Below are 56678 nucleotides of genomic sequence, written 5' to 3'. Positions count from 1 at the left end.
TCGCTTCGAGATGAAGCGATACGTTCGAGAATGAAGGGTGGCATGAACCCGGGACGGAGTGAGTTAACTTTCGGCTTACTCATCAGCATGATCCTCGTGGCAAACAATCGATACGGCTCTCTGCGCCGACTATTCATTTCGATGCGACTCAACGTCATCCTCGAGAGTTCCCATGCTTTTTTACTGCTGGCTCTTACTACTTATTCTTTCCTTTATTGCAACAGGGCTGAGAGGGTGCTTATTTGACTTATTGCTGCGGCAGCAACTCCGGGGCCGGCGCTTTCAACAAGGTCTCGATAGCGCCTAAGGATGCAACGTCCCTTCCCTTGTATATTTGAGGCGTAGGGCTGATTACGGCGATCTGCGATGGCGCCCCATTCTCATCGAGACGCTGAATCCAGCCATGCACTCCAGTCGAGAAACGTGCCAGGCTGCCGATGGGATATAACCCGAAGTGGCGAATGTAGCGCTGAACCCAGACGCTATCGTAAAGCGCATCATTGTTCAGCAGGTGGCGATAGATCTCTTCTATTGACCAGACGGGACGATCCGGGCGTGGACGACTCATGGCGTCGATGGCATCGACCACCATGGCCATGCGACTCAAGGTCGAGAGGTCACCGCCCTTGAGTTGTCGTGGGTAGCCACTGCCATCGAGACGCTCATTGATCTCGCCGATGATGCTTTGAACGACCTGAGGTTCAAGCCAGCGGCAGTTTATCAGGCGTTCGCGAATCATCGCCACATGGGCAGCGAGCTGCTCGTGCTGCTGCTGATCGAAGCTCGAGCTTTCGAGAAGACTATCGGGTAATAGTACCTTGCCAAGACCGTGCACCATGGCCGTGGCGACAACGGCCTTGAGCAACTTGCGAGGTATATCCCGGGAGCCGGACAGATCCGCGAGGCGAATCGCGACGCTCAAGCCATGCTGCACCGGCAAGGGATCGCGGTGCAGGCAAACGATAGCGAACAGCAAGGCCTCACGATTCTCTTCGAGCAGGCTCAACAGCTTGTCGCTGTGGCTGGATAACAGCGTGCTGTCGATCGTCTCACCCTGTTGCAGCTGGACCATCTGACCATTGAGATAGTCGGCTATCTTGGCAAGACGGCGAGCCATAGGCGTCGCATATTCCGCCCGAGGCCGCCGAGAAGGCGGCGCTTGAGTCTGCCTTGAGCCTGTCTGAAAAAGTGTTGAAGGACTCAAGGAGTCATCCATCGACGAGGCAGACTTGCGCGCCCTTTCCCGCTCGATCTCCTTGACCAGAAACCAGATCAAACGTTCGAATTTCGGTGTCATCATGCTGAATTCACAGCCAATGAGCGCACGCTTCCAGTTGCTATCCGTATGCACATGCCGAATTTCGCTACGGATGGCGAAATTTTCCCCATTAGGGAAGACTGCTTCGAGACGAGACAATATCTGGCCCGAGCGCAACTTGGTTGCATCACTCAAGGGAATTTCAAGCAGACACCCCCCCAAGGAAAGATTCGATAATCTACCGGCCAGCGGCGTTTTCTGCCCTTCAATATCGATAGTCACGGCAACCTTCATGCTCGCATCCAGCTCGGCACGAAAGGCATTGCGCCGATGCCAGACATCGAGCCTATCCGGGTATGCGCAGCCGAATCGTAGCCGCCCGGGCACGTCGTTGAGAGGTTCAGCAATCAAGGGTGGCGTCGTCACCATCGCGCCGTGGGCTTGCCCTGTCAGGCGAAAGGCGTGCTGGTCCGACAACGCGCCGGCAACGTCCGGTGACGCCGTCACATCGACGATCAGTTGCTCGCCGACAATCACATCCGCCAACAATACATTGGCCGGTGTCATCATCTGTTCATCGAAGGTCAGCAACACCGAACCGGGGTGACTCATCGCGTCCAGCAGCTTTTCCATCTCGCCGGCGTGCTCTACCCGAGAAGGCGCTTCATTCATCGTTTCCACTCTCTATTTCGTCCTGCAGATACCGACATACACTTTTATCCGCAGCTCGTCATGGCATTATTTCTGTTAGTCACGTCTTGCAGTACCCGGCATGTGCTTGTCTTGTAGATCGTCCTGGCGGTGCCCTAGCAGATACAGCACAGCATCCAATCCAAGCGTCGAAATCGATTGTCTGGCCTGACGCTGTACCAGCGGCTTGGCGCGGTAGGCGATGCCCTGCCCGGCAACCCCAAGCATCTTCAAATCGTTGGCCCCATCGCCTACGGCGACGGTCTGCTCCAGGCTCAGCCCCTCCCGCTCGGCGATATCCTGCAATAACATCGCCTTGCGCTCGGCATCGACAATCGGCTCCCGCACTTCTCCGGTCACTCGCCCATTTACGACTACCAGCTCGTTGGCGTGAATTTCATCGAAACCCAGCTTGTTCTGAAGATAGCGCGCAAAATAGCTAAACCCCCCGGACAGGATGACGGTGTAATAACCTAGTCGCTTGAGATGCCTCATCAAGCGCTCCACTCCATCCATCAGCGGCAGATTATCGGCGATCTCGAGGAGCACCTCTTCATCGAGCCCCTCGAGTTTCGCCATGCGTTCACGAAAACTCTGCTTAAAATCCAATTCGCCGCGCATGGCTCTCTCGGTAACCGCCGCCACTTCCTCAAACACACCGTTGCGACGCGCCAGCTCGTCAATGACCTCGGCCTTGATCAAAGTTGAATCCATATCGAAGCAGACCAGACGACGCTGATTGCGCCAGATGGAATCCTCCTGAACCGCGAGATCCACGCCCAGCAGAGCAGCCAACGCCAGCGCTTTCTCACGCAGGGATTCAATATCGACATTGTCGCCCTGCAGTCGAAATTCGATACAGGCGCCGTGAGGCGGCAACCCGCCTTCCGGCAACGCGCGACCGGCAAGCCAATCGCGCTGTTCGACGCTCAAGCCCTGATCAGCGATCAGTTCATCAACCTCAGTAATAACATCGGCAGAAAGGCGTGGTGCCAGTAGGGTCAGGATCAGCGTCTTTTGCGTCATGAGCGTTTTATTCCACGGCCAGTTGATCGACTTTCTGGAAGCCTCGCGGTAACTTGCTGCCGCGCCGCCCCCGTTCCCCGGCATAATAGACAAGATCATTCGGCTTCAATGTCAGCTTGCGCTTGCCCGCATGAATCACCAGAGACGCCCCTTCCGGCAATACCACCAGATCACGCACGAATTCCTCTCGTCGCGCAGCTCGGGCACCGGGAATATCGATCATCTTGCTGCCCTTTCCCTTGCTCATCTCGGATAGCTGATCGAGTCCGAACAGCAGCATGCGCCCCTCGTTGGAAACCAGCGCAACACGCGCTCCCTCACTCTCCGGCAACCGTTGTGGGGAAAGCACGTTACAGCCTTTGGGCGGCGACAGAGCCGCCTTGCCAGCCTTGTTCTTGCCGGTCAGATCCTCGAGTTTGACGACGAACCCATAGCCACCGTCCGAGGCCAGTAGATAGCGGCTCTCGGGAGGTGCCAGCATCAAACCGACCATACGCGCACCGGCACCGGGATTGACGCGGCCAGTGATCGGCTCGCCCTGGCTGCGAGCGCTGGGCAGATTGTGCGCGGCCAGCGTATAGGCGCGGCCGCTGTCGTCGAGCAACACCAGGGGCTGATTGGTCTTGCCCCGGGCCGCCAGCTGAAAACGGTCGCCGGCCTTGAAGCCCAGCCCTGCCGGGTCGATCTCGTGACCCTTGGCACTACGAATCCAACCTTTTTCCGAGAGTACGACGGTAATGGGGTCGGCGCCCATTAATTCGACCTCGGACAGCGCCCGGGCTTCTTCACGCTCGACGATCGGCGAACGGCGAGCATCGCCGTGTTCCTTGCCTGCTTCCCGCAGCTCCTGTTCGATGAGATCGGTCAGAGCGTTGTCGTCGCCAAGCAGTTTCTTGAGACGCTTACGCTCCGCCTTGAGCTCATCCTGCTCGCCGCGGATCTTCATCTCCTCGAGCTTGGCCAAATGGCGCAGACGCAGCTCGAGGATGGCTTCCGCTTGACGATCCGATAGATCGAAGGCGGCAATCAGCGCGGACTTGGGTTCGTCCTCCTCGCGAATGATGCGGATCACTTCGTCAAGATTGAGGTACGCCGCCAGCAAGCCTTCGAGGATGTGCAGGCGATCCTCGACCTTGCCCAGGCGGTGTTCGAGGCGACGACGCACCGTGGCACGCCGGTAACGCAGCCACTCCCCAAGCATGTCGGCCAGCGGCATCACCCGTGGGCGCCCATCGAGGCCGATGATATTGAGATTGACGCGAACGCTCTTCTCGAGATCCGTGGTGGCGAACAGGTGCGCCATCAGACCCTCGATATCAATACGATTGGAGCGCGGCTCGATCACCAGTCGCGTGGGATTTTCATGTGTCGACTCGTCACGCAGATCGGCGACCATGGGCAGCTTCTTGGCCTGCATCTGGGCGGCGATCTGCTCCAATACCTTGGAGCCACTGACCTGATAGGGCACCGCGGTGACGATCACATTGCCGTCTTCCAGGCTGTAGCGGGCCCGCAATTTGACCGAACCGCGCCCCCCGGTATAGAGCTTGGCCAGATCCTCCCGAGAAGAGATGATCTCCGCCTCGGTGGGAAAGTCCGGCGCCGGCACGTACTTGAGCAGATCACCGACGCTGGCTTCGGGATTGCGCAGCAGATGACAGGTCGCCTCCACCACTTCGCTCACGTTGTGGGGGGGAATGTCCGTGGCCATGCCCACGGCAATGCCGGTGGCGCCGTTGAGCAGCACATGGGGCAGCCGCGCCGGCAGTACCGCCGGCTCGTTCATGGTGCCGTCGAAATTGGGCATCCAATCCACGGTGCCCTGGCCTAGTTCGGCCAGCAGCACCTCGGAGAACTTCGACAGTCGCGCCTCGGTGTAGCGCATCGCAGCGAAGGACTTGGGGTTGTCCGGGCTGCCCCAGTTGCCCTGGCCATCCACCAGCGGATAACGGTAACTGAAGGACTGAGCCATCAGCACCATGGCTTCGTAGCAGGCGCTATCCCCGTGGGGATGGAACTTGCCTAGCACGTCGCCCACGGTGCGCGCCGACTTCTTGTACTTGGCATTAGCGTTCAAGGACAGTTCGCGCATGGCGTAGATGATGCGTCGCTGCACTGGCTTCATGCCGTCGCCGATATGCGGCAAGGCACGATCGAGAATCACGTACATCGAGTAGTCGAGGTACGCCTTCTCGGTGTATTCGCGAAGCGAGAGACGCTCGACGTCGCCCTCTTCTACATGAACATCTATGGTCATTGGTTCACCTTAGGAAAGTGGCTGCACTCGCCTACTTTCAGCTTGGCGGTAATTCTTTTAGTCGCAGAGCCGCTTCGAGCGAAGGCCAGGGTAGGCAGCCGCTGCGCGACAACGCGGAGTTTACTGGTGTAAATGAGCATTTGGCGCGCAGCGGCTAACACCGCCTGGCCGAGCGCAGAAAGGCTCATCCACTCATACCTCTATGTCGGCCAGATTGCCGTAATCTTCGAGCCAGTTCTTGCGATCCGACGCTCGCTTCTTGGCCAGCAGCATATCCAGCATTTCGCCGGTGCCGTCCCCCTCTTCCCGGGTCAGTTGCACCAGCCGCCGAGTATCCACCGCCATGGTGGTTTCGCGAAGCTGCAGCGGGCTCATCTCGCCGAGTCCCTTGAAGCGCTGCACGTTGGGGGTGCCGCGTTTGCCCTCCAGCTGCTTGAGCACCGCAGACTTCTCGCTTTCATCCAGAGCATAGAAGACCTCCTTGCCCAGATCGATGCGATACAACGGCGGCATGGCGACGAATACGTGACCCGCATCCACCAGCGCCGGAAAATGACGCATGAACAATGCGCACAGCAGCGTCGCGATATGCAAGCCGTCGGAGTCCGCATCCGCGAGAATACAGATCTTGTGATAGCGCAACTTGGATAGATCGTCGCTGACCGGGTCGATGCCGATGGCCACGGCGATGTCGTGGACTTCCTGGGAGCCGTAGATGTCGTGAGACTCGACTTCCCAGGTATTGAGAATCTTGCCCCGCAGCGGCAGGATCGCCTGGGTTTCCCGAGCTCTTGCCTGCTTGGCGCTGCCACCAGCAGAGTCGCCCTCGACCAGAAACAACTCGCTTGCTGCAGGGTCCTGGCCCGAGCAATCCGCCAGCTTGCCGGGTAATGCAGGCCCGGAAGTGATCTTCTTGCGCGCCACCTTCTTGGCACTTTTCTGGCGCCGCTGGGCTGCGCTGATCACCAACTCGGCCAGGGCCTCGGCCTGATCGACATGATGATTGAGCCATAGCGAGAAGGCGTCCTTGACCACACCGGAGACGAACCCAGCCACGACTCGGGATGAGAGCCGCTCTTTGGTCTGCCCAGCGAACTGCGGATCGAGCATCTTCACCGAGAGCACGTAGGAGACCCGCTCCCAGAGATCTTCCGCGGAGAGCTTGACGCCGCGAGGCAGCAGGCTGCGGTAATCGCAGAATTCCCGCAGCGCTTCGAGCAACCCGGAGCGCAGACCGTTGACGTGAGTGCCGCCCAGGGGCGTGGGAATCAGGTTGACGTAGCTTTCCAGCACTGGCTCGCCGCCTTCCGGCAGCCACTGAATCGCCCAGTCCACCGCCTGCTCCTCGTCGGCAAAATGGCCGATGAAGGGCGATGCCGGCAGCACTTCAAATCCATCCGTGGCCTGGGCCAGATAATCCCGCAGGCCGTCTTCGTACTGCCAGACATTCTCGGCACCGTCGGTCTCGACGAGCACCACCTTGAGCCCCGGGCACAGCACCGCCTTGGCCCGCAAGAGATGTTTCAGCCGTGGCAGCGAGAGCTTGGGCGAGTCGAAGTAGCCAACCTCGGGCCAGAAGCGCACCAGGGTACCGGTGGCACGTTTGGGGCAACTCCCGATGACCGAAAGCTCCTCGACCTTTTCACCCTTTTCGAAAGCAATGGCATGTCGCTCACCTGACCGGCAAACCTCTACTTCTAGGCGCTGGGACAGCGCATTGACTACGGAAACGCCGACCCCGTGCAGACCGCCGGAAAACCGATAGCTCGATTGAGAGAACTTGCCTCCGGCGTGCAGCTTGGTCAGGATCAGCTCGACCCCGGATACGCCATGCTCCGGATGCATATCGATGGGCATGCCGCGCCCGTCGTCGGCGACCTCGATGCCGCCATCCTCGAGCAAGCGCAGGCGAATCTCGCTGGCATACCCGGCGAGGGCTTCATCGACGCTATTATCGACGACTTCCTGAACCAGATGATTGGGGCGGGTGGTATCGGTATACATGCCCGGGCGCTTGCGAACCGGGTCGAGTCCGGAGAGAACTTCAATCGATGTCGCGCTGTATTGCGTCATGCGTTATCCAGAGTGCTGTCGACGTTGACTAGGGTTATCGGCAAGGATGCCTCAATATTGATATCAGGATTCAGATATATGCCTCATGAATAGGGTGTCAAGCAGTGCCCGCCCTGGGCCAGTATCGCCGGCAGGTGTTTCTCAATACGGCTGAAGCCGTGATCGCCACCGGGCTCGATGAGAGTACGGCAGCCCGTATAAGCCTTGAAGGCATCGCGGCAATCCAGGGTTTCATCGGCGGTTCCCAGCAGCAGCAGATAGCGTCCCGGGTCCAACCTTGGCGGCACAAGCCTTGCCAGCTCTTCGCCATGAGCGGCATCCACCGTGAAACGCTCTCCGGTATAATCGTTGACGAACTCCGTACCCAGCAGCTCATCGATCAAATGCGCCGGTCGCACCGCCGGATTGAGCAGTACCGCGGCAAGATCGAAACGCTCCGCCAGGCAAGAGGCCAGAAAACCGCCCATGGAACTGCCCACCACCAAGGTGTTCGAACCCAGCGCTTCCAGCGCCGCCTGAGCGGCTTCGAATGCGGCTTGTGGGCGCTGAGGCAGCTGCGGCGTACTGCAGGGAAGCGCCTTTCCCTGATGAACGATCCGTTTGCAGGCAGCCCGCATCAACTGCGCCTTGGGCGATTCGCTACCGCTGTTGAAGCCGTGCAGATAAAGCACGGCATCCACCGGAGGCCTCGTTTCCTGGCCGTTCAGCATACCGCAAAACCTGTACGAATAGACAGTATCAAATAGTATCTTCCGTACGCCATACCGCTTCGATCAAGCCTCGGCTGGAGGCATCCAGGGCTTCAAGCCCCTCATGGGAAGCCAGTATCTGTTCCGTCTGAGTCGCGATCTTCTTGCCTAACTCCACCCCCCACTGGTCGAATGGGTTGATGTCCCAGATAGTCGCCTGCACGAACACCTTGTGCTCATAAAGCGCTACCAGCGCTCCAAGGGTAGTCGGCGTGAGACGCTCGAGCAGCAACGTAGTAGAGGGCTGGTTGCCCTGATAACGCTTGTGGCTGGGGCGCGGGCCGTCATCGTCGATGGCGTCGTCCCCCAGCATCAAAAGGCGTGACTGGGCGAAGCAGTTGGCCAGAGTCAGGCGGTGCTGGGCCTTCAAATGCTGACGGGTCGCCTCGTCCTCGACCTGGTCGTAGCGACGCATCGGCGCGATGAAATCGCACTCCACCGCCTGGGTGCCCTGGTGGAGCAACTGATAGAACGCATGCTGAGCGTTGGGCCCCAACTGCCCCCAGAGTACCGGGCAGGTGGAGTAGTGGACCTTTTCGCCGTCGTTGGTCACGGACTTGCCATTGGATTCCATCTCGAGCTGCTCGAGGTAGCTTGCGAAAAACTCCAGGCGACCGTCGTAAGGCAGGATCGAATGAGCGCGAATGTCCAGGAAGTTGACGTTCCAGATACCCGCCAGGGCCAACAGTACCGGTAAATTATCGGAAAGTTCGGCGCTGGCGAAATGGCGATCCATGGCATGGGCACCGCCCAGTAAGGCGCGAAAATTATCCATACCGACGGTCAGGGCGATGGGCAGACCGATAGCGCCCCACAGGGAATAGCGCCCACCGACCCACTCCCAGAACTCTAGCTGGTTGGCTTCGCTGATGCCCCATTCGCACATCTTTTCAGGACTGGCGGAGACGCCGATGAAGTGCTGGCGCATCACCAGCGCCTTGTCGTTATCGTTGTGCCCCAGATGCCCCAGCAGCCAATCCCGGGCGGTACGCGCATTGGAGAGCGTATCGATAGTGGTGAAGGACTTCGACGAGAGCACGAACAGGGTGGTTTCGGGACTGAGTCGGTCCAGATAATCCGCCAGCTGGGAGCCGTCCATGGTGGAAGCGAAATGCACCGCCACAGGATGCACATCGCGAAGCTGATAATCGGCCAAGGCATGAGTGACCATCAAGGGCCCCAGATCCGAGCCGCCGACCCCCAGGTTGACCACGTCGGTAATCGCCTTGCCGGTAGCGCCCCGCCATTGACCGGACAGGAACTTATCGACCATGGCCTCCATATGATCAAGCGTCTTGTGCACCGCGGGAACTACATCCTCTCCTTCTACCTCGAGCCGCGCATCCGCCGGCAGACGCAGAGCCGTGTGCAGCGCCGGACGATCCTCCGAATGATTGACCCGCTCGCCGGCAAGTAAACGCTTGATTGCCTCGGGCACTTCGGCGGCACGGGCTAGCTCCAGCAACTTATCCAGGGTCTCGGTGCGCCAGCGCTGCTTGGAAAGATCCAGCATCAACCCCGCTGCCTGCCGCGAGAAATCACTGTGACGGCCTTGCGACTCGTTGAACAAATCCTTGAGATGAGTCTCACGCATGGCGTCGGCGTGCTCTTTAAGCGCCTGCCAGGCAGTTTGACGATCGATCGGGGTTCTTGAAGTCATCAAGCATCTCTCCTTGAAAGCAAAGTCGAAGGCTGTCTTTTATCGCATCGGTCACGATGTTCGCGAGTGCAACATTACCAAACCCCACGTAAAATAGTGGCACTGCATGCTGCCTATCATTCAATAGATTGCGATTTTCCATGAGTTTTGCATCTTACCGTGACGCGGTGTTTACCACACCCCTAGACCGGGTTGCATCGTTTTCCTTCGATGAACAGGTCGTGGCCTGCTTTCCCGACATGATCCGCCGCTCCGTACCCGGCTACGGGCAAATCCTCGGCATGCTCGGCATTATCGCCGAGCGTCATTTGCGCCAGGGCGGCCACGTCTACGATCTGGGTTGCTCTTTGGGTGCCGTCGGTCTGGCATTGGCAGGACGCCTACCGCCGGAGGCCTTCACTCTCACCGGTGTCGATCTCTCACCGGCCATGGTCGAGCGCGCCCGCACTACATTGGGTGAAGAGTGCCCTGAACATCGTATCGAGATTCTCGAAGGTGACATTCGCCAACTCGATTACCGGCCCGCGGCGATGATCGTGCTCAATTTCACCCTGCAATTCCTGCCGCCGGCGGATCGCGATGCGGTGATCGGCAAGCTGTTCAATGCACTCGAACCCGGCGGCGTACTGGTACTATCGGAGAAGATCATCGCCGCAGACGAGCAGGAAAACGCCTGGCTGGTGGAGCGCTATCACGATTTCAAGCGCGCCAATGGCTACAGCGATCTGGAAATCAGTCAGAAGCGCACCGCACTTGAGAACGTACTGGTGCCGGACACCCTGGATACCCACCGCGCCCGCTTGTCTCGTGCCAGTTTCACACGGGTGAGCACCTGGTTTCAGTATCTGAATTTTGCCTCGATGATTGCATTCAAGGAGTGAGCCCATGCCGGAGCTGAATGCTGCCGAGCGCGCGCTTTATCATGCCTTCATCGAACAGGGTTTGACGAGTTGGCTTGCCCGCTTGCCCAAGCAGCTGGCCCGGGGGCTTGATCGCAAGCGCCATGGCGACCTGCCTGCCTGGGAAAAAGCGGTAGCCAAATTGCCACCATTACCAGAAGCGCGAACCGTGCATCTCGACCGGGACTGGGTGAGCGTTGAGGTCGCCTTGACCGATGCGGACCGGCGTCGCTGCGAGAACCTGCTGCGTAAACTGATGCCTTGGCGCAAGGGGCCTTTCTCGCTGGGCGGCATCGAGATCGACACGGAGTGGCGTTCTGACTGGAAATGGCAGCGAGTCGCACCGCATCTTTGCCCATTGGAAGGACGTAGGATTCTCGACGTGGGCGGCGGCAGCGGCTATCACGCCTGGCGCATGGCCGGCAAAGGCGCCGCCTTCGTGCTGGTGATCGATCCTTCGCCGCGCTTTTATTATCAGTTTCAGGCGGTGCGCCATTTCATCGGTGATACGGACGACAACCGCACGCATTTTCTGCCGGTGGGCATCGAGGACGTGCCTGAAAAGCTCGAATTCTTCGATACGGTATTCTCCATGGGCATTCTCTACCATCGCCCCTCGCCCCTGGAGCATCTGCTGCAGCTTAAAGGTGCGCTTTGCCCCGGCGGCGAACTGGTGCTGGAGACCCTGGTGGTGGAAGGCGATGCAAGCACCGTATTCATGCCCGGCGAGCGCTACGCCGCCATGCCCAACGTCTATTTCCTGCCCTCCTCCGCCGCGCTTTCCCATTGGCTACAGCGCTGCGGCTTTACGGATATCCGCGTGGTGGACGAGGCCGTGACCACTCTTGACGAGCAGCGCTCCACCGACTGGATGACCTTTCAGTCATTGAAGGATTTTCTCGATCCAGAGGACTCTTCGCGCACCATTGAGGGCCATCCGGCCCCGCGGCGGGCGGTGATTGTGGCGCGTAAGGGGTAAAAGCTTCATCCAACAGGCACCGCACTACTCAGCAGACACATAATAACAAGCGATCATTATCAGAAAATGAATGCACGGAATGTCAGAGACCAGCAGCGCTATACCGTCATGCCCAGACATGACTTAACCATAATGCAGGGCGGCGATGAGCGGGCACGACACTTTGCCTTGATGCGCATGACATTCAGTGACCAGCTTACTCAAGACGTCCTCGATTCGGTTCAGGTCAGCCAGCCTGGCGCGCACGTCGTCCAGTCGCTGCGTAGCTAGTTCCGCCGCCTCGCTGCAATGAGTGCCATCCTCCAGCGTCAGTAGCTGCCCGATCTCGTTCAGGCTAAACCCCAGCCACTGCGCCGCCTTCACGAACTTCACCCGCGCCACGGCGGCGTTGCCGTAGCGGCGGATGCCCCCAGGGGGCCGCTCCGGCGTCGGCAACAACCCCTTGTGTTGATAGAAGCGAATCGTCTCGACGTTGACGTCGGCCGCTTTGGCGAAGGTACCGATGGTCAGGTTTTCCAGCGCTCCGTTCATGATGCTTGACTCCGTAGTTGACTACGGAAGTAAGGTTAAGTCATTAGGTGAATATTCGGAAGGAAAGCCTCATGCAAAAATCCAAGAACGGTCGTGGCGCTCTGGCCACTGGCGGGATAGCGGCCACCCTCGCTTCAACATGCTGCCTCGGCCCCCTCGTGTTGGTTGCTCTGGGATTTTCGGGGGCTTGGATCGGTAACCTCACGGTGCTGGAACCCTATCGTCCGTTGTTCATCGGCGCTTCGCTCGTTGCCTTGTTTTTCGCCTGGCGTCGAATCTACCGGCCTATCACTGAGTGCAAGCCCGGAGAGGTTTGCGTGTTGCCGCGGGCTTGCACGACGTACAAGCTGATTTTCTGGGTTGTCGCTGCCCTGGTGCTGATCGCGCTGCTGTTTCCCTATGTCTTGCCCCTGTTCTATTGAGAGGAGATCGCCATGAAAAAACTTGCTGTTTTTATTGTACTTTCCGCGACGCTCGCCACGCCAGCGTGGGCCGCCGCCAAAACGGTCACCCTGGCGGTGCCTGGTATGACTTGCGCGGCGTGCCCCATTACGGTCAAAGCCGCACTCAACAAGGTGGACGGCGCTTCACAAGTCTACGTGGGCTATTCGGATCGTGAGGCCGTTGTCACCTTCGACGACAACCGGACTTCGGTGGAGGCATTGACGGACGCCAACGCAGGATACCCATCAACCCTGACATCCTCGGAAACGGATCGAGAGTGACCATGAAGAATCCGAAGACCCTGCTGCGCGTGAGCGTGATCGGCACCATTCTGGTGGCGCTGTGCTGCTTCACGCCGATCCTGGTGATTCTGCTTGGCACCGTGGGCCTGGTGGCACTGACCGGCTATCTCGATTATGTGCTACTTCCTGCTCTGGCCTTTTTCATTGGCCTGACCCTCTATGCGCTATGGCGCAAGAAACAACACGACGCCTGCTGTAACAACGACTCACCCCCTTCAAGGCCCCCCCTCATGAGCGATGAAATGAACTTACACATCGCCGTGGTCGGTAGCGGTGGCGCAGCCATGGCTGCAGCGCTGAAAGCGGCCGAGCGCGGCGCCCGCGTCACCCTGGTCGAGCGCAGCACCATCGGTGGCACCTGCGTGAATATCGGCTGTGTGCCCTCGAAGATCCTGATTCGCGCTGCGCATATCGCTCATCTGCGTAAGGAAAGCCCCTTCGACGACGGAGTGAGCGCCCAGACGCCGGTGGTCGATCGGGCGGCGCTGCTTGCACAACAGCAGGGCCGTGTCGCAGAACTGCGTGATGCCAAGTATGAGCGAATTCTGCGCGACCACCCCGCCGTCACGGTGCTGCACGGAGCGGCCCGATTCATTGATGCTCATCAGCTAGCGGTCACGCTGAATGAAGGTGGCGAACAGATCATTCGCTTCGATCGCGCTTTTATCGGCACCGGCGCCCGCCCGGCCGAGCCCCCGGTACTCGGATTGGCTGACACACCATATCTGACCTCCACCAGCGCCCTGGCACTGGAGTCTATCCCCGAACGGCTGATAGTCATCGGCGCGGGGGTTGTCGCCCTGGAGCTGGCCCAGGCGTTCGCCCGGTTGGGCAGCCGGGTCACAGTACTGGCTCGGAGCCGGATGCTTTCCAGCGAAGACCCGGAAATTGGTGACGCCGTGGAGGCGGCGTTTTGCCGCGAGGGTGTAGAGGTACTCAAACAGACTCAGGCAAGTCGCGTGGACTACCTCAGCCAGGAATTTGTGCTGGAGACTAACACCGAGACATTGCGAGCGGACCAACTGCTAGTGGCAACCGGACGGGCACCGAATACCGAGGCCTTGAATCTGGAGGACATCGGGGTGGAAACCGCGCGTGGCGCGATCCTGGTGGATCAGCATCTGCAGACCACGGTACCAGACATCTATGCCGCCGGTGACTGTACCGATCAGCCAGAGTATGTCTATGTCGCCGCTGCCGGGGGCAGCCGAGCCGCCGTTAACATGACGGGGGGCGAAGCCACACTGGACCTTAGTGCCATGCCAGACGTGATGTTTACCGACCCTCAGGTGGCCTCCGTCGGCTTGACGGAAACCGAGGCACTTGAGCTGGGCTTCAACGTGGAATCCCGCGTACTTGCTCTGGAGAACGTACCGCGTGCGCTCGTTAATTTCGACACCGAAGGTTTTATTAAGATAGTAGCCGAACGCGATTCAGGACGATTGCTGGGTGTTCAAGTGGTTGCGGGAGAGGCCGGAGAGTTGATTCAGACCGCCGTAATGGCGCTGCGGTCACGTATGACGGTGCAAGAGATCGGCGACGAGCTGTTCCCTTACCTGACCATGGTAGAAGGCCTCAAGCTCTGCGCCCAGACTTTTACTAAGGACGTGAAACAGCTGTCTTGTTGCGCGGGATAGCCAAAAGGAGGAAATGAAGGAGATCTACGCTACGTCGAAGCACTCGGCCACGGTCGGTAGAAGTGTCCCGGAAGCTATTAGCGAACGCAAAATAACGTCTTGGCGTATCAAGAAGACGGCAAGCGCCGGAATAGATTCAGCAACACCGGTAGCAGTAGCACCAGCAGTATAAGCCGCAGCAGATGATGGGAGGTCACGAAAGCCGGGTCGATATTCAGCGAGAGCGCGATCAGGCTCAGCTCCGGGGCGCCCCCGGGCATGTAGGCCAGCAAGGCTGCCGCCTGAAAATACCCGGTAAGCAGATGCCCGACCCAGGCGGCGGCCAGGGCAATCACCAGCAGCGCAAGCGCCTGTAGGACGGCCATCAACAGGTTATGGCCTATGGTAAGCAGCGGAACACCGCCAAAGCGCGTTCCCACGGATACGCCAATGATGATCTGAGCCAAAGCCACGATCAGAGGCGGCATGGCTGCATCGGTAATACCGGTCATATGCAGAGCGCCGGAGAGTATCACCGGCCCGAACAGCAAGGGGTTGGGCAAGTGCAGCCAGCGCCCCAGCCACATCCCCAGCATGCCGGCGACGGTCAGCAGCACCGCATCATCAAGGGCCGGTATGGATCGCCACTGGCTCAAATCCACGCTGCTGTTAGACTGGAGATCGACATGGCCGATCAAGTTCAGCACTGGCGGAATAGCCACCAGTAGCACCAGGATGCGCACCGCATGGGTCACGCCCACGGCACGCAGATCCGCTTGTGTTTCCGCTGCCATGAGAGTGATCGCTGAGACGCCGCCAGGTACTCCAGCGTACATCGCCGTCTCCATGGAGTACCCGGCCACACGACGGCCAAACCATACTGAAAACGCCATCATCGACGCAGTCGCTGCCAGCATGATGGCAAAGCTTGCACTCCAGCGAGCAATATCGCCGCTCATGTCCGGAGTGAACGCAGACCCCAGCATGACACCGATGACCACCAGCACCGCCTTGCGCGATCCGCCCGGCGAACGCAGCTGCGCTCCCGCCAGGCTGCATACCGTGGTCGCGATCAGCGCGCCCAGCAGCCAGGGCAGCGGCAGGTGGAGCCAATAGGCCAGAGCGCCGCCCAGGCCACCAATGGATAGGGTGGGCAGCAATCGCCCTGTCGCTAGCAGATATGTTGTGATACTGCCGATCAAGCCTTGTCCGCCGATTTGCCAGCCAGCAACTTGGGCAATAGCCAAGGCAGCGTCAGCAGCAGCGCCGCGGCGATCCATAAACCTAGCGAAATACCCGACTGCCACAGGATGCCAAGATCGCCGCCGCTGATCGACAGCGCCCGACGCAGATTATCCTCCATCAGCCCGCCCAGCACATAGCCAAGGATCACCGGTGCCAACGAGAAGCCGAGCTTGCGCAGCAAATAGCCGAATATGCCGATGATCAGCATCAGGTAAATCGCGGTCAGGTCAGAATGCAACTGATAGACCCCGACGAAGGCCAGAATGGCAATACCCGGCACCAGCACCCAGCGCGGAATGGTCAATACTCTGGCGAACACGCCAGCGAGGGGCAGATTGAGCGCCAGTAACACTATATTGCCGATATACAGCGAGGCGATCAGGCCCCCGGCTACTTCCGGGCGTTCGGTGAACATCATCGGCCCTGGCGTGATGTTGTAGAGCATCAAGGCGCCCAGCAGCACCGCGGTGGTACCGGAGCCGGGAATTCCGAGGGTCAGCATGGGCACGAATGAGCCGGCTGCAGCGGCATTATTGGCTGCTTCCGGCGCCGCAAGCCCACGCATATCGCCGGTACCGAAGGTATTGTCCTTGTCGCTCAAGCGCTTTTCCGTGGTGTAGGCGACAGCCCCCGCCACAGAGGCGCCGGTACCCGGCAGAACGCCCACGATGAAGCCGATCAACGCCGAGCGCAGCATGGCCCACTTGCAGGATAGAAGCTCCTTCACACTGACCATTACACGCCCAAGCGGCGGCATGCCGTCATCCGCATCGGATCGATTGGCATGCTCCAGCATCAACAGTATCTCGCTGATGGCGAACAGGCCGATGATCATCACCACGAAATCGATGCCATCATAAAGCTCCGCCATGCCGAAGGTGTAACGCAGCACGCCGGTGCCGGAATCCACGCCAACCATGGCGACCATCACGCCAAGTACGGCGCCGATGGCGGTCTTGATCGGGTCTTTTCCCATCATCACCGACATGGAGGCGAAGGCGAACACCATCAGGGCAAAGAATTCCGCCGGGCCGAACATGACCGCCACTTCCGCCAGTAGCGGCGCGAACAGGGTTAGACCGATGATGGCGATGGTCGCGCCGACGAAAGAGCTGACCGCGGACAGCCCCAGAGCCGGACCGGCCAGGCCCTTCTTGGCCAGCGGATGGCCATCCAGGGTGGTCATGACGGCGCCGGCATCGCCAGGCACGTTGAGCAGAATGCTCGACATGCGCCCGCCGTACTCCGCGCCGGTATAAACCCCGGCTAGCAGGATCAGCGCCGACTCTGCGGGTAATCCCAAGGTGTAGGCCAAGGGCATGAGAATGGCGATGCCGTTGATCGGGCCAATGCCCGGCAAGGCGCCGAACAGAGTTCCCAGCAAGGCGCCGAGAAACGCCAGCCCTAGATTGAGCGGAGTCAGGGCGACACCGAAGCCATCAATCAGAAAATCGAACATAGGAACTCCTTCCATAACTTGGCGGCTAGGATAGGCTTTTGCCGAAGGCAAGCCTTCGGCGCCTATCATCACGAAGCGTTTGTTGATGAACTCTTAGCCAAATACAGGCATCCAGTAACCCCAGGGCAAAACGATATCGAGCCCTTGGGTAAACAGCAGATAGCTTCCCGCCGTCATCAGTACAGCGGCAAGCAGCGCCTTGAGCCAAGGGGCGTCGAACAGCCGGGCCAGAGCCAGCACGGTGAAACACGTCGTGATCAAGAACCCCAGTCGGGTAAACAGCAGCGCATAGATCAGCAGTACCGCGAGCACCGCCAGCAACTTGAGCGAAAGCGTCTTATTCGGCCAGCTTCCGCTCTGCCCTGGGCGCAGCACCAGCACCAGGGACAACGCAGCCAACAGGATCGAAAGCCCCAACGGAAACGCCTTGGGACCGACGGGCTCGTAGCTGAAAGGAATCTGCAGCTTCAAGGCAAAGATGGCGGCAAATGCCGCCAGACCGATCAAGACAATTCCCAGGACACGGTCGGCGGCAAGCCTCATTGGGTCAGACCCACTTCTTCGGCAAGCTGCTTGAACTGGGCAACCTGATCCTTGACGTAGCCATCGAAGTCATCCCCGAAACGCGCCATGGGGAACAATCCGCGCGCTTCACGCAGTTCGGCGAACTTCTCCTTCTCGGAGAGCGTCTTGAGCTTATCGACCCAAGCCTGATACGCCTCGTCGCTCACGTCCGGCCCCATGTAGTAACCGCGCCAGATCGGCCACTGCACGTCATAGCCCTGCTCCGCGGCGGTAGGAATATCCGTGTAGGGCCCATCCAGACGCTCCTCGGAAAGCGCTGCCAGCACCCGCACCTTGCCGCTTTCGAGCTGAGAGCTCAGCTCCGAGAGATCGCCGGTGAATACCTGGATGTGGTTGCCAAGCAGTGCCGCCAGGGATTCACCGCCACCCTCGAAGGCCACGTAACGCAGATCCCGGGGAGAAATATCCGCCGCCTTGGCGGTCAGTGCTGCCTTCATCCAGTCCTGGCTACCCACGGTGCCGCCGGCGCCGAAGACGATGTCACCGGGTTTTGTCTGCAGGTCCTGCATGAGTTCTTCGAGGTTCTGCCAGGGCGCGTCCGCCTTGACGACGATGGCGCCGTAGTCCGCGCCCAGGGCCCCCAGCCAGCGCACTTCATCCGCGTCGTACTGGCCGAACTTGCCCAAGGCCAGATTGACCGCCGCGCCGGTACTGGCGGCGACGATCAGGTTGGGATCGTCGTTACGCACGCCGTTGACGTGATTATAGGCCACGGCGCCGATGCCGCCGGGCATGTAGCTGACCATCATCGGCTTGTCGATCAGATCGGTTTCCTGCAGGCCGTTGGCCGCAAGGCGGCAGGTCAGATCGTAACCGCCACCGGGTTTGGCCGGGGCGATACATTCGGTAGCCCCGGATTGCGCCTGAGCGGTACCCGTCAGCAGTACTCCTCCCAGAGTGAGTAGCGCGGGCCAGTAGCATAGAGCCTTGTTGAATTTCATGGCGAACTCCTGTCTCTTTGTTGTGTAAAGTCATCGATACCCATGACAGCATCGATGCTATAAGTCGAACCTGTCATCAACCTGTCATCCTTGCGTTTTCTGTATGAGACTTTGGTTCAATGCGCCTTCTCGTCGTCGAAGATGATCCCTTGATCGCCCACTCCCTGACCGCTGCTCTCGGTCCGCTGGGAAACAACGTCGAGACGTTTGCGCTCCTGTCTCAGGCCAGGGCGGCGCTTGCCCATAGCCATTTCGATCTGATCCTTCTGGACCTGGGCCTGCCGGACGGCAACGGCCTGGCGCTGCTGGCTGAACTCCGCGATCGCAATGACACTACACCGGTGCTGATTCTTACTGCGCGGAATGGGATCGACGAACGGGTCAAAGGACTCGATCTGGGCGCAGATGATTATCTTGCTAAACCCTTCTCCCTGGCGGAGCTAGAGGCTCGTACCCGCGCCCTGCTACGACGCAGCCAGCAGCGTACGGACAACCGCCTGATATTCGGGCCACTTTGCTTCGATCCCGCAACGGGCATTGCCACGCTGCATGGGCAAGCACTGGCCTTGCCGCGCCGCGAACTAGGACTGCTGGAAAGTCTTCTGCTGCATGCAGGAAGGATCGCGCCGCGGGAAATCCTGGTCGATCGCCTGTTCGGCTTCGGTGAAGTGGGCCCCAATGCCCTCGAGGTGTATGTCAGCCGACTGAGAAAGCGTCTGGCAGACAGCGGACTGCGCATCCGAACGTTGCGTGGGCTGGGCTATCGTCTTGAAGAAGAACCCGTGTGATAACCATCCATGGCACGCTCAAATTTCGTCTTGCCCTATGGCTGCTGGTGACCGTGAGTGGCCTGGGGATATTTCTGCTAATCGAAGCCTACACCAGCGCTCACCGGGCAGCGGATCGCGCTTTTGATAGTCAGCTGGAGGCCGCTGGGCTGACCATCGCGGAAGCTATTCAGTGGCAGGACGGCCAGCCAGTCGTGGAAATACCCGCCGCCGCCTTCCAGATCCTGGCGACGAATCAGCAAGAGCGCGTCTTTTACGCGGTAATCGATGCGACGGGCCAGGAAGTGACGGGCAATCTGAAAAGTAGCGTGCGGCCGACCTGGCGCCGGGAGGCGAAGCAGCACCCGGTCTGGTTGAGTATCCCCTATGATGACGTCGCCATTCGCCTGCACGGGCGAGAACTCGACTCCGCCGGCTGGGAGTCCCAGGAGCCGGTTCAGATATGGGTCGGTCACACCCTATCCGGACGCCAGGCCCTTGCCAACCAACTCTTCGAGCGCTCCCTTACCCGGTTTCTCCTCATGGTACTGCTGGCGAGCCTGCTCATGATGCTGGCCATCAAAACAGCGCTCCGGCCGATACGTCGTCTACGCCACCTATTGCGTCGTCGAGAAGCGGATGACATAAGCCCACTAAACGCTCAGGTGCCCGCGGAACTGTATGACCTGGCGGAAACTCTCAATTCCCTGTTTGCCCGCCAGCGGGAAGGTCGCGACGCCCTGTTGCGCTTGACCGCAGACGCTAGCCATCAGCTCAAGACGCCCCTGGCAGGTCTGCAAAACACCAGCGAACTCGCCCTGCAAAGTGACAATCCCGAACAGTGGTATCAGGCACTGCAAAGGGTTCACGAGAGTGCGGCTAGAACCAGTCGCCTAGCCAACCAGTTGTTGAGTCTTGCCCGGCTCCGACATGCCTCGGCACAAATGCTCGAACGTCTCGATCTCAAGACGACCCTGCGCGATTGCGTCATGGAATGGGCGGAGCGGGATATCGCCCAGCATCACGATCTGGGCCTGGCGCCGCTGCCGGCATCACCGGTCACGATCAAGGCAGAACCCTGGGCTATCAGAGAAATGATCGGGAATCTCATCGACAACGCCTTGCGGCATACGCCCCAGGGCAGTGAAATCACCCTGGGGCTTGAATGTGGTATCGACGAAGTGACGCTATTTATCGAGGATAACGGCCCAGGCGTGAGCGAGGCCATGCTCGACCGGCTGCATCATCCTTTCGAGCGGGCGGGCAGGCAGGATACTCTCGGCTCCGGGCTGGGGCTTGCCATCGTCGATTCCATCGTGAGGCGCCATGAAGGGAGTTTGCGTGTGCAACGATCATCGACGTCGGGACTGTACGTGGGTATCCATTTACCTCTCACCTACCCCTCACCAACTTGAACGAGAAATGACATGATCCGCTCTCGGGCGTGGCACGCGCTATTCATCTGCTGGGGCCTGCTTCTGCCTTCCACTGTGCTAGCGCAGACGCAAACGCGTCTGGTGATAGAAGCCGCTCTTGACCGCCAGGTCGTGGCCCCCTTGCTGGAAGCCTTTACCCAGGCTCATCCGGATATCGAACTGGATTACCGGGACCGTTCGACTATTGAAGTCGATCGACAGGCACAGCGAGCGCCGGCGCCGGATGTCGTCATAAGCTCCGCCATGCCCTGGCAAATGGCCCGGGTCAACGACGGACTAGCCCAGCCTCTCGAGAGCAAGCAGGCGCGTAATTGGCCAGCCTGGGCCAAGTGGCGTGACGAAGTCTTCGGTTTCACCTTCGAGCCCATCGTCACCGTCTATCGGCTGGAGCTGGCTCGGCACATGCTGCCGCCCACTACGCACGCCGCCTTATACAGACTACTGATGACACAGAAGAAACGGCTGCACGGCCGCGTCACTACCTACTCCCCCACCCGCAGCGGCGTCGGCTACACCCTGTTTCAACAGGATGCACGCTATTCACCGCGTTTTTGGGATATGGTTGCTGCCATGGGCAGCGCCGATGTCGAGCTTGAAGACAGCACGCAGGATATGCTCGAAGGGCTCAGCGAGGGAAAATACTGGATAGGCTACAACCTGCTGGGCTCCTACGCGATGCGCTGGGCGCAAACCCATCCCGAACTGATCGTTCAAGTACCCCAGGATTATGCCTTGGTCATGATGCGCATGGCCTTCATCCATCGCGATGCCTCGCATCCGGCAGCGGCCAAGGCGTTTCTCAACTTCCTTCTCGGGTCCGAAGGTCAACGTATCCTTGCCGGTCGCACACCGCTTTTCAGCATTCTTGCCGATGTGGTGGGGCCCTATACGGCGCAGCGTCTCCGCGATCAGGTGGGGGAGCGGCTTTATCCCATTCCTCTCGATGCTTCGCTATTGGCGTTCGTCGACGCTCAAAGACGCGATGCTTTCATAGCGCGCTGGAATCGTGAAATCAGGATTCTGGATCCGTGAACCAATCGTACTGTCTATCTTGGCCGACCGAACACCTGGGTCCAGTAGGGCGAATAGGTCGCCTCCGATGCGTCTAGCCTGCTCATGCCCATTTCGGTGAACGTTTTGTTCATGATATTGGCGCAATGGCCTGCACTCGCGAGCCAGCCTTCGAGAACCGCGTCGCCGGACTGCTGACCCGCCGCAATGTTTTCCCCGACCATCCGCCAGGTATAGCCTTCAATTGTCACTCGCTGGCCCACCCGGTCGCCGTCCAGGTCCACGTGGCTGAAGAAATTGGTTTCCGCCATGTTGCTCGAGTGAGCGTTGGCCGCCGCTTCGAGTTTGCAGCTCCAGGACAGTGGCTTGACCGCCTCGAAGCGTTTATCGCCGCAGCGGCGGGCCTGGCTGCGGGCGTCGTTGACCCGCGCAAGCCATGCCCTTTGCATGTCGCTGGGCTTGCACTGTGTTGCTTGCTTCGCCGGGATCTTCGAATCCCTAGCAGATTCCTGTTCGGCGTTGGCCTGAAGCACGGTGATATCGCTCAACAATGCACTCGCGATGAGACAACACGGAAAACGGCGGTTCATGACGCCATCTCAGCGATCTTGCCACTCATCGTCTGGCTCCTCAGAATCGCCTTGCTCTCCCTCCTCCTCGCCACCTGTTCTACGGGCCTGCTCTTCCAAGGCAGCGTCTATTTCTCGCATTACTCCTGCCAGGTCGGCGCTCTTTTCGCTGCGCTTGAAGGTACCGGTCAAGGGCGCCTCAGGGCTTAAGTTGCCCAATTGGAACAGGGACCAGATCTCGCCGGCATAATCGATGGATAGCAGCTCCGGGGCAAAACTCCCGAAATAGCGCGCCATGTTATCCACGTCCCGGGTCAGCATGCGTTCGGCGTTGTTGTTGGCGGCGGCGTCGACGGCCTGGGGCAGGTCGATGATGATCGGACCTTCCGGGGCCAGCAGCACGTTGTATTCCGATAGATCGCCGTGGATTAGACCGGCGCTGAGCATCTTGACGATTTCCCGCATCATCACCTGGTGATAATCCCGGGCCTCGGCGGCGGTGAGTTCGACGTCGTTGAGCCGTGGTGCGACATCACCGTCGCCATCGAGAATCAAGTCCATGATCAGCACGCCATCCACGAAGCCATGGGGCTTGGGTACGCGCACATCCGCGGCCGCCAGCCGGTACAGGGCATCGACTTCGGCGTTCTGCCAGGCCTCTTCCTGTTCCCGGCGGCCAAAGCGGGTGCGTTTTTGCATGGCCCGAGCCTGGCGGCTGTTACGCACCTTGCGCCCTTCCTGATACTCGGCCTGATTGTGAAAGCTGCGCTTGCTGGCTTCCTTATACACCTTGGCGCAGCGCAACTGATCCTGAGCCTTGACCACATATACCGCGGCTTCCTTGCCGCTCATCAAGGGTCTGAGCACTTCGTCGATGAAACCGTCATCGAGCAGCGGTTGTAAGCGTTTCGGGGTTTTCATTCGGTTTTAGCTGCATCCTGGCAAGTCGTAGGGTCATAGCATACCGCCTTGCGCCCCCACACCAAAAGGCCCGCCAAGGCGGGCCAGAAGCAGTGATGATCGTAAAGATCAAGCAGCGTTCAGCGAGCGAGACGGGCCAAAGTGCTCATAATGACGATGCTCAGGAGCGATATTCAAGGCGTCCAGGGCTTGATTCACGGCGGTCATGAAGCCTTGAGGCCCGACAAAGTAACACTCCACCTCGCCTTGGGGCAGGTAGCGGGCAATCAACTCGCGGTTGATGCGACCGATACGCGCCAGCTTATCGTCCTCGGCCCCTCGCTCGTAGAGAGTGACGCTGATCAGCTGTTGCGGATAGTTGTCTTCAAGCGACTTCAGTTCGTCGGCGAAGGCGTGCTGATCACGCTCCTGAGCGGCATGCATGTAGATCACCTGGCGCCCCTGCTCCAGGGCACGACGTGCCAGCGGTAACATCGGTGTCTGGCCTACGCCGCCGCTGAGCAGCATCACCGGGGACTGGCTTTCGTCGAGTATCAGCTCGCCGGCGGGCGGCAGTAATTCCAGGGTATCGCCGACCTGCAAGGTGTCGTGAAAATGGCGGCTCGCCTGGCCCTGTAGCTCGCGCTTGATGGAAAGCCGATAGGTCTTGCCGTTGGGAAAGCCGGACAGGCTGTAATGGCGATAGACCGGCTCGCCGTCGATTGTCAGACGCACGCCGATGAATTGCCCCGGCTGATAATCCGCTACCGCACCGCCATCCTCCGGGGCCAGCACGAAGGAGGTGATGACCGCGCTTTCCGGTGTTTTCTCAGCGATGCGGAAGGTACGCTTGCCGCGCCAGCCGCCCTCACGCTTGGCAAATTCATGATAACGGTGATCCTCCAATTCAATCAGGAGTCCCGCCAGTTCATTGTAGAGCGCCGTCCAGGCGTCGGCGATTTCCGGCGTTACCGCTTCGCCCAGTACCTCGGCCACCGCCGCCAGCAGGCATTCGCCGACGATGGGATATTGATCGGGCTGGATATCCAGCGAGACGTGCTTTTCCACTACCGTGGCCAGGGTCTGCTTGGCCTTCTCCGGCTCCTTGCGCAGTTGCACATAGGCAAGCACGGCCCCGGCCAACACCCGGGGCTGTCCACCATCCGCCTGGTGGGCCTGGTTAAACAGCGGCTTCACCTCGGGATAGCGCTCGAACATCAGCGGGTAGAAACGCTGGGTGATGGTTTCCAGATGTTCCGCCACCAGCGGCGCAGTGGCTTCGATCAACTGTTCTTGGTCGTGAGTTAACATGAGAATCCTCAGGGTTACTTGCATTTAATGATGCTTTTTATATGCTTCTTATTATACCCGGGACATGCTCGAAACTGTCTACCCGACATTATGTCGCAGATCATTTACCTGCTAACAACAAATTCGTGCTTTCGGGGGGGTTAGCAATTCTGCAGTACAGCATGATACCTGCATTCTGGAGACGCTCTCATGATCAATATCCAGTTGTTTCGTTATCATCCCGAGATCGATGCTGAACCCTACATGGAAAGCATCGAGATCGAGGACAAATATCGTCAGGGCATGGTGCTGGATGTCCTGGAACATCTGAAGCAGCAAGAGTCCGGTATTACCTATCGACGATCCTGTCGCGAAGGGGTGTGCGGCTCGGACGGCATGAACATCAACGGCAAGAATGGGCTAGCCTGTATCACATCGGTCGCGGACGCTCTCGACGGCGGCAATACCTTGATTCTGCGTCCTTTGTCGGGAATGCCGATCATCCGCGACCTGGTGGTGGATCAGACCCAGTTCTTCCGCCAGTTTGAGAAGATCCGCCCTTATCTCATCAACAACGACACACCCCCGGCCATCGAGCGGCTACAGAGCCCCGCCGACCGGGAGAAACTCGATGGCCTCTACGAGTGCATCCTGTGCGCCTGCTGCAGTTCGGCCTGCCCTTCCTGGTGGTGGAATCCAGACAAGTATATCGGCCCGGCGGGTCTCATTCAGGCGTATCGTTTTCTGATCGATAGCCGTGACACCGCCACCGTGGAGCGCCTGTCGCACCTGGAAGACCCCTTCAGCGTCTTTCGTTGCCGTGAGATCGGCAACTGTACCTGGGTCTGCCCCAAGGGACTCAACCCGATGAAGGCGATCGGCCATATCAAGATCATGTTGCTCAAACACGGTATTTGAGTCCGTCAACGTCTACGCCCTATTGCATTTGGCACTGGCAAAAAACGAAGGAACAGCTAAGATTCATTGTAAATACATCTTAAAGCATGAGAATGGACAACCACTGCCGATCATAGAGAGTCGGTCTGCCTCGGCCTGGAATATGGATAGCCGAGGTATTGTCGTCCCATCCTGGTGTCGCTACCAATAGCGAGCACCTTCACCCTGAACGGGAGGCGATCATGTCCACTGCTATCCTGAAGCGCTTGCACGACGATCATCACCACTACGATGGGCTACTTTGCATTGCCGAGCGCCAGTTGCACGGTGCCCAATGTGGCGATACCCCCGATTTCGCACTGCTACGCGATATCTTTCACTACATGAGCCACCATCCGGATCGACTTCATCATCCCTTCGAAGATCGGTTGTTCGAGCGCTTGGCCGAACGCATCCGGATAATGAGGCCAGCTTGGCCATTCTCCATGAGCAGCACCGGCGTATGGCCATCTACGGAAGAGAGCTTTACGAAACCTTCCGCGCCATCTCCGAGGGGAATATCGACCCAGAGCTCGATTTGAATACCTTGAATCTGGCCCAGGCCTATAGCGAGCTCTATCACGCTCACCTGCGCTGTGAGGAAACCCGAATCTTTCCGCAGCTCGCGCAATGGCTGACTATTGACGACTGGCAGGAACTAAGCAGCGGCGAGGTCCCTTTGACGGACACGAAAGAAGATAGAGAGTTTCAAGCACTGCGTGAGCGCATCAGCGCCAACCATACCGGTCTGTGGTTAAGCGAGGAGGAACGCGCGACCTATTGCCCGCTTTGCCAGGCTTCTTGAGCCCCCCGGCGAAATCTCAGAATCGAGAGCACAGAGCAATATATCAGCGTAACTTGATAGGATAAGGGGTAACGTCCATAGCAAGGATTCGGTGAATGTCATACAACCCCTTGTCCCTGAAACTTCCTGGCATCGCTACCGGTTTGCGTGCCGCCTGGCGGGAAGGTTACGGGCTCGCCGATCTTCGCAAGGATGCGATGGCAGGGCTGACTATTGGCATTCTGGCCGTACCGTTGTCGATGGCATTGGCCATTGCCACGGGCGTACCTCCTCAGCATGGGCTTTATACGGCTATTGTCGCCGGCATCTTCATTGCGCTGACCGGCGGAGCACGCTTCAACGTCTCCGGCCCGACGGCTGCCTTCGTCGCCATCCTGTTTCCCATCGTTGCGCAGTATGGGCTAGGTGGGTTGCTCATTGCCTCCATGATGGCCGGGGTCATCCTGGTGGCCATGGGTATCGCGCGAATGGGGCGACTCATCGAATTCGTGCCTTATCCGGTGGTGCTGGGCTTCGCGGCCGGCATCGCGGTAGTCATCGCGGTGCTGCAGATTCCCGACTTCCTGGGGCTGAGCGTTGATGACCTCGGCGAGCATTTTGTCGAGAATTTGATGGCGATTTTTTCTTCGTTGCCCTCCCTGAATCCATTCGAACTGGGTATTGGTGCGTGTACTCTGGCCGTCATGTTGCTATGGCCACGCTTGCAAATTCCTGTTCCTGCGCCCTTGGTAGGCCTGGTGTTCGGCGCAGTGGCCGCCTATGTGATCAATCAGTGGTTCGGCGGCGCGGGGATCGAAGTGGAGACAGTGGCGTCGCGTTTTACCTGGGAGATCAATGGCGAAACAGGCAATGGTATTCCCCCGATTGCACCGACGTTCATGGCCCCCTGGCTGTTGCCAGGAACCGATGGGGAGCCTCTCGAACTGAGCTTCGATCTAATACGCGCCCTGATGGGCCCGGCCTTTGCGATCGCCATGCTCGGGGCCATCGAGTCATTGCTGTGCGCGGTGGTCGCTGACGGACTGGCCAAGACCAGGACAAAGCACGACCCCAACGCCGAGTTGATCGGCCAGGGTATCGGCAACATCCTAGCCCCCTTGTTCGGCGGCATTACCGCCACCGCTGCCCTTGCACGCACCGCGACGAACATCCGCAGCGGCGCCCGGTCACCCATCGCGGCCGTGATTCATGCGCTGGTGGTGTTACTCGCGGTGGTTGCACTCGCAGACCTGTTAGGCCTGGTACCCATGTCCGCGTTGGCGGCACTATTGTTCATCATCGCCTGGAACATGAGCGAAGCCCGGCACTTCCTGCATACTTTGCGCTCTGCTCCCCCAGGTGACGTGGCCATCCTGGTCATCTGCTTCGGACTGACGGTGTTTTTCGACATGGTGCTGGCCGTAGCCGTAGGGATTGGGCTGGCAGCGGCATTGTTCATTCGACGCATGGCGCTGCTGACGCAGACCGATCGGGTTGATACCGATAATCATCCGGCCATTGGCGGGCTTCCTGCCGAGGTAGCAGCCTACAACATTGATGGCCCCTTGTTCTTCGGTGCCGCCGAAAAAGCCCTCACATCACTGCATCTGGTGGATCCCAAGGTGCGGATCATCATCATCGACATGCACGGCGTACCCAGCATGGATGGCACCGCTATTGTAGCCCTGCGCTCCTTGATTGATGAAATGCATCGTGAGGATATCGCATTGATTCTAGTGGGATTGCCGGCACGGATCATCGTCAAGCTACGCCGTGCGGGTATTCGTAAAACCCGCGGAATGCTGACGTACTGTAGAAAGCTGCAACATGCTCGTGATGTGGCGCTCACTTGGCATCGAACTCGTAACGATATCAAGCCCTAAGCCAATTCAATGAAGCGACTCCAGACCATGAGTTACTGATAGTTCGTGAACCAACTTGCGTCCTGGGTAGCCACTGCTATCTTTAAACATGCATAAAAAATACTTTATAAAAGAGGAGTGAGATCCATGACCCGACTAGCGCCCCCTGTTCTATCTACGATGAAAACAGCCAAGATGCCATCGGCTGTTCTAATGGCAATGTTTCTCAGCCTGGGCCTGGGGAGCTCGGCGCTGGCCGAAGAGGAAATGAAGCAGAGCAAGAGCAGCGACTCCTGGCTGCCGAGCCTGATCACCGAGACACCTCAGGAAGGCTTTGCGCTGGCGGTAACGCTTTCCCAGAAGGGTGTAGGCACCACTCAGCCCGATACCAGCGTGCGCAAGGCATTACGCGGTGCCTATGCGCATGATCCGGACAGCCTGATCGCCGTCTCGCAGGTAATCGCCACCCACTTCCAGACCGTGGCCGCGGCCAATGATTACTGGAAGGAGGATTGAGGTTCAAGACAGGTGCCACGGATGGCGACTTCCTGATATAGCGCCTCTCGCTCGCTCATAATGGTTGCGCGAAGCCATAAAGAGGCATTTTAAAAACTTCTTACTTTCGGTTTAGTGAGGTGTCAGGTGGTAAATCCGGCATCCTTATTACCAGCAAGTCGTTCCGCGGTGGTCGCCAAGGCGGCCGTCGAAGTCGCTCCAGATCGGGACACGGCCGCGACCCGGCTCATCTATGCCTATCTCGGTAGCGCAACCTTCTGGCTGCTGGTAGGAACCCTGGTCGGCGCCTACCTGGGTCTCAAGTTCGCCACTCCAGACATCGACCATATCCCCTGGCTCTCCTATGGCCGCCTGCGTCCGGTCCACACCAACACCGTCTTCTGGGGCTGGGCATCCCTGGCGATGATTGCCTTGGCGCTCTATGTAGTGCCCAAGACCAGCCGCCGACCGCTGCACAGTCTTCCCCTGGCCTGGGTCAGCCTGGGCCTGATCAACGCCGCCGTGCTGGTGGGCGACCTGCTGTTGATGTCCGGCGTCAACAACGGCGGCCAGGAGTATCGCGAGTACATCTGGCCGGTGCAGGGCGTCTTTGCCTTGGGCGTGATATTGGTGACCTACAACATGATCCGCACCATCGTCGGCCGCGCCATCGAGGAGATCTACATCTCCAACTGGTACATCATGGGCGGCTTTCTGTGGACGGTAGCGCTGATGGTGATCGCCTACGTGCCCTTCTATCAGCAAACCGGGATCAGCGAAACGGTAATCCAGGGCTTCTACATGCATATGGGTGTGGGCATGTGGTTCACGCCCATGGTGTTGGGGTTGACCTACTATTTCCTGCCCAAATTGCTCAACAAGCCGATCTACTCCTATTCCCTGGGCGTGCTGGCTTTCTGGACCCAGATGGTCTTCTACAGCATGATCGGCGCCCATCACTTTATCTTCGCGCCGACCCCTTGGTGGCTGCAGACCGTGGCGATCATCTTCAGCGTGGGCATGATCGTCACCCTCGCCGCGGGTACCGGCAACTTCCTGATGACCATGAAGGGCAGCTTCCGTACCGTAGCGCGCAGCTACAGCCTGCCCTTCATCCTGGTCGGGGTGATCGCCTACTTCCTGTTCTCGCTGCAGGGCACCTTCGAGGCATTTCGCTCCCTGAACCGGGTCTGGCATTTCACCAACTTCACCATCGCGCATTCCCACCTGACCATGTACGGCTTTGTCGTCTTCCTGATCTGGGGCGGCATCTACGGTCTCGTGCCACGCCTGACGGGGCGCGAGCCGTCCCATTTCCTGGCCGGCGTGCACTTCTGGTTCGCCTTCGTCGGAGTCGCCATCTACACCATCGCCCTGATGGTCGGGGGGACGATGCAGGGCATGAGCTGGATAGCCGGCGACGCCTTCATCGACTCCGTTACGATGATGGCGCCCTTCTGGCTGTGGCGAGCCCTGGGCGGTGGCCTGATGTTCCTGTCGCACCTGATCTTCGCCTATAACCTCTGGTGCATGCGCCCCTCCCCTCATGAGCGGCGTCGGCCCCTGGAGGCCCAGGAGGCGATGGCATGAACTTTCATCGCAACCACTGGCTGCTACTGGGCACGATCTTCTTCGGCTTCATCGGCCTTGCCTTCATCATCGCCATCCTTCCGGCCCAATGGATGCAGAGCAATACCGCGCCGCTGCCTCAGGCGAAACCTTTATCGGATTTAGAGCAGCGAGGGCTCGAGGTGTATATCGCCGAAGGCTGCGTGGCCTGCCATACCCAGCAGGTACGCCCCCTGCCCATGGATAGCCCCTGGGGTCGACCCGCCGCGGCGGCAGACTATGCGCTGCTCGGCCCCATGGATATCTGGCGTCCCTACTCGCCGGCGGTGCTGGGCAGCGCGCGCACCGGTCCGGATCTTTCCAATGTTGGCGCTCGGCAGTCCAGTGAAACCTGGCAATACCTGCACCTCTACAATCCTCGTTCGGTGGTCAAGGATTCGATCATGCCGGCCTACCCTTGGCTCTTCGAGCCGGCCACCGGCGTTGAAGGCGACGCGCCGGTGATGACCGTTCCCGAAGCCTATGCGCCCAAGGGCGGCAAGGTCGTGCCTACGCCCCAGGGTCAGGCGCTGGTGGCCTATCTGCTTGCCCTGCGCCAGATACCCATCGAAGGCGCCGGCAGCATGGCCAAGGCGTCGACAACCAAGAATAGCCAAGCAGGGGGCTCGACAAAGAGCGGTCCCGGTGACGATGCCTCCGCAAAGGGCGCGACGCTTTACGCCAATAATTGCGCCAGCTGCCACCAGGCCAACGGCCAGGGCCTGCCGGGCACCTTCCCGCCCCTGGCGGGGAATGCGGTGGTGCTGGCGGAGGACCCCAGCGAGCATATCGACACCATCCTGCACGGTGCCCAGGGCAGGACCATCGACGGCACCGAATACGCCTCGCCTATGCCCGGCTTCGCCGATCAGCTCGACGACGATCAGGTTGCCGCCATCATCAATCACGAGCGCACCAGCTGGGGCAACGACGCACCCACCGTGACGGCGGAGGATGTCGCGGGTCGGCGCGAGGCAGGAGGAAAGTGATGCGCGGTGCACTTCTCGCCATGCCGATGATAGCCGGTCTAGCAACACAGCAGGCCCAAGCCGCCGAGTTCGTCGATCGGGTCGGCCTGGAGGACAAGCTACTGGTGGTTGGCGGTGGACTCATCGTGCTGCTGGTCACGATCTACTGCATCAAGTGCTTTCTAAAACCCGGCGAGCGGCAGGAGCGACATATCAAGCGACGCATCCTGAAAGATGAGAGTGAGGACAGGCCATGAGCGATCGGACACGTACCGATATCTTCCTGGATGACGACGAGGAGCCCATCATCAGCCATCGCTCCCCGGTGCGCTTCCAACTGGATACCACGGCGCTCGAGGATGGCCCCCATACCCTGCGCATCGAGGCCTATGATGCCGGCGGTCAGAAAGGCGTCAGGCACATCGCCTTCGAGGTGCGCAATGGCCCCGGCATCGCCATCAATGGACTCAGCGACAACGATATCCTGGAAGGCAAGATTCCGATTCTGGTCAACTCCTACGGAGGTGTCGGCGAGACCTATTGGGAGCCCTCTCGGGCGGAGACGCCGGCGCCGACCCCCACCTGGATCTGGGTGCTGCTGATCGTCATCATCCTCTTCGGTGTCTTCTACGGGTTGCAGCAATGGAATCCGCCGCCGCCCTTCGCCGATACGCCGACCTATGGCGCGCCGGCGGCGCCAAGTGCATCGCAGGACAAGCGCTTCGAGTGATCCCTGGAACCTGTCGAAAGCCTCAGCTACGCCTTCCTCTTTATCGTCTATCATGGGGCCATTTCCGCATACTCTCATGGAGTCAGTGAATGGCCATCGCCACCACCGCCGATCAGGCCCGGCCGCAGTCCAATCGTCTGGTCGGCATGAGCTGGGCGCACTTTCTCAACGACGGTGCCGCCAATTACCTGCCGGGCGTCCTGCCGGCAATCCTGGTATCGCTGAATCTGTCGGTGGCGCTGGCAGGCACGATCATGGCCGCCCTGTTGATGGGACAGGCCCTGCAGCCGCTGGTCGGGCTCCTGGCGGATCGCGTGGGCGGACGCATCATGATCGCCTGCGGGCTGTTCGGCTCGTCGCTGGGCGGAGCGCTGGTGGGCTTCGTCACCGGTTTCTGGTCGCTGCTGGCGGTGCTGGTCCTGATCGGAATATCCAACTCGTTCTTCCATCCCCAGGCGCTGGCCGGCATCCCGAAGCTGGGCGGCGACAAGCCGGGCATGGCCATGTCGGTGTTCATGGTGGGTGGTGAAGTGGGTCGCGGCGTTTGGCCGGCCATCGCCAGCTGGGTGGTGGTGCAATGGGGGTTGAGCTATCTATGGATACTCGCCATTCCCGCTCTGCTGACATTGCCGTTTCTCTTGCAGTGGGCGCCCAAGCTGCCCGCCCGCACGACGGCGGCCACGCCCATCGCCTGGCGCCAGCACGCGGGACCACTGATGCGGCTGGTGGCATTCTCGACACTGCGCTCGCTGATGATCTTCGCGATCGTGACCTTCGTGCCCTTGATGTGGACCCAGGCCGGCGGCTCGCTAACCACCGGGGCAAGCTTCATCACGGTGATGCTGGTGATCGGGGTGATCGGCAACGTGGGCGGCGGTCATCTTTCCGACCGAATTGGACGGCGTCCTCTGCTGGTCGCCGCCATGAGTCTGTCCGTCGTCATGCTCGCAGCCTTCCTGCTGGTCAGCGGAGGCTGGCTGTGGCTCGTGCTGGGCATTCTCGGCATCAGCCTGTTCGCGACACTGCCCCTGGGCATACTCATTGCCCAGGACATCCTGCCCGAGAACCGCTCTCTGGGCTCGGGGCTCGCCCTGGGCCTCTCCAACGGGCTCGCGGCGCTAGGCATCATGGCGCTCGGCCCCGTCGTAGCCCTGTGGGGGCCGACGGCACCGCTGTGGGTTGCCCTGGTCGGCGGCATCGTCAGCGTGCCGCTAGCGATGGGATTGCCAGAACATGAACGGCCAGTCCAAGACGCCTGACATTCAGCGTGCCGCTCCCTGAGTTGGGTGCTGATCGATTGGGAACCGCGTTGAAGTTCACTACACGGATCCTTGAGCTTCTGAGCGCCTTATCCAGATCCGTCTTGACCGGTATTGGCATCCGGCCAGTAGTAGCTATCGGGCAAAAGGCGTGGGCCAAAGATCGCCTGCCCGACGCGCACCACCGTGGCGCCTTCCTCTATCGCTAGTTCGAAGTCGCCGGACATGCCCATGGAAAGCGTGTCCATGCTGATGCCGGTCGGTAGCCGTTCGCGCAGACGATCACGCAATTGCCGCAGCCGAACGAAACAGGGCCGAACCCGGCTCGGGTCATCCGAAAAGATCGCCAGAGTCATCAGGCCATTCACTTGCAAGCGAGTGAATGCCGGCAGCTCTCGAACGAAGGTCTCGACGTCCTCTGGCGCCAATCCGAACTTGCTGGGTTCGTTCGAGGTGTTGACCTGGACCAGAACCTCCAAGGTACGATCCTCGGCTTCGAGACGTCGCTGCAGCGCCCTGGCCACCCGCAGGCTGTCGAGCGCCTGGAACTCACTGGCAAAACGCGCCACATGCTTGGCCTTGTTGGTCTGAAGATGGCCGATTACCGACCAGCGCAGATCCGAAAGATCCGCCAGGGCCTCAGCCTTGCGCTGCGCCTCCTGCACCTTGTTTTCACCGAGTTCGCGGCAGCCTGCCTGATAGGCTAGCCGTAGGCGATCATCGTTCACGGTCTTGCTCACCGGGAGCAGACGCACTTCACTAGGGTCACGGTTTACGCGGCGGCAGGCAGCCACTATGCGTTGCTGCACGGCTGCAAGGTTGTGTTCGAGTTCGGAAAGCGTGCGCCCAACTGGATAACTCATTGTCTCACCTGATGGTCATGAAAAACGCATAGTAGAGGTAGCCATGGTCCTTGCTCATCCTCCATGATCTGCTGACCGGCTTCCTGGCAAGTCACCACAGCTTCTTGAGCCGGTCGTTAAATCAAGCCGATGAGCGGAACGCCGAGCGCTTCGATGAGATCTCTCTCTATACAGATAGCTCGATATGGCTCCTATCCATCTCGGGAGATCGTGTCATTCAACGTAACGACCCGAATCATCGTCGTGTCATCGGCATGTTCCAGCAGCATTCGGCGTACACGCTCCTGCCAGAGACGCGCGAACTCGATCTGTTGTTTGGGGGTTTCTCGATTCTGCAGAATGGCTTGCAGGCGTTCGCGTTGGGAGGTGTCGGCGGGCACCTTGCCAGCATCGACCACCACTGCTACGGAAGCGCCGGTGTCGAGTCGTTCGAAGCGTACCGCGCCGTTATTCTCACCGCTCCGCTTGGCAAAACTGAGCAGTCCGTTGCGCGCGAACCGGTCGCCGATGCCCTTGAAGCCACCCTGAGCCGCGGCACCGGTGAGTAGCGCCAGCACCTGGGCGACCACACCGGTCGTGCCTTCATCTTCCAGTGACGGCATGCGCACGGTGATACTGCCCCGTTCGGGCAGTGTGTCCGGATAGAGCGAATTCAGTGCGGCCCGAGCAGTCAGGAAGGCGCCCGCCACGGTCGGGCAGGAATGGCCCGTCAGACGCACGGCATCCGCATAACGGTACTCCATGATCCCCTCTGTCGCGCTACCTAGCAGTTGGGCTAGCGGGTCGCGCAAGCGAATAACGGGCACATCCTCGAAGAAGTCAGGAAATGTCATGGCAACCTCCTGATAACATTCGCTTTCATGGGCACTCTCAATCACGCTGAATCATGACAGGCAACGAGGCGAAGCCGCTGGCCGGGAACTGCGCGCGCTCCGGTGTCGCATCGGGTGCCATTTCGATATGTCGGGTTTTCGCCAGCAATGTTTCCATAAACACCTCCAGCTCCAGCCTGGCCAGAGGCTCGCCGGGGCAGACATGCAAACCGGCGCCATACAGCAGGTTATTGTCGCGGTTGCGCTGGGGCTGAAATTCATCCGGATCGCCGAAGACGTCTTCATCTCGGTTGGCGGAGGCCCAGATCAGGGAAATTCGTTCGCCGGCGGGGACCTCGCGATCGCCGATCGTCACCGGCTGAGTAGTCACGCGACGATTGGAAATCAGCGGCGCATGAATGCGCAGTATCTCGTCAATGGCGTCGGGGAGATTTTCACGCCCCTGGCGAAGTGCCTCCTGCAATTCGGAATGTTTCGCCAGGTAGTGAGTCAGGATGCCGACGCTCGCGGCGATAGTCCCCAATTCACCCACGGTCCAGTTGCGGATGATGCTGACGATCTCCTCATCGCTCAGCCACCGACCTTCTATCTTTTCCTGCAGTAGCCGAGTCGTGGCATCCGCTGGAGCCGCTTCCCCTGCCTCCCGGCGAGCGATGAGTTGTTCGCTGATATAGCCGTCGAACTCCAGGGCAATCTTGGCCATGGCGTGACGATCCCCGGCCCGCGTGGCCTGATGGTTCTTGCCGATCCATCGGCGCAGCGGCTCGCGCAGGCTGTCGGGCCAGCCCATGAAGGCGCATTGATTGCGCACGGCGAAGGGCTGGCCGAGCGCGTTCATCACCTCCACGTCACTATCTTGAGGCAAGTCATCGAATAGCGACGCCGTATTGGCCCGGCACATCGGCTCGAACTCACGGACGTGTTCTGCCGTGAAATACTTTTCGACGATGTGCCGGTAAGGCGTGTGCTCCGGCGGGTCCATGGCATTAGGCACGGAAAGATGGCGCGAGGCGGCATTGCTGAAGGTGTCGTGATCCGTAAGTGCCCGCATCACATCTTCATGGCGGAAAAGCGACCACTGGAGATAGTCGCTATAGGCAACGGGACAACGCTTACGCATCCCATCGTAGGCCTTGATCTGATCGTCGAGAACCTCCTGAGCCCTGGGGTCCCAATCAGCCGGTGATTTATCCTCCATGATCTTCTCCTTTACTGGGCAGCGTGAGCAACTTTTGCTGTCAGGCGATTAAATGATGCTTTTTATATATATCTTTATACTACCTGACGCACCCTCCGCTTCGTCCATCCGACAGGTTGTCGCATGCCGGTAGTGATCTAGCGAAGGTCTCGCAGCAGAAGCCCGAACTTGGCCCGCTCGGATTCGATGGCCTCGCCGGGAATGGGCAGGCGCACTACATGCCCAGACCCCGGAGCGGTGTCGACCCCCTCGCCGCGCTTGTTCTCCAGCGCCTCGAGGATAAACCGGCGATTGCCACCGGGCAGCATCAGCTCCAGGAAGTCGCCCAAGGCGAAGCGGTTCTTGACGTCGATTTCCAGCCAGCCACGCGCCGCGTCGTAATCGACCACCTCGCCAACGAACTGCTGATGCACGCCGATGGAGTGGCCGCGCTCGTAGTTCTGGTATTCGTCGTGCACATGGCGGCGATAGAAGCCTTCCGTGTAGCCACGGTTAGCCAGATTCTCGAGCTCGTCCATCAGGCTCATGTCGAAGGGCCGCCCTGCCTGGGCGTCGTCGATGGCGCGGCGGTAGACCTGGGCGGTGCGCGCCACGTAATAGTGCGACTTGGTGCGCCCTTCGATCTTCAACGAACTCACCCCCATCTCGGTCAGCCTTTGTACATGCTGCACGGCGCGCAGATCCTTGGAGTTCATGATGTAGGTGCCGTGCTCATCCTCGTCGATGGGCATCAGCTCGCCGGGGCGCGTCACGTCCTCGATCAGCGCCGCCTGAGCGGGCTTGAGATCGCCGGTCGCATCAGACTCCGCCGCGATGGTGTTGTATTTCCAGCGACAGGCGTTGGTGCAGGTGCCTTGATTAGGGTCGCGACGGTTGAAATAGCCGGACAGCAGGCAACGCCCGGAGTAGGCAATGCACAGCGCGCCGTGCACGAAGGTCTCGATCTCCAGGTCCGGGCATTCGCGGCGGATCTCGCCGATCTCTTCCAGAGAGAGTTCCCGAGACAGGATGATGCGGCGGATGCCCTGCCCTTGCCAGAAACGCGCCGCGGCGTGATTGACCACGTTGGACTGCACTGAAAGATGAATCGTCTGCTCCGGCCAGCGCTCGCGCACCATCATGATTAGCCCCGGGTCGGACATGATCAGCGCATCGGGGCCGGCCTCGATGACCGGTTCCATGTCGCGCAGGTAGGTCTTGAGCTTGGCGTTGTGGGGCGCGATGTTCGAGGCGACATAAAAAGCCTTGCCCTGGGCATGGGCCTCCTCGATGCCGAGCCGCAGATTGGCGAGATCGAAATCGTTGTTGCGTACCCGCAGCGAATAACGCGGCTGGCCGGCGTAGACCGCATCGGCGCCATAGGCGAAGGCGTAGCGCATGTTACGGTAGTTGCCTGCCGGGGAGAGAAGCTCAGGCGCGGCGAAGGGCGATGTTTGCTCAGTGGTAGTATTCATTAAACTCGAATCGTGCTGTCGAAAATAAAAATCAATGACTCCCTACCCATCCTTGCCATCCACCCGGGCGCTAAGCAGAGGCTTGGTATAAAGCATCAGGAAAACCGCGTAAGCGAGGCACCACAGCAAGATACTCAAACTCAGCATCCAGTGGGTGACCTGAGGCCAGATGGCTGGGATCAAGGCACGAAAGAGTGCGGCGGCGAGCATCAAACCCAGGGCCAGGCCGATGCCGGGTAGCGTTTCGATGGGCCGTCCGGTATGACCCAGGGACACCCGGGAGATCATCGCCAGAATCATGGTGCTCATGCCGCCTACGGTCAGGGCATGAATCCCCAGGGTAGCGGGCAGCAGGTTCAGATAAGCCAGACCGAGCATCAAGAGTCCTAGCGCGATAAAACCGTAGCTGACATGAAGCCCCCATAGCAATGGCTCATGCAAGGCGCGCCACCCTTCCCAGCGCGCCAGACGCCAAAGATTGGCCGCGCCAGCCAGCAAGGCGATGACGGCAGTCACGATCGCCGGCAGAGCAAGCCCCACTACTGCCAGCAGCAGAGTCACGACCAACGCCGCGACACTGCCGATGGCCAGTTTTTCAAGCGCCGGGATCGGCTGGGGCTTCTGGCGCTTCAGGCGCAGGGAGGTGAAGAATGGAATGACCCGCCCGCCGAGGATGACTATCAGCTGCGCGATCAAAAGCACCGCCAAATAAGCCCCCTGACGCACCAGTTCGCCATCGCCGCGCAATACGCCGGCATGCATCAATGCGTTGGCCACGAACAGCAATGTCAACACCGGCAGAAAGATCAGATTGCGCCACTGCTTCACGCGCATCACCAGCCGCGCCATGATTGCGGCCACCACCGGCAGAAACGCCAGATCGACCAGGGCGATCACCAGTGTATCGAGATCTCCCAGCGCTTTCGGGAAAGCCAGCAACAGGCGCCCCGCCAGCCATAACGCGACCAGACCCAGTAGCGGCCACCCCTTGATACTTGGCTGGCCGGTCCAGTTTTGTACTGCGGTGAGCAGAAAGCCAGCAACGATGGCCATCACGAAACCGAACAACATCTCGTGCTGATGCCACCAGATCATGCCGCCCACGGGCTCGAGTAGTATCGCGCCATGCCAGAAGCCGCCCCACACAAGCATGGCCAGCAGGCTGAACGAAGCGCCTAGCAAAAACAGCGGGCGAAACGCCAACCGCCATACTGGCATGAGGCGGGTCAGTTGAGCGGGCCGTGTGAGGCTTCGTTCGTTCATAGTGGGTTCTCGACTGGGACTTTAAAATGCTTTTTAAATACATCTTATCATACCCAATAAGAGCCGAGGTGTATCTATCCTTGGCTCCTACCAATGCTACTGAATGACACAAGGGCTACGACTAGTGACTCGTCCCCTCTTCGTAGCGCGTCTTGTTCCAGACGTTGTACTTGCCCGAGGGCTTGTCCATGGGAATGCGCTGAAGCTCTTCCAAGGTTTGGGCATCGTAGACGATCACCGCACCGTCCCGGTCCCAGAGGCTGAGCAGCAGTTTTTCACCGTAGCGATCGAACTCGACGTGAGCGGCGACCTTGCCCGGCGCTGGCGTGAGTGTCTTGACGATCTCGAGCGTCTTCTTGTCGATCACGTGCACCTTGTCGCTATTGGGGCCGAAGAACACGTCCACCCAGGCATAGGGCGAGTTTTCATGGCTGCGCATGAAAAAGCCCGGCCCCTGGGTTTCGAGGGTCTTGATCAGCGACCAGTCACTCATGTCGATGATCGACACCGCGCCCTTGGTCAGATGCGGGATCGCCATCACCCGCCGCCCGTCCAGCATCCAGCTGACGCCGGAGCCCAGATGCGGCATACCGGCCAAGGGCAGGTCGGCGACCTTATTGCCGCTATCGAGGTCGACCACCATGGCCCCCTTGCCGCCCCGAGCGGCGCCGATGACGTGGCGATACTCGGGATCGAAGAAGAAATCGTCCAGGTAATCCGGCACGGTGATGCGACGCACATCGAAATTGGCAGTGTCATGGCTGCGCTGGGCTTCGATGGGTTCCTTCATGTGGCCTGTGGAAACCACCGGTGAGGTCGGTACCGGCCAGGGGATCTCCCAGACTTCTTTGATGTCCTTCAGGGCGGCGATGAAGCTGCCGCGAGGCGGGGCGGCATAGACGGCGCTTACCCGGGAGGTGTCGCCGTTCTCGCCTTTTGCCGGATAGATCTTCATCGGAGCCAGATTGTGAGCGTCGAACAGTACCAGACTATGGGGCAGGTAATTGGCGGCCATCACGTAGCGACCATCCCCGGAAACCGCGATGTTGCGCATGTTGATGCCCGCACGTACCTCCGCGACCATCTTCTGGTTGTAGATATCGTACTTGCTGATCCAGCCGTCCCGGGAGCCGAAGAAGACATAGCGCCCGTCCGGGGTGTACTTGGGCCCCCCGTGCAGGGCATAGCGGCTGGGAAAGCGATCGATGCGCTCGAAGGTATCGCCGTCGAGAAGGCTTACATGATGATCGCCGGTCTCCACTACCAGGAACAGGTTCAGCGGGTCCGCATCGAAGGTCGGCGCCTCCGGCAGGCTGCCGAACGGATGCATGACCGCGTGGCTTTGTTTGATATCCGCCATGGTCCAGGTCGGCGGCGCCTCCGGCGGCGTATAGATCCACTTCGCCACGGCTTCGCTTTCAGCCGGGGCCAGCACGTCATCGAAGCCCATCATCTGGGTGGCCGGGCGGCCTTCACGAATCACCTCGATGGCTTCGTCCTGCTTGAGCCGCGATAGATTCCCCGGCAACAGTGCCGGCCCCATGCCCCCCAACCGGTCGATGCCATGACAGCTGGCGCAATGTGTCTGGTAGAGCGCTTCGGGATCGACCTGCTCCGCCAGGGCTGGCCAGGACAACAGCAACACACTCAACGAGAGCAGGCGAATCACACCTCGCTTTACCATGCCACGGCTCCCAGCACCTCATGCGTTTCGGCATGCACCGCCTGGGGCTGAACCACCGCCAACGTATCCGCGAGGCGCACCACTTCACCCACCACGATCAGTGCCGGCGGCTTGAAGTCTTCCCGCTCGATGGTCGCCACGAGTTCTTCAAGCGTGGTCAGTACCTGGCGCTGCTCGGCGGTGGTGCCCCGCTCCACTATAGCGACGGGATGGCTACCAGGCAGGCCGTGGCGCTGCATTTCACGACTGATCAGCGCGGCGTTGGCCAGGCCCATGTAGAACACTACGGTTTGATGCGCCGCGGCCAGGGCCTGCCAGTTGAGTGCCAGGCAATCGTCGCCCTTGCAGTGGCCGGTGACGAAGGTCACGCTTTGCGCGAAGTCGCGATGGGTCAGCGGAAAGCCGGCATAGGTCGAGCAGCCTGACGCCGAGGTAATACCCGGCACCACCCGAAACGTCACGCCGTGATTGATGAGATATTCTGCTTCTTCGCCGCCACGCCCGAAGATGAACGGGTCGCCGCCTTTCAAACGGACTACCCGCTTGCCCTTTCCTGCGAGCGCTACCATCAGGGCGTTGGTCTCGTCCTGGGTAAGCGCATGACAGCGCGACGCCTTGCCCACATAGTAGGTTTCAGCATCCGCCGGGGCCATGGCCAGAATATCCTCGGACACCAGCCGATCGAACACCAGGCACTCGGCTTGCTGCAGCAGCGACAAGGCGCGCAGGGTCAAAAGCCCCGGATCCCCCGGCCCTGCACCGACGATGGCGACTTCACCTTCGGCCAGCGGCCTTTCAGTGAGGTGATAGCAAAAGCGTCGCGTTTGCGTGGTCATGGTCTTTCTCCCCTGATCATATTCTTTTTTTGAATCTCAAAGCTCGACGGCTTGAATGACGTGGGCCGGTGCATCCACGCGTCGTGCGTCGCCGCGCACGCCGATTTCCTCGTTGGTCAGGTAACAGCCTGGATCCTCTTCCCAAGGATCGCCGCTGACTTTCCAGGCCCGCACCCGGGTGTTGCCATTACAGATCGCCAGATAGCGGCATTCACCGCAGCGCCCCTTGACCGGCCGCGGGTGCTGGCGCATGCCCAGCATCAGCGGGTCCTGAGTGTCGCGCCAGATCCTGGAGAACGGCGTGTCGCGCACATTGCCCAGGGAATGATCCCACCAGAAGGTGTCCGGGTGCACCACGCCGAGATTGTCGATGTTGGCAATGTTCTCGCCGGAGGCGTTGCCGCCCCACTGCTCTAAACGCTGGCGCAGCGTTTCCACCTGATCCGGAAAGCGGCTCTGCGCCCATTGCAGCAGAAAAGGGCCGTCGGCGTCATTGTTGCCGGTGACGTATTCCCGCTCGATGCCACGCTCGAGTTCACTCAGGCAGTGATCGAACAGCATCGTCATGGCGTCCCGGGTCATTTGATACCAGGCATCCTGCTTGCGATGACGATGGCCGCGCCCGCCATAATTGAGGTGTGACAGATAAAATTTGTCCACGTCGTGTTCGTCCAGCAATTCGAGGATGCGCGGAAGCTCCTCATAGTTATGCTGGGTCAGGGTGGTGCGCAGTCCGACCTTTATGCCATGAGCCTTGCACAAGGCTACCGCGTGCATGGATTCGCGAAAAGCACCCTGGCGCTGGCGAAAGACGTCGTGGGTTGCCTCCAGCCCATCGATGCTGATGCCGACGTAGTCATAACCCGCGGCGGCGATCTCGGCGATGTTCTCTTCGGTAATCAGGGTGCCGTTGGTGGATAGGCCAGTATAGAACCCCAACTCCTTGGCACGCCGGGAAATCTCGAAGATATCCGGCCGCATCAAGGGCTCGCCACCGGAAAGGATCAGCGCCGGCACGCGACAGGTCTTGAGATTGTCGAGCACCGTGAAGACTTCATCCGTGGAGAGTTCGCCCTTGAAATCGATGTCCGCCGAGACCGTATAGCAATGCTTGCAGGTCAGGTTGCAGCGACGAATCAGATTCCAGATCACCACCGGCCCCGGCGGTTTGCGAGCAGGCCCTCCGGTTCCAAGTGCTAGCGGCGTCGGCTCCAGCAGGGTCTTGATGTAGCGAGTGACGCGAAACATGGCGATCTCCTTGTTCGGTCAAGTGCGTCCTGGACTGTCCACGGCCAGGCGCAGTCCGGTCTTCTTGAGAATACGCGAACTATAAAGAATTTGATGGTCGCGGCAGGCATGGCCCAATAGCGCCGCAAGCTCATCGGCTTGACGCTCGACCTCTTCCCGGCTGCGACCATGCAGCATGGCGAACAGGTTGTAAGGCCATTCAGGCAGGTGCCGTGGGCGGCGGTAGCAGTGGCTAACCCCCGGATGACGCGCCACTTCGCGGCCCATCCGATCGATCTCGTCATCCTCGATATCCCACACGGTCATGCCGTTGGCTACATACCCCAGGCGATAGTGGTTGGGCACCGCGGCGATGCGTCTAATCACACCCGTTTCCTGCATGCGCTGCATGCGCCGGCGGACTTCCTCGGCACTCATGTCCACTTGCGCGCCTACCGCCCCCCAGGGATCGGAAACCAGAGGCAAGCCGGACTGGGTCGCCAGAACGATGGCGCGATCCTGCTCATCGAACACGGCGCCGTTAGATGACTCAGACCGGCAGGTGGAGTCGGACATGAAATTCCTCCTGCTTGGGCATGTTGTAGACCGGGTAGCCGGTAGCAGCCTCGATCGCGGCGATTACGTCACCGATGCGCTCCGGGGTCTCGGTTGCCAGCACGAACCACATGTTGAGGCGATGCTCGCGACGATAGTTGTGGGCGACCTCGGCAAAGGCATTGACCTCTTCGGCGACGGCATTGAAATAGATTTCCGGTATGGACATGGCCGCCAGGGTCAGCCCGCCACCCAATCGCTCGGCGTGATACATGGGGCCGAAACGGCTAAGCACCCCACTTTCACGTAAGTCATTCAGACGTTCGAGCAGCATCTGCTCTTCTATCTCGAGCTCCTGGGCCACCACCGCGAAAGGCGCTTCGACGATCGGCAGGCCATCCTGCAATCGATTGAGGATCCGACGATCGAGCGCATCGAGTTCGACAGCGGCACCAGTCCCTCGGGACTTGTCACTCAGCGGCATAGCGCGCCCCCCGTTGACGATAGGCATGGGTACTGAACAACACCTGGCGAGGTATCGCCTCTAGGCCCTGGCGCTGGGTGAGCGCATCGAGTTCCAGCAATACGCGCTGGCGAGCGATGCCGTGAATCATGCAGAACAGGTTGAACGGCCAGTCCGGCAACCGGCGTGGGCGGCGATAGCACAGTGTTACCGCACGCTCTGCGGCAAGACGACGACCCACCATCGCAACCTGGTCATCCGGGATGTCCCACACCACCATGGCGTTCGCCTTGATGCCTAGAGGCCGATGCTTGATCACCAGGCCCAGGCGTTTGATCAACCCTTCCGACTGCCAGCGCTCGATCGTGGCCATGACGCGGGCTTCGCTCATGTCGCACTGATCGGCCAGAGTCTGCCAGGGCCTAGAGGTCAGGGGCAGTCCTTTCTCGATCAGAGCTCGCAAGCGCTGTTCGGCCTCGGTGTCCATGTATAGTTCAGCGACCTGATTCATGCGCTTTCCAGCTCCTGCCAGGGAATGGGGAAACTCAGGTCGATATGAAAACCCTCAAGCATCGGCAGACGCAGAATCGGTCGATCGAGTTCGGCTTCCAGATGATCGAGCCGCCTACCGAGCTGTTCTTCGTCGGCGGCAGTCATGACGAACCATAGATTGTAATCATGCTCCCGGGCGTAGTTGTGATTTACCCCGGGAGCGCGATTGATGAGCTCTGCGTATGCCTCTTGTTCGTTCTTCGGCACCGCGACGGCCGCCAACAGGCTGGCACCGGCCTTGGTATGCTCGAAGACCGGCCCCACCCGACTCAGCACGCCGAGTGTCTGCAAGCGCTCCAGACGCACGAGCAGTTCGCTCTCGGTCATGCCTAGGTCGTCGGCCATGACGGCATAGGGGCGCTCGCAGACAAGAAAGCCGCGCTGATAACCATCGATCAGGCGGCGATCCAGCGTATCGAGTTGGTGGATAAGTGGAGGCATCGGCACAGCTCACTGTTAATGTTGGTAGGACGGGCCTTTCGGCCCGTCTTCCTCTTATTTGCGAATCGCTGTAGAAATCGGCGAACTGTGCGGAGCGCAAGGCGCACGGAACGCAAAAAGCGAGACATAACTGGTCGTTAGGCGAGCTTTTGAGTACCGCGCAACGTAGCGCTCCGTCAGTGCAGCCATTTATTCAGGGATTCCTCAATAAACATCATGCTGCGTGTTGTACACGTTGAACTTGCCAGTCGGCGTGACCAGTCGGTCATCCTTGATGACCTTCTTGAGTTCACGAGTTTTGTCATCGACGACCACCAGAGCGGACTCCTGCTCCATGCCGTTCCAGACCGAGAACCACACCTCGTCACCCGCCTTATTATACTCCGGCTGCACCACGCGCTTGGGTCCTTCACCCAGATCCGCCCACTCGGCGATCGGCAGCACCTCATAGCCGGCATCGAGGTTGTCGATGTCGTAGACCGCCACGCTCTGGCTGAGATCTTCGCCCGGGTTCAGCGGGGTATCGACATAGAGGTTGCTGGACTCGGGGTGGGTCTTGATGAACAGCGAGCCGCCACCCTGACCTTCCAAGGTGCGCACTACCTTCCAGGCGTTGTCGCCATGCCCTTCCGGATCGGTACCGATCAACGAGATGCTGTTGTCACCCAAGTGGCTGGTAGCCCATACCGGACCATGCTCTGGATCCTCGAAGTTAGCGCCGCGCCCCGGGTGAGGGATCTTGCCTACGTCGATGATGGCTTCTAGCTCGCGATCCTTGGAGTCGATGACCACGATCTTGTTGGACTCGTTGGCCGCCGTCAGGAAATAGCGCTTGGAGCTGTCCCAGCCGCCATCGTGCAGGAAGCGTGCCGTATCGATCTCGACGATATTCACCGCGTCCAGGTCTTCGTAGTTGACCAGCTGGATCTTGCCGGTCTCCTTGATGTTGACGATGAACTCCGGGTGCTCGTGAGAGGCGACGATAGCCGCTACCCGGGGTTCCGGGTGATAGATCTGCTCATCCACGGTCATGCCGCGGGTGCTGACGATCTTTTTCGGCTCCAGGGTCTCGCCATCCATGATCACGTACTGGGGTGGCCAGTAGGCACCAGCAATGGCGTATTCGTCTTCGTATCCCTCGAACTTGGAGGTCTCCACGGAGCGCGCTTCAAGACCGATTTTCAGCTTGGCTACCGTGGTGGGCTCTTCCATCCACAGATCGACCATGTCGATGACCGCATCACGCCCGATGACGAACAGATAGCGACCGGAGGCGGACATGCGCGAGATGTGCACCGCATAGCCGGTTTCCAGTACCTTGACGATCTCCTTGCTGTCGCCATCGATCAGAGCGATCTGGCCGGAATCGCGCAACGTGACGGAGAACAGATTCTCGAGTTCGAGATCATTCATCTGCTCGGTGGGTCGCTCCTCCGGTGGCACCATGACGTCCCAGGACTCTTTCATCTTGTCCATGCCGAATTCCGGCGGTACCGGCGGCTCGTGCATGATGTACTTGGCCATCATTTCTATTTCATCATCGGTCAAGTCACCCGAGGTTCCCCAGTTGGGCATGCCCGCCGCTGAACCATAGGTAATGAAGGCCTTGAGATACTCCAACCCTTTTTCCTGGGTAAGATCAGTGGTGAGCGCCTTGCCGGTTGCACCTTTCCTCAATACGCCATGACAACCGGCACAGCGCTGGAAATAGATCTCGGTCGCCTTGTTGAAATCCTCTTGCGCCATATCCGGTGCGCCAGGCGTGGTCATCATCTTGACATCACCTGACTGGAGCGGTGATCCGCCGGCACCCCGGTAAGTCTGCTCAGCGGCATCACCGCCATGCTCCTTCTTCGCTTCTTGCTTGGCTGTTTCAGTTGAGTCCTGCTGAGCCATGGCAAAAGTGCCAACGCCCAGAGATGCCATGGCAACCGCCACGACCAGTGGTTTTAGATAGCCACTTTTGGGTTTCATCTTTGTCTCCCTCGATGCTCGTTGAGAACCACGTTTGCCACCAGGTCACATGCGTTGTTATTCGTTGCAGAAGCAAGCCAGCTAGCAACACCACTCTGTTGGACACTACTTCCGTTTTTTAAAATGCATATGTTTTACTTCTTATCAGGAAAACAACTTCACAGCATAAGAAGCCTCTTGCTTATCTAACCTTTTTGCCTAGTTTTACTGGAATAATCCTGACAGCAGGCAACCAGGCCGTTATTGATCAGAATCAAGATTCATCCGGTTAATCGGTGTAAAGATATAAACATGCATATTAAAAGCATTTTTGTATTCTGCGAGGTTTGCGCATGCGTTACCGCCACTGGGGAATCGCGTTATTGCTTTTGCTGGTAGCGCCCGCCGTTTCGGGGGATCCGGCGCCAAGCCGGCAGGCCGAACTCGAGACGCTGCTCTACCAGGATTGCGGCTCCTGCCATGGCATGACCCTGCGCGGCGGTCTCGGGCCTTCCCTACTTCCGGAGCGCATGGCGCGTTACGACGTTACCGCCCTCATCGGTATCATCTTGCATGGCATACCCGGTACCGCGATGCCGCCCTGGTCTGAACTATTGACTCGACAAGACGCAGCCTGGCTTGCCGAACAGTTGAAAAAAGATGCTCCCCCACGCTGATCCAAGGAAACCCGCGATGTTTTTGCCCTCTTTCTTTAAAGAGCCATTTTATTTCAAGACGTTATTGATCGGTAGCGCGCTTGCCTTGCTGGCAGGCTGCCAGACGCTGACGCCAGATACCGAACTACGCGGTACCGGCGATCTTGGTGTGGTGGTGGAACGCGCTACCGGCAGTCTTTTGATCGTCGATACCAGCGAGCGCGCGATCCTGAGGCGCATCGAAGGGCTTGGCGACCTTTCTCACGCATCGGTCAAGTTTACTCGGGATGCGCGTTATGCCTTCGTCTTCGGACGCGATGGAGGCTTGACCAAGGTAGACATACTCACCGGGGAGATCATTGAGCGCGTCATTCAGTCCGGCAACAGCATCGGCGGCGCCATCTCCCAGGACGGCGACTATGTGGCCGTGGCCAACTACGAACCCGGCGGCGTCAAGATCTTCGAAAGCACCGATCTCGGCCTGGTGGCGGACATTCCCGCCACCTACCGGACGCCTAAGGGCAGTACCGAGCGCTCCAAGACCGTTGGACTGGTGGACGTGCCGGGCAACGACTTCGTCTTCAGCCTGTTCGACGCCGGTGAGATCTGGACCCTGGACATGACTGACGATCAACCCGACATCACCCGCTTCGAGAATATCGGCGAGAAGCCCTACGACGCCCTCATTAGCCCCAATGGGCGCTACTATATTGCGGGCCTGTTTGGCGAGGACGGCCTGGCCATGCTCGATCTATGGCACCCGGAGCAAGGCGTCGAGCGCATCCTGCCGAACTATGGGCGCGGCGAGAAACGCCTGCCGGTGTACAAGATGCCGCATCTGGAAGGCTGGGCCTTGGCGGGAGACCAGGCTTATTTCCCGGCGGTGGGTCGCCACGAGGTGCTGGTAGCGGATACCACCGACTGGACATTGGACAAGCGCATCCCGGTGCAGGGTCAGCCGGTGTTCGTGATGAGCCGCCCGGACCAGCGCCAGGTGTGGGTCAGCTTCGCTCATCCCAAGAACGACGTCGTCCAGGTGATCGACACTCGCAGCAAGGAGGTGGTCAAGACCCTGGCCGCCGGGGATTCTATTCTGCACATGGAATTTACCCCCCGGGGCGAGCATATCTGGATCTCGGCGCGGGACAGCGATCACATCAAGGTCTACGACACCGACACTTTCGAGGAACTGGCCACGCTGCCCGCGGAATCGCCCAGTGGCATCTTCTTCACCGACCGGGCGCATCGTATCGGGCTTTGAGCGAGCCTTGGCCGGCAAGCTTGACCAGTTGCTTGTCTTCCTTGATCCATTTGCCGAAATGCTCGATGGCTTCGTCGTTTCTACCCTGGTAGTCGTACACCACGAAGCCTTTTATCTTGACACTCTTCTTGATCAGGATTTGAGGCGCGACAGCGCCGCTATTAGATGAGGCGTCGTTGTATTGAGCTTTCTGCCCGCATATCACGATGCGGACGCGGTAGTTGATCAGTGACATCGCCGCCTAAGTGCCGCCGACATTATCGAAGTAGACGTCAATGCCGTGCGGGCAGGCAACGCTAAGCGCTGCTTTCAGATCCTTCGCAGTCTTGTAGTTGATGACCGCATCGATGGTTGTTGGTAGATCAAGACACAATCGCCTTGATGTGCTCTGGTCCCAGTCCACAGCAGCCACCGATAATCTGAGCGCCTTCTTCTTGCCACTCGCGGGCAAATTCCGCAAAGTGCTCCGGCGTGACGGTATCCACGAAACGCCAATGAGGCATTTCCAGATAGCCGGAATCCGGATAAGCCATGAGCGGGCCTTTGTGCCTTTCGCGCATGATGGAGAGCGCTTCGGCGATCAATTCGGCACTCGTATGCATGATGCCCAGCACGTCGAAATGCTGGCGAGCTGCCAGATCGACGATATCGCTGAAGGGTGTGGTTCGCTCATGCCAGGAATACAGACCACCCTGCTCGTCCCGGGCGGCTGACATGCCACACCAGACCGGCAGCGGCGTATCGCTCAGGGCATCGAACATCGCGCTCATGCGCGACGGTATCGACATCATCTCGAGCAGCAGCAGATCGGCACCGGCAGAGGCGTGAATCTCCGCCAGTTCGTGAAAGGCCGCCGTCATTACCTGGGAAGGTAGCGGCTTTGGAGTGGTAGCGCGATAGCTGCCCTTGGCAATAGGCACCATATGGGACATGGCTCCGGCGACAAGCACCTGCGGGGTACCGGCACGCTCCCGCGCCTCGAGCGCTGCCTCGATGGAGCGCCGGTTGATCTCTTCGACTCTATCCTCGAGGCCCGCAGGTTCCAGCATGAGCCGAGAGGAGGCATAGGTGTTGGCGGTGATGACATCGGCGCCGGCGTCGATATAGGCTCGGTGCATATCGATGATCGCGTCTTCATGATCGAGAATAGCCCGACCAGACCAAAGTTCATCGGACATCGAGATACCGCGCCTTTCGAGTTCCGTCGAGACACCGCCATCGAGAACCAGTGTCTGACCGGCCTGTAATCGCTCCCGAGCGCTGTTATAGCGAGCTGAGGTTTTCATGAGTTAAAAATAGATTCCCACGGCTTTTTGGTGAAAGGTGTTTTACAGCACTCAAGCGCAGATCAGACCTTCGCTTGTATCCTTGAAGGTGGTCTATCTTGGGAGTGAATTCCACATTTGACTTCAGAGGGATGATAATCATGATCAAGGTACCCAAGTTCGATAACTAACGAGACCTCTCACTCTTTTTCCAGTTCTGGTTATCGGGCAGCCTGTTTCAGTTCCCGCACCAGCATATCGGCGTTGATGTCATCGATGGTCCGGGCGCCGGTCAGCACCATGGCCACCCGCATCTCCTTTTCGATCAGATCCAGCAGATTACACACCCCGGCCTCACCGTCTACCGCCAGGGCATAGATATAGGCGCGCCCCAGCATGACGCAGTCGGCACCAAGGGCGAGCATGCGCACCACGTCAAGCCCAGTGCGAACCCCAGAGTCGGCGATAATCTTGAGCTGGCCTTTCACCGCATCCGCAATCGCCGGCAGGGCGCGCGCGGTAGAAGGTGTGCCGTCGAGCTGGCGCCCGCCGTGATTGGAGACCACCACCCCATCAGCACCGAAAGACACCGCATCTCGGGCGTCATCCGGATCGAGAATACCCTTGATGATCATCGGGCCGTCCCAGAACTCGCGAATCCACTCGAGTTCCTTCCAGGAGATGGACGGGTCGAAGTTCTCTCCCAGCCAGCCAATGTAATCCGCAAGGCCCGTCGGGTTGCCGCGATAGGTAGATATGTTGCCCAAATCATGGGGCTTGCCGCGCAGGCCCACGTTCCAGGCCCAGTGTGGATGGGTCATGGCCTGCAGCACCCGGCGTGCTGCTGCGTTGGGGCCGCTCATACCCGAGTGGGCATCGCGATAGCGGGAACCCGGTACCGGCATATCCACGGTGAATATCAGCGTGGTCACTCCGGCGGCCTTGGCCCGCTCCAGCACATTCCGCATGAAACCCCGATCCTTGAGGATGTAGAGCTGAAACCACATGGGACGCTCGATGGCCGGGGCGACCTCCTCAATCGGACACACGGACACGGTAGACATGGTGAACGGAATACCCTTCGACTCCGCGGCCTTGGCCGCCTGCACCTCGCCCCGACGGGCGTACATGCCCGTCAAGCCTACTGGCGACAAGGCCAGGGGTATCGACAGGGTCTCATCGAAGAAACGAGTCGTCAGATCCAATTCCGACATGTCGTTGAGCACCCGCTGACGCAGGGCGATATCCGCCAGATCCTCGACATTGCGCCGGAGCGTGTGTTCGGCGTAGGAGCCACCGTCGAGATAGTGAAACAAAAAAGGTGGCAGCCGGCGTTTGGCTGCCGCCCGGTAATCCGTGGAAGCGGAAATGATCATCAGGCAAGTCCCTCTGTGGTCGCAGGGTCGACGTCTTGGCTAATGGTACATTTCCTTCAGGCCTTGGCGCTATCCGAAGCCGTCATCCTCGCTTGCAGTCCTAGGGCAAACCAAGACTTGCAGTAAAAATGCCAACTCTCGTCAATTTCAGATTCCAGCAAAAGCCGCTTCAACGCCGGTGTTTTCAAGGGCGGGGCACATACTCTGGCAAATCATCGCATCTATCTTGATCCAGCTCATGAGTGCCTGCGTCTCTGGTTGACTCTTTGGCAAGCTGGAGGCATGTTCATTAGAAGAATAGTAAAAATCATGCAAACCAGTGTGCACTCCTCTAGACGAATCTCGCGTTGTCCTCGGCAGCGTTGATTGAGTCATGCCGAGACAAGGCCCCATTGAGCGGAGCTATCGGCCTGGCATGTCACAACCTCTCAGTCACTATCGCAACATTCTCAGCATCGTCGGCGGCATCGTGCGGGTGCGGGTGCCCACCGGCGATGGGAATCAGTCTACGCCAGCACGCTTTCGCGATATTGCCAGTCTACGCAAGGCGAATGGCGAAACGGTGCTTGCCCAGGTGATTCGCATCGATGACGACGTGGTCTCGCTGCAGGTCTTTGGCGGCACCGCCGGGCTGACCACCCGGGCATCGGTTCGCTTTCTCGGTCATCCCATGCAGGTCACCTGCTCCCAGAACGTGCTGGGACGCGCCTTCAACAGCCTCGGCGAACCCATGGATCGCGGCCCGGCGCTTACCGAGGATCGTCGGGTGGATATTGGCGGGCCTTCGGTCAATCCCATGCGCCGGGTAATGCCGAGTCGCATGATTCGCACCGACGTGCCGATGATCGACGTCTTCAACACCCTGGTGGAAAGCCAGAAGATTCCCATCTTCTCCGTGGCCGGCGAGCCCTACAACGCTTTGCTTGCACGTATCGCCATTCACGCGGACGCGGACGTGGTGGTGTTCGGCGGCATGGGCCTGATCTTCGACGACTACCACTATTTTCGTCAGCGCTTCCTCGATGCCGGGGTATTCGCCCATACGGTGATGTTCGCAAACCTGGCCTCGGAATCGGTAGTGGAGCGACTACTGGTGCCGGACATGGCCCTGGCGGTGGCGGAGCGTTTCGCCGTGGAGGAAGGCAAGCGAGTGCTGGTGCTGCTCACGGACATGACCGCCTTTGCCGACGCCCTGAAGGAAGTCGGCATCAGCATGGAGCGAGTGCCGTCGAATCGCGGCCACATGGGGGATCTCTACTCCCAACTGGCGCGGCGCTACGAAAAGGCCTGCGACTTCCACGGCGCCGGTTCAGTAACGGTACTGACCGTCACCACCATGCCCGGGGACGACATCACCCACCCAGTGCCGGACAACACCGGCTACATCACTGAGGGGCAGTTCTATCTACGCGACGGCCGGATCGACCCCTTCGGTTCGCTCTCGCGGCTCAAGCAGCGGGTGATCGGCAAGAGCACACGGGAGGATCACGGCGCGTTGATGAACACCATGATTCGACTGTATGCCGGCGCCCGGGACGCCCAGCAGAAGCGCGCCATGGCCTTCGAACTCTCCAGCTTCGACGAGAACTTATTGCGCTTCGGTGATCTGTTCGAGAAACGCTTCATGGACGTATCCGTCTCCCTACCTTTGGAACGCGCCTTGGATCTGGCCTGGGAGACCCTGGCGGAATGCTTCGAGCCCAAGGAACTGGTCATGCGTCAGCAACTCATCGACAAGTATTTTCCCAACAAGAAGCGTCATAGTGCGGAAGAAATCCAAGCTGGTACTGCAAGCTGATAGTGCAAGACAGTCAGCGGAAAAGAGAACGTGCCGACGATCTAGCGAGCTAGAGCCAGACAAGGCAAATCCGAGCGAAAACGCGCAGTTTACTGGGGTAAATGAGCATTTTTCGCTCGGATTTAACGAAGTATGGCCAACGCGCAGCAGATCGTTTTGAGGAAACGACGTGGCAAGACTCTCACTTAACAAGACCGCCCTGCACCGGGAACAGTCCAGGCTCCAGCAGTTTCAGCGACTATTGCCGTCCCTGGATCTCAAGCGTCGTCAACTGATCGCCGAGCGCTTGCACGCCCGGAAAACGCTGCAGGAAAGCGAAGCCGAGCTTGAGGTCCTGATAGCTAAAGTGCGTGATCGGTTGCCCATGGCCGGTGACGATACCCTCAAGCTCAAGGATCTAGCTCGGGTCACCCAGGTGCATCTGCGCGAGCACAACCTGCTCGGCGTTCATCTGCCGCTTCTCGAGGAGGTCGACATCGAACTCGCCAACTATCCCAAGTTGACCACGCCCCACTGGCTGGACCGTTATCAAGAAGTGCTGCGAGACGCCCTGGCGCTGACGGTGCGCCTTCAGGTGGAGCGGGAACGGCTGCGGCGTCTGGAGCGCGCGGTCAAGCAGGTCACCCAGCGGGTCAACCTGTTCGACAAGGTGTTGATCCCCCGCACTCGAGAGAACATTCGCCGTATCCATATCCATCTTGCCGACGGCGAGCGCTCGGCGGTGGTGCGGGCCAAACTTGCCAAACGCAAGCAGGCCCAGGGAGTGCGCTTATGAGTATCGTGGCACTGAGCCGAGTGACCCTGCTGGGCAGCCATGGCGGCAAGCAGGCCACGCTGCGCGACTTGCAGCGCCTTGACGCCATGCATTTGATCGACCTGGGACCGGAAAAGCAGGATACGCCCACCAGCGCAGGCGCGAGTGATACCCGCAAGGCACTGGCCTATTTGCTCGACTGCCCGATCAAGCGCCATCAGGTGCCGGACGATCCGGACTTCGATCATCAAGTCACCGTCGAACGCGCCCTGGACAATCAACGCCGGATGCGGGACCTGGAAGACAGCATCGATTTCACCCGGCGGCGTCTGAAGGATCTCGAGCCCTGGGGAGATTTCGACTTTCCGCCCCTGGAAAGCCTCGCCGGGCAGCGCCTGTGGTTCTACGAGGTGCCCAACTATCGGGCGCGCCAGCTCGCTGACGTAGCGCTTCCCTGGCAGGAGGTGCATCGCGACAACCGCAATCGCTACATTGCGGTGATCAGCCAGGAAGAGCCCGCAGCGGATGCCCTTCCGGTGCCGCGCACCCATACCGGCAGCGTGCCGCGCCGGCGGTTGCGCGAGGAGCTACAACGCCTGGTGGTGCGCCTGGATGAAACCGTCGCCGAGCGAGAGGCGCTGACTCGCTGGATTCATCTGCTGCATCGCCATCAGGCCCAGGCGGATGACGCCGCGAGCCTGAAGCAAGCGCAGCATCTCACCCGAGACGACGACGCCATCTTCGCCGTGCAGGGATGGGTACCCCAAGAGGCCCTTGAGAACGTTCAACGTCTCGCCGAAGAAAAAGGGCTCGCCCTGCTCATTGAGCCGGTGGGGCCGGAAGATCAGCCCCCTACCCTGCTCGAAAACGATGAGCGAACCGCCGGCGGCGCGGAGATCGTGGGCTTCTATCAGATGCCCGGTTATCGCAACTGGGACCCGTCCCGAGTGATATTTTTCTCCTTTGCGGTGTTCTTCGCCATGATTCTCGCCGACGCCGGCTACGCCCTGCTGCTGCTCGGCGCGATGCTGTTCTTTTCAAAACGGCTCAAGCAGAGCCGAGCCGGGACGCGAGTGCGCACCCTGGGGTTCGTCTTGGTGGGCTTCACCCTGGTCTATGGTGTGCTGGCCGGCAGTTATTTCGGCTGGAACCCGCCGCCAGAAAGCTGGCTTTCATCCTTGAAGCTTCTCGATGTCAACGATTTCGGGCAGATGATGCAGCTGGCGATCGGCATTGGCCTGGCGCACCTGATCATCGCCAACGCCACCGTCGCCTGGAATCACCGAGGGCGTAGCGCCATGCTGGCGCCGCTGGGCTGGATCATCGCCCTGGTGGCGGGAGTCATGCTTTATTACGCCATCCCTGGCGGTGGACTCGCTCTTGCCCTGGGGCTTATCGCCGTTTTTGCATTCACGGACACCCGTCCTATCCACGAGCCGCTGGATCTGCTCAAGCGCGTCGGCGGCGGCCTTTACGCCCTGACGGACGTGACCCGGGCCTTCGGTGACGTGCTGAGCTATCTGCGCCTGTTCGCTCTTGGACTCGCCAGCGCCTCTTTAGCAGTCACCTTCAATCAGCTCGCCGCGGATGCGGCAGCGGCCTATCCCGGCCTCGGCATCCTGCTCTACGCGCTGATCCTAGTCATCGGTCACGCCCTGAATTTCGTGCTGGCGGTGGTCAGCGGCGTGGTGCACGGGCTACGGCTCAACCTCATCGAGTTCTATCACTGGGGCATCTCGGACGAAGGGTACCCCTTCAAGGCATTCAGGAAAACGGAGACCACGCTATGGAGCAACTGATCATCGCACTGGGTTGGGCGGGACTCTACGGCCCCATGGCCTTGGGAGCCATCGGCAGCATTATCGGCTGCGCCATCGCCGGGCAAGCGGCCATTGGTGCCCTGCTCGAGACCGAGTCCGGCCACGGCCGTTTCATTGGGCTCTCGGCAATGCCTTCCTCCCAGAGCATCTACGGCATCGTGGTGATGTTCACCCTGCAGCGCCCGGTTACCGTCGCAACCTCCCCGGGGCTGTTCTCCGTGGGCATTCTGGCCGGGGTGGCGCTGCTGTTGAGCGCGGTCTATCAAGGCAGCTGCTGCGCTTCGGCGATCAACAGCTCAAAGAGCAAGCCGGAGATTTTCGGGCTATCCATCGCGCCAGCAGCTATCGTCGAAGGCTTCGGGGTGTTCGCCTTTATCTTCGCGCTGGTAATCGGTGGCAGCATCCCGGCGCAATGATTCCGAGGAGGTAAACCTATGAGTCAATCGGAAACGGCTCCCCAAGGCGCCTCTTCCGGCGTCGAGGCACTGATCGAACGGCTGCGAGGCGAAGGAGTCGAGCAAGGCCGGGAAGAGGCCCGGCGCATCGTGGACGATGCGGAAAAGCGCGCCACCTGGATGATCGAACAGGCGGAAGAGGACGCCAAGGCACTGCGCGAACAGGCCGGGGAAGACGCCAAGCGCCTGGAGGATTCTACCAGGGAAGCACTGCGGGTGGCCGCTCGAGACGCGGTGCTGGAGATGCAAGCGACCCTGACCCATCGCTTTCGCGATCATCTGCGCTGGCTAGTGGGTCAGACGCTGTCCCAGGAAGACCTGCTGCAGCGGCTGATTCTCGAACTCGCCGCCCGCACCCGCAGCGACACGCCCCTGGATGCGGAAAACGACGTGGAGATGATGCTACCCCGGGACGTGCTGGGGCTCGAGGAGTTGCGACGCCGCCCGGAAGAACTCAAGGAAGGCACCCTCTCCTACTTCGTGGTCGCCCAGGCCCGGGAGGTACTGCGAGAGGGCGTGCGCTTTTCAATCGGCGAGCAGACAAGCGGCCTGCGAGTGCGCCTGCACGAGCAGGAAATGGAGCTCGATATCAGCGACGAGGCGGTGGCGGAACTTCTGCTGGCGCACCTGCAGCCGCGTTTT

Annotated in this window: 55 protein-coding genes (2 of these 55 cut by a window edge); 24 read left to right on the top strand and 31 right to left on the bottom strand. The window is 59.7% G+C overall.

The window, feature by feature from the left end:
- From H7850_RS13675 to pgi, 7 genes are all read right to left on the bottom strand, one after another.
- Positions 1-83: the start of a M4 family metallopeptidase gene (locus tag H7850_RS13675; protein WP_227370147.1), read on the bottom strand. Its footprint begins 982 nt before the window's first position; only the first 83 of its 1065 coding nucleotides appear in the window; the start codon lies at positions 81-83; the stop codon falls past the left edge of the window.
- Between the two features lie 164 nt (positions 84-247).
- Positions 248-1930 (bottom strand): HD domain-containing phosphohydrolase, encoded by a 1683-nt coding sequence (locus H7850_RS13670; protein ID WP_227370146.1) that lies wholly within the window; start codon positions 1928-1930, stop codon positions 248-250.
- 75 nt (positions 1931-2005) lie between these two features.
- The gene (serB, locus tag H7850_RS13665) at positions 2006-2974 is read right to left on the bottom strand and encodes a phosphoserine phosphatase SerB (RefSeq protein WP_227370145.1); all 969 of its coding nucleotides are present in this window, start codon (positions 2972-2974) and stop codon (positions 2006-2008) included.
- A gap of 7 nt (positions 2975-2981) precedes the next feature.
- Positions 2982-5231: a DNA topoisomerase IV subunit A gene (gene parC, locus H7850_RS13660; RefSeq protein ID WP_227370144.1), complete on the bottom strand. Its 2250-nt coding sequence runs from the start codon at positions 5229-5231 to the stop codon at positions 2982-2984.
- A gap of 192 nt (positions 5232-5423) precedes the next feature.
- Positions 5424-7304, bottom strand: a complete 1881-nt coding sequence (gene parE / locus H7850_RS13655; RefSeq protein ID WP_227370143.1) for a DNA topoisomerase IV subunit B — start codon at positions 7302-7304, stop codon at positions 5424-5426.
- Between the two features lie 83 nt (positions 7305-7387).
- Entirely contained in the window at positions 7388-8014 is a 627-nt protein-coding gene (locus H7850_RS13650) for a YqiA/YcfP family alpha/beta fold hydrolase (protein ID WP_227370142.1), read from the bottom strand.
- Between the two features lie 28 nt (positions 8015-8042).
- A complete protein-coding gene (gene pgi / locus H7850_RS13645) occupies positions 8043-9713 on the bottom strand; it encodes a glucose-6-phosphate isomerase (RefSeq protein ID WP_227370141.1) in 1671 nt (556 codons plus the stop codon).
- 140 nt (positions 9714-9853) lie between these two features.
- On the opposite strand from pgi, the gene cmoA reads away from it, so the two are divergent.
- The gene (gene cmoA / locus H7850_RS13640) at positions 9854-10594 is read left to right on the top strand and encodes a carboxy-S-adenosyl-L-methionine synthase CmoA (RefSeq protein ID WP_227370140.1); all 741 of its coding nucleotides are present in this window, start codon (positions 9854-9856) and stop codon (positions 10592-10594) included.
- Positions 10595-10598: 4 nt separating this feature from the next.
- Entirely contained in the window at positions 10599-11591 is a 993-nt protein-coding gene (gene cmoB, locus H7850_RS13635) for a tRNA 5-methoxyuridine(34)/uridine 5-oxyacetic acid(34) synthase CmoB (RefSeq protein ID WP_227370139.1), read from the top strand.
- A 123-nt stretch (positions 11592-11714) separates the two neighbouring features.
- Here the strand turns inward: cmoB and merR are convergent, their stop codons facing one another.
- Entirely contained in the window at positions 11715-12122 is a 408-nt protein-coding gene (gene merR / locus H7850_RS13630; protein ID WP_227370138.1) for an Hg(II)-responsive transcriptional regulator, read from the bottom strand.
- 71 nt (positions 12123-12193) lie between these two features.
- Between merR and merT the strand changes: the two genes are divergently transcribed.
- The 3 genes from merT to merA are packed head-to-tail and all read left to right on the top strand — an operon-like array spanning position 12194 to position 14505.
- Positions 12194-12544: a mercuric ion transporter MerT gene (gene merT / locus H7850_RS13625; protein WP_227370137.1), complete on the top strand. Its 351-nt coding sequence runs from the start codon at positions 12194-12196 to the stop codon at positions 12542-12544.
- Between the two features lie 12 nt (positions 12545-12556).
- Positions 12557-12847: a mercury resistance system periplasmic binding protein MerP gene (gene merP / locus H7850_RS13620; RefSeq protein ID WP_227370136.1), complete on the top strand. Its 291-nt coding sequence runs from the start codon at positions 12557-12559 to the stop codon at positions 12845-12847.
- 2 nt (positions 12848-12849) lie between these two features.
- Complete coding sequence (gene merA / locus H7850_RS13615) at positions 12850-14505, top strand: mercury(II) reductase (RefSeq protein WP_227370135.1); 1656 nt, start codon at positions 12850-12852, stop codon at positions 14503-14505.
- A 107-nt stretch (positions 14506-14612) separates the two neighbouring features.
- On the opposite strand, the gene H7850_RS13610 is transcribed toward merA, so the two are convergent.
- From H7850_RS13610 to H7850_RS13595, 4 genes are all read right to left on the bottom strand, one after another.
- Positions 14613-15686, bottom strand: coding sequence for an AbrB family transcriptional regulator (locus H7850_RS13610; RefSeq protein WP_227370134.1), 1074 nt, complete (start codon positions 15684-15686; stop codon positions 14613-14615).
- Entirely contained in the window at positions 15683-17188 is a 1506-nt protein-coding gene (locus H7850_RS13605) for a tripartite tricarboxylate transporter permease (RefSeq protein ID WP_227370133.1), read from the bottom strand. Before H7850_RS13605 ends, H7850_RS13610 begins: the two co-directional genes overlap by 4 nt.
- A gap of 93 nt (positions 17189-17281) precedes the next feature.
- Positions 17282-17731, bottom strand: coding sequence for a tripartite tricarboxylate transporter TctB family protein (locus H7850_RS13600; protein WP_227370132.1), 450 nt, complete (start codon positions 17729-17731; stop codon positions 17282-17284).
- Complete coding sequence (locus tag H7850_RS13595) at positions 17728-18714, bottom strand: Bug family tripartite tricarboxylate transporter substrate binding protein (protein WP_227370131.1); 987 nt, start codon at positions 18712-18714, stop codon at positions 17728-17730. Before H7850_RS13595 ends, H7850_RS13600 begins: the two co-directional genes overlap by 4 nt.
- Before the next feature lie 119 nt (positions 18715-18833).
- Here H7850_RS13595 and H7850_RS13590 point away from each other — a divergent pair, with 119 nt between their 5' ends.
- The 3 genes from H7850_RS13590 to H7850_RS13580 are packed head-to-tail and all read left to right on the top strand — an operon-like array spanning position 18834 to position 21949.
- Positions 18834-19502, top strand: coding sequence for a response regulator (locus tag H7850_RS13590; RefSeq protein WP_227370130.1), 669 nt, complete (start codon positions 18834-18836; stop codon positions 19500-19502).
- Positions 19499-20896 (top strand): sensor histidine kinase, encoded by a 1398-nt coding sequence (locus H7850_RS13585; protein ID WP_227370129.1) that lies wholly within the window; start codon positions 19499-19501, stop codon positions 20894-20896. The genes H7850_RS13590 and H7850_RS13585 overlap by 4 nt, the downstream gene beginning before the upstream one ends.
- A gap of 12 nt (positions 20897-20908) precedes the next feature.
- On the top strand, positions 20909-21949 hold the full coding sequence (locus H7850_RS13580; protein WP_227370128.1) for an ABC transporter substrate-binding protein: 1041 nt from the start codon (positions 20909-20911) through the stop codon (positions 21947-21949).
- 14 nt (positions 21950-21963) lie between these two features.
- On the opposite strand, the gene H7850_RS13575 is transcribed toward H7850_RS13580, so the two are convergent.
- The 3 genes from H7850_RS13575 to hmpA all read right to left on the bottom strand — a co-directional run bounded on the left by H7850_RS13575 (position 21964) and on the right by hmpA (position 24708).
- Positions 21964-22476: a CAP domain-containing protein gene (locus tag H7850_RS13575; RefSeq protein WP_227370127.1), complete on the bottom strand. Its 513-nt coding sequence runs from the start codon at positions 22474-22476 to the stop codon at positions 21964-21966.
- Positions 22477-22527: 51 nt separating this feature from the next.
- A complete protein-coding gene (locus tag H7850_RS13570) occupies positions 22528-23418 on the bottom strand; it encodes a PA4780 family RIO1-like protein kinase (RefSeq protein WP_227370126.1) in 891 nt (296 codons plus the stop codon).
- Positions 23419-23526: 108 nt separating this feature from the next.
- The gene (hmpA, locus tag H7850_RS13565) at positions 23527-24708 is read right to left on the bottom strand and encodes an NO-inducible flavohemoprotein (RefSeq protein WP_227370125.1); all 1182 of its coding nucleotides are present in this window, start codon (positions 24706-24708) and stop codon (positions 23527-23529) included.
- A gap of 189 nt (positions 24709-24897) precedes the next feature.
- On the opposite strand from hmpA, the gene H7850_RS13560 reads away from it, so the two are divergent.
- The 9 genes from H7850_RS13560 (at position 24898) to H7850_RS13520 (ending at position 33329) form a co-directional block, all read left to right on the top strand.
- The gene (locus tag H7850_RS13560) at positions 24898-25605 is read left to right on the top strand and encodes a succinate dehydrogenase iron-sulfur subunit (protein ID WP_227370124.1); all 708 of its coding nucleotides are present in this window, start codon (positions 24898-24900) and stop codon (positions 25603-25605) included.
- A gap of 451 nt (positions 25606-26056) precedes the next feature.
- Entirely contained in the window at positions 26057-26428 is a 372-nt protein-coding gene (locus H7850_RS13555) for a hypothetical protein (RefSeq protein WP_227370123.1), read from the top strand.
- A gap of 95 nt (positions 26429-26523) precedes the next feature.
- Entirely contained in the window at positions 26524-28290 is a 1767-nt protein-coding gene (gene dauA, locus H7850_RS13550) for a C4-dicarboxylic acid transporter DauA (protein WP_227370122.1), read from the top strand.
- A gap of 192 nt (positions 28291-28482) precedes the next feature.
- Positions 28483-28785: a hexameric tyrosine-coordinated heme protein gene (locus tag H7850_RS13545; protein WP_227370121.1), complete on the top strand. Its 303-nt coding sequence runs from the start codon at positions 28483-28485 to the stop codon at positions 28783-28785.
- A gap of 126 nt (positions 28786-28911) precedes the next feature.
- A complete protein-coding gene (locus tag H7850_RS13540; protein WP_227370120.1) occupies positions 28912-30354 on the top strand; it encodes a cbb3-type cytochrome c oxidase subunit I in 1443 nt (480 codons plus the stop codon).
- Positions 30351-31361 (top strand): cbb3-type cytochrome c oxidase subunit II, encoded by a 1011-nt coding sequence (locus H7850_RS13535; RefSeq protein WP_227370119.1) that lies wholly within the window; start codon positions 30351-30353, stop codon positions 31359-31361. The genes H7850_RS13540 and H7850_RS13535 overlap by 4 nt, the downstream gene beginning before the upstream one ends.
- Positions 31361-31597: a hypothetical protein gene (locus H7850_RS13530; RefSeq protein ID WP_227370118.1), complete on the top strand. Its 237-nt coding sequence runs from the start codon at positions 31361-31363 to the stop codon at positions 31595-31597. Before H7850_RS13535 ends, H7850_RS13530 begins: the two co-directional genes overlap by 1 nt.
- Positions 31594-32070: a hypothetical protein gene (locus H7850_RS13525; protein WP_227370117.1), complete on the top strand. Its 477-nt coding sequence runs from the start codon at positions 31594-31596 to the stop codon at positions 32068-32070. The genes H7850_RS13530 and H7850_RS13525 overlap by 4 nt, the downstream gene beginning before the upstream one ends.
- An 89-nt stretch (positions 32071-32159) precedes the next feature.
- On the top strand, positions 32160-33329 hold the full coding sequence (locus H7850_RS13520; RefSeq protein ID WP_227370116.1) for an MFS transporter: 1170 nt from the start codon (positions 32160-32162) through the stop codon (positions 33327-33329).
- An 89-nt stretch (positions 33330-33418) separates the two neighbouring features.
- Here H7850_RS13520 and H7850_RS13515 read toward each other — a convergent pair whose 3' ends face one another.
- From H7850_RS13515 to H7850_RS13455, 13 genes are all read right to left on the bottom strand, one after another.
- Positions 33419-34192, bottom strand: coding sequence for a YggS family pyridoxal phosphate-dependent enzyme (locus H7850_RS13515; protein WP_227370115.1), 774 nt, complete (start codon positions 34190-34192; stop codon positions 33419-33421).
- A 191-nt stretch (positions 34193-34383) separates the two neighbouring features.
- The gene (locus tag H7850_RS13510; RefSeq protein WP_227370114.1) at positions 34384-35025 is read right to left on the bottom strand and encodes a hypothetical protein; all 642 of its coding nucleotides are present in this window, start codon (positions 35023-35025) and stop codon (positions 34384-34386) included.
- Between the two features lie 37 nt (positions 35026-35062).
- A complete protein-coding gene (locus tag H7850_RS13505; RefSeq protein ID WP_227370113.1) occupies positions 35063-36223 on the bottom strand; it encodes a cytochrome P450 in 1161 nt (386 codons plus the stop codon).
- Between the two features lie 137 nt (positions 36224-36360).
- Positions 36361-37677 (bottom strand): tRNA 5-hydroxyuridine modification protein YegQ, encoded by a 1317-nt coding sequence (yegQ, locus tag H7850_RS13500; RefSeq protein WP_227370112.1) that lies wholly within the window; start codon positions 37675-37677, stop codon positions 36361-36363.
- Between the two features lie 42 nt (positions 37678-37719).
- On the bottom strand, positions 37720-38940 hold the full coding sequence (locus H7850_RS13495; RefSeq protein ID WP_227370111.1) for an NnrS family protein: 1221 nt from the start codon (positions 38938-38940) through the stop codon (positions 37720-37722).
- A gap of 121 nt (positions 38941-39061) precedes the next feature.
- Complete coding sequence (locus tag H7850_RS13490) at positions 39062-40624, bottom strand: nitrite reductase (RefSeq protein ID WP_264477402.1); 1563 nt, start codon at positions 40622-40624, stop codon at positions 39062-39064.
- Positions 40618-41460: a uroporphyrinogen-III C-methyltransferase gene (gene cobA, locus H7850_RS13485; RefSeq protein WP_227370110.1), complete on the bottom strand. Its 843-nt coding sequence runs from the start codon at positions 41458-41460 to the stop codon at positions 40618-40620. Before cobA ends, H7850_RS13490 begins: the two co-directional genes overlap by 7 nt.
- Positions 41461-41496: 36 nt before the next feature.
- Complete coding sequence (gene nirJ / locus H7850_RS13480) at positions 41497-42708, bottom strand: heme d1 biosynthesis radical SAM protein NirJ (protein ID WP_227370109.1); 1212 nt, start codon at positions 42706-42708, stop codon at positions 41497-41499.
- A gap of 18 nt (positions 42709-42726) precedes the next feature.
- The gene (locus H7850_RS13475) at positions 42727-43263 is read right to left on the bottom strand and encodes an Lrp/AsnC family transcriptional regulator (RefSeq protein WP_227370108.1); all 537 of its coding nucleotides are present in this window, start codon (positions 43261-43263) and stop codon (positions 42727-42729) included.
- Entirely contained in the window at positions 43238-43753 is a 516-nt protein-coding gene (locus H7850_RS13470) for an Lrp/AsnC family transcriptional regulator (protein WP_227370107.1), read from the bottom strand. Before H7850_RS13470 ends, H7850_RS13475 begins: the two co-directional genes overlap by 26 nt.
- Positions 43713-44216, bottom strand: coding sequence for an AsnC family protein (locus H7850_RS13465; protein WP_227370106.1), 504 nt, complete (start codon positions 44214-44216; stop codon positions 43713-43715). Before H7850_RS13465 ends, H7850_RS13470 begins: the two co-directional genes overlap by 41 nt.
- Positions 44213-44698: an Lrp/AsnC family transcriptional regulator gene (locus H7850_RS13460; RefSeq protein ID WP_227370105.1), complete on the bottom strand. Its 486-nt coding sequence runs from the start codon at positions 44696-44698 to the stop codon at positions 44213-44215. The genes H7850_RS13465 and H7850_RS13460 overlap by 4 nt, the downstream gene beginning before the upstream one ends.
- A gap of 204 nt (positions 44699-44902) precedes the next feature.
- A complete protein-coding gene (locus H7850_RS13455; protein ID WP_413614164.1) occupies positions 44903-46624 on the bottom strand; it encodes a cytochrome D1 domain-containing protein in 1722 nt (573 codons plus the stop codon).
- 380 nt (positions 46625-47004) lie between these two features.
- Between H7850_RS13455 and H7850_RS13450 the strand changes: the two genes are divergently transcribed.
- Complete coding sequence (locus tag H7850_RS13450) at positions 47005-47328, top strand: c-type cytochrome (RefSeq protein WP_227370104.1); 324 nt, start codon at positions 47005-47007, stop codon at positions 47326-47328.
- A gap of 16 nt (positions 47329-47344) precedes the next feature.
- The gene (locus H7850_RS13445) at positions 47345-48568 is read left to right on the top strand and encodes a cytochrome D1 domain-containing protein (RefSeq protein ID WP_319799283.1); all 1224 of its coding nucleotides are present in this window, start codon (positions 47345-47347) and stop codon (positions 48566-48568) included.
- Here the strand turns inward: H7850_RS13445 and H7850_RS13440 are convergent.
- From H7850_RS13440 to lldD, 3 genes are all read right to left on the bottom strand, one after another.
- Positions 48537-48803, bottom strand: a complete 267-nt coding sequence (locus H7850_RS13440) for a hypothetical protein (RefSeq protein WP_227370103.1) — start codon at positions 48801-48803, stop codon at positions 48537-48539. The genes H7850_RS13445 and H7850_RS13440 overlap by 32 nt on opposite strands.
- Positions 48804-48930: 127 nt before the next feature.
- Entirely contained in the window at positions 48931-49854 is a 924-nt protein-coding gene (locus H7850_RS13435; protein WP_227370102.1) for a homocysteine S-methyltransferase family protein, read from the bottom strand.
- A 200-nt stretch (positions 49855-50054) separates the two neighbouring features.
- On the bottom strand, positions 50055-51209 hold the full coding sequence (lldD, locus tag H7850_RS13430; protein ID WP_227370101.1) for an FMN-dependent L-lactate dehydrogenase LldD: 1155 nt from the start codon (positions 51207-51209) through the stop codon (positions 50055-50057).
- A 415-nt stretch (positions 51210-51624) separates the two neighbouring features.
- On the opposite strand from lldD, the gene H7850_RS13425 reads away from it, so the two are divergent.
- From H7850_RS13425 to H7850_RS13405, 5 genes are all read left to right on the top strand, one after another.
- Positions 51625-53007, top strand: a complete 1383-nt coding sequence (locus tag H7850_RS13425; protein ID WP_227370100.1) for a V-type ATP synthase subunit B — start codon at positions 51625-51627, stop codon at positions 53005-53007.
- A 169-nt stretch (positions 53008-53176) separates the two neighbouring features.
- Positions 53177-53782 (top strand): V-type ATP synthase subunit D, encoded by a 606-nt coding sequence (locus H7850_RS13420; RefSeq protein WP_227370099.1) that lies wholly within the window; start codon positions 53177-53179, stop codon positions 53780-53782.
- Positions 53779-55560: a V-type ATP synthase subunit I gene (locus H7850_RS13415; protein ID WP_227370098.1), complete on the top strand. Its 1782-nt coding sequence runs from the start codon at positions 53779-53781 to the stop codon at positions 55558-55560. Before H7850_RS13420 ends, H7850_RS13415 begins: the two co-directional genes overlap by 4 nt.
- Entirely contained in the window at positions 55548-55997 is a 450-nt protein-coding gene (locus H7850_RS13410; protein ID WP_227370097.1) for an ATP synthase subunit C, read from the top strand. Before H7850_RS13415 ends, H7850_RS13410 begins: the two co-directional genes overlap by 13 nt.
- Positions 55998-56015: 18 nt before the next feature.
- Positions 56016-56678, top strand: the 5' portion of a protein-coding gene (locus H7850_RS13405) for an ATPase (RefSeq protein ID WP_227370096.1). The gene runs 30 nt beyond the window's last position; the window shows 663 of its 693 coding nt (coding positions 1-663); its start codon is at positions 56016-56018; the stop codon falls past the right edge of the window.

This window comes from Halomonas sp. M20, from assembly GCF_020622265.1.
GTDB lineage: Bacteria > Pseudomonadota > Gammaproteobacteria > Pseudomonadales > Halomonadaceae > Modicisalibacter.
The sequence above is the reverse complement of the archived record's forward strand: the minus strand, read 5'-3'. Positions and strand labels throughout refer to the sequence as shown.

What these genes read in the sequence shown, in the direction of transcription:
- H7850_RS13450 (WP_227370104.1), top strand. Translation starts at nt 47,005, where the DNA reads ATGCGTTACCGCCACTGGGGAATCGCGTTATTGCTTTTGCTGGTAGCG.
- serB (WP_227370145.1), bottom strand. Translation starts at nt 2,974, where the DNA reads ATGACGCAAAAGACGCTGATCCTGACCCTACTGGCACCACGCCTTTCT.
- H7850_RS13600 (WP_227370132.1), bottom strand. Translation starts at nt 17,731, where the DNA reads ATGAGGCTTGCCGCCGACCGTGTCCTGGGAATTGTCTTGATCGGTCTG.
- cobA (WP_227370110.1), bottom strand. Translation starts at nt 41,460, where the DNA reads ATGACCACGCAAACGCGACGCTTTTGCTATCACCTCACTGAAAGGCCG.
- H7850_RS13570 (WP_227370126.1), bottom strand. Translation starts at nt 23,418, where the DNA reads ATGAAAACCCCGAAACGCTTACAACCGCTGCTCGATGACGGTTTCATC.
- nirJ (WP_227370109.1), bottom strand. Translation starts at nt 42,708, where the DNA reads ATGTTTCGCGTCACTCGCTACATCAAGACCCTGCTGGAGCCGACGCCG.
- merA (WP_227370135.1), top strand. Translation starts at nt 12,850, where the DNA reads ATGAAGAATCCGAAGACCCTGCTGCGCGTGAGCGTGATCGGCACCATT.
- H7850_RS13510 (WP_227370114.1), bottom strand. Translation starts at nt 35,025, where the DNA reads ATGACATTTCCTGACTTCTTCGAGGATGTGCCCGTTATTCGCTTGCGC.
- H7850_RS13470 (WP_227370107.1), bottom strand. Translation starts at nt 43,753, where the DNA reads ATGCCTATCGTCAACGGGGGGCGCGCTATGCCGCTGAGTGACAAGTCC.
- lldD (WP_227370101.1), bottom strand. Translation starts at nt 51,209, where the DNA reads ATGATCATTTCCGCTTCCACGGATTACCGGGCGGCAGCCAAACGCCGG.
- yegQ (WP_227370112.1), bottom strand. Translation starts at nt 37,677, where the DNA reads ATGAATACTACCACTGAGCAAACATCGCCCTTCGCCGCGCCTGAGCTT.
- H7850_RS13435 (WP_227370102.1), bottom strand. Translation starts at nt 49,854, where the DNA reads ATGAAAACCTCAGCTCGCTATAACAGCGCTCGGGAGCGATTACAGGCC.
- H7850_RS13590 (WP_227370130.1), top strand. Translation starts at nt 18,834, where the DNA reads ATGCGCCTTCTCGTCGTCGAAGATGATCCCTTGATCGCCCACTCCCTG.
- H7850_RS13445 (WP_319799283.1), top strand. Translation starts at nt 47,345, where the DNA reads ATGTTTTTGCCCTCTTTCTTTAAAGAGCCATTTTATTTCAAGACGTTA.
- H7850_RS13425 (WP_227370100.1), top strand. Translation starts at nt 51,625, where the DNA reads ATGTCACAACCTCTCAGTCACTATCGCAACATTCTCAGCATCGTCGGC.
- H7850_RS13415 (WP_227370098.1), top strand. Translation starts at nt 53,779, where the DNA reads ATGAGTATCGTGGCACTGAGCCGAGTGACCCTGCTGGGCAGCCATGGC.
- H7850_RS13535 (WP_227370119.1), top strand. Translation starts at nt 30,351, where the DNA reads ATGAACTTTCATCGCAACCACTGGCTGCTACTGGGCACGATCTTCTTC.
- H7850_RS13465 (WP_227370106.1), bottom strand. Translation starts at nt 44,216, where the DNA reads ATGAATCAGGTCGCTGAACTATACATGGACACCGAGGCCGAACAGCGC.
- merR (WP_227370138.1), bottom strand. Translation starts at nt 12,122, where the DNA reads ATGAACGGAGCGCTGGAAAACCTGACCATCGGTACCTTCGCCAAAGCG.
- parC (WP_227370144.1), bottom strand. Translation starts at nt 5,231, where the DNA reads ATGACCATAGATGTTCATGTAGAAGAGGGCGACGTCGAGCGTCTCTCG.
- pgi (WP_227370141.1), bottom strand. Translation starts at nt 9,713, where the DNA reads ATGACTTCAAGAACCCCGATCGATCGTCAAACTGCCTGGCAGGCGCTT.
- H7850_RS13670 (WP_227370146.1), bottom strand. Translation starts at nt 1,930, where the DNA reads ATGAATGAAGCGCCTTCTCGGGTAGAGCACGCCGGCGAGATGGAAAAG.
- H7850_RS13490 (WP_264477402.1), bottom strand. Translation starts at nt 40,624, where the DNA reads ATGGTAAAGCGAGGTGTGATTCGCCTGCTCTCGTTGAGTGTGTTGCTG.
- H7850_RS13410 (WP_227370097.1), top strand. Translation starts at nt 55,548, where the DNA reads ATGGAGCAACTGATCATCGCACTGGGTTGGGCGGGACTCTACGGCCCC.
- parE (WP_227370143.1), bottom strand. Translation starts at nt 7,304, where the DNA reads ATGACGCAATACAGCGCGACATCGATTGAAGTTCTCTCCGGACTCGAC.
- dauA (WP_227370122.1), top strand. Translation starts at nt 26,524, where the DNA reads ATGTCATACAACCCCTTGTCCCTGAAACTTCCTGGCATCGCTACCGGT.
- H7850_RS13595 (WP_227370131.1), bottom strand. Translation starts at nt 18,714, where the DNA reads ATGAAATTCAACAAGGCTCTATGCTACTGGCCCGCGCTACTCACTCTG.
- H7850_RS13440 (WP_227370103.1), bottom strand. Translation starts at nt 48,803, where the DNA reads ATGTCACTGATCAACTACCGCGTCCGCATCGTGATATGCGGGCAGAAA.
- cmoA (WP_227370140.1), top strand. Translation starts at nt 9,854, where the DNA reads ATGAGTTTTGCATCTTACCGTGACGCGGTGTTTACCACACCCCTAGAC.
- H7850_RS13495 (WP_227370111.1), bottom strand. Translation starts at nt 38,940, where the DNA reads ATGAACGAACGAAGCCTCACACGGCCCGCTCAACTGACCCGCCTCATG.
- merT (WP_227370137.1), top strand. Translation starts at nt 12,194, where the DNA reads ATGCAAAAATCCAAGAACGGTCGTGGCGCTCTGGCCACTGGCGGGATA.
- H7850_RS13560 (WP_227370124.1), top strand. Translation starts at nt 24,898, where the DNA reads ATGATCAATATCCAGTTGTTTCGTTATCATCCCGAGATCGATGCTGAA.
- H7850_RS13580 (WP_227370128.1), top strand. Translation starts at nt 20,909, where the DNA reads ATGATCCGCTCTCGGGCGTGGCACGCGCTATTCATCTGCTGGGGCCTG.
- H7850_RS13605 (WP_227370133.1), bottom strand. Translation starts at nt 17,188, where the DNA reads ATGTTCGATTTTCTGATTGATGGCTTCGGTGTCGCCCTGACTCCGCTC.
- hmpA (WP_227370125.1), bottom strand. Translation starts at nt 24,708, where the DNA reads ATGTTAACTCACGACCAAGAACAGTTGATCGAAGCCACTGCGCCGCTG.
- H7850_RS13455 (WP_413614164.1), bottom strand. Translation starts at nt 46,624, where the DNA reads ATGGCATCTCTGGGCGTTGGCACTTTTGCCATGGCTCAGCAGGACTCA.
- H7850_RS13520 (WP_227370116.1), top strand. Translation starts at nt 32,160, where the DNA reads ATGGCCATCGCCACCACCGCCGATCAGGCCCGGCCGCAGTCCAATCGT.
- cmoB (WP_227370139.1), top strand. Translation starts at nt 10,599, where the DNA reads ATGCCGGAGCTGAATGCTGCCGAGCGCGCGCTTTATCATGCCTTCATC.
- merP (WP_227370136.1), top strand. Translation starts at nt 12,557, where the DNA reads ATGAAAAAACTTGCTGTTTTTATTGTACTTTCCGCGACGCTCGCCACG.
- H7850_RS13475 (WP_227370108.1), bottom strand. Translation starts at nt 43,263, where the DNA reads ATGTCCGACTCCACCTGCCGGTCTGAGTCATCTAACGGCGCCGTGTTC.
- H7850_RS13650 (WP_227370142.1), bottom strand. Translation starts at nt 8,014, where the DNA reads ATGCTGAACGGCCAGGAAACGAGGCCTCCGGTGGATGCCGTGCTTTAT.
- H7850_RS13530 (WP_227370118.1), top strand. Translation starts at nt 31,361, where the DNA reads ATGCGCGGTGCACTTCTCGCCATGCCGATGATAGCCGGTCTAGCAACA.
- H7850_RS13460 (WP_227370105.1), bottom strand. Translation starts at nt 44,698, where the DNA reads ATGCCTCCACTTATCCACCAACTCGATACGCTGGATCGCCGCCTGATC.
- H7850_RS13525 (WP_227370117.1), top strand. Translation starts at nt 31,594, where the DNA reads ATGAGCGATCGGACACGTACCGATATCTTCCTGGATGACGACGAGGAG.
- H7850_RS13545 (WP_227370121.1), top strand. Translation starts at nt 28,483, where the DNA reads ATGGCAATGTTTCTCAGCCTGGGCCTGGGGAGCTCGGCGCTGGCCGAA.
- H7850_RS13515 (WP_227370115.1), bottom strand. Translation starts at nt 34,192, where the DNA reads ATGAGTTATCCAGTTGGGCGCACGCTTTCCGAACTCGAACACAACCTT.
- H7850_RS13505 (WP_227370113.1), bottom strand. Translation starts at nt 36,223, where the DNA reads ATGGAGGATAAATCACCGGCTGATTGGGACCCCAGGGCTCAGGAGGTT.